This is a genomic window from Pseudomonas sp. P1_F7 (assembly GCF_056405655.1).
The window spans coordinates 1-56,682 of record NZ_JBFUBR010000013.1 but is presented as its reverse complement, the minus strand read 5'-3'; the positions used below and the strand labels follow the sequence as shown (position 1 = coordinate 56,682).

At 60.9% G+C, this 56,682-nt stretch carries 51 protein-coding genes and 1 pseudogene (1 of these 52 only partly in view); 24 read left to right on the top strand and 28 right to left on the bottom strand.

Annotated elements, in window-relative coordinates; all coding sequences use genetic code 11:
- The 4 genes from AC1D1M_RS19740 to AC1D1M_RS19725 all read right to left on the bottom strand — a co-directional run.
- A protein-coding gene (locus AC1D1M_RS19740; RefSeq protein WP_477776921.1) for an imelysin family protein crosses the window boundary here: on the bottom strand, positions 1–969 show its 5' portion. It extends 96 nt beyond the left edge of the window; 969 of the gene's 1,065 nt are visible here — the first part of the coding sequence; it begins with the start codon at positions 967–969; its stop codon lies off the left edge, out of view.
- Between the two features lie 27 nt (positions 970–996).
- Positions 997–2,424 (bottom strand): di-heme oxidoreductase family protein, encoded by a 1,428-nt coding sequence (locus tag AC1D1M_RS19735; RefSeq protein WP_477776920.1) that lies wholly within the window; start codon positions 2,422–2,424, stop codon positions 997–999.
- 291 nt (positions 2,425–2,715) lie between these two features.
- Positions 2,716–4,050: an imelysin family protein gene (locus AC1D1M_RS19730; protein ID WP_477776919.1), complete on the bottom strand. Its 1,335-nt coding sequence runs from the start codon at positions 4,048–4,050 to the stop codon at positions 2,716–2,718.
- A 253-nt stretch (positions 4,051–4,303) separates the two neighbouring features.
- Positions 4,304–6,355 carry a putative bifunctional diguanylate cyclase/phosphodiesterase gene (locus AC1D1M_RS19725; RefSeq protein ID WP_477776918.1) on the bottom strand — a complete coding sequence of 684 codons (2,052 nt, stop codon included), beginning with the start codon at positions 6,353–6,355 and terminating at the stop codon, positions 4,304–4,306.
- Positions 6,356–7,492: 1,137 nt separating this feature from the next.
- Between AC1D1M_RS19725 and AC1D1M_RS19720 the strand changes: the two genes are divergently transcribed.
- Positions 7,493–7,759, top strand: coding sequence for a DUF6124 family protein (locus AC1D1M_RS19720; RefSeq protein WP_056726117.1), 267 nt, complete (start codon positions 7,493–7,495; stop codon positions 7,757–7,759).
- 130 nt (positions 7,760–7,889) lie between these two features.
- Here AC1D1M_RS19720 and AC1D1M_RS19715 read toward each other — a convergent pair whose 3' ends face one another.
- From AC1D1M_RS19715 to AC1D1M_RS19705, 3 genes are all read right to left on the bottom strand, one after another.
- Positions 7,890–8,486 carry a superoxide dismutase gene (locus tag AC1D1M_RS19715; RefSeq protein WP_007986065.1) on the bottom strand — a complete coding sequence of 199 codons (597 nt, stop codon included), beginning with the start codon at positions 8,484–8,486 and terminating at the stop codon, positions 7,890–7,892.
- Positions 8,487–8,650: 164 nt separating this feature from the next.
- The gene (locus AC1D1M_RS19710; RefSeq protein WP_429365747.1) at positions 8,651–9,253 is read right to left on the bottom strand and encodes a LysE/ArgO family amino acid transporter; all 603 of its coding nucleotides are present in this window, start codon (positions 9,251–9,253) and stop codon (positions 8,651–8,653) included.
- A 6-nt stretch (positions 9,254–9,259) separates the two neighbouring features.
- Entirely contained in the window at positions 9,260–9,661 is a 402-nt protein-coding gene (locus AC1D1M_RS19705; RefSeq protein WP_223503966.1) for an ACT domain-containing protein, read from the bottom strand.
- Between the two features lie 96 nt (positions 9,662–9,757).
- Between AC1D1M_RS19705 and AC1D1M_RS19700 the strand changes: the two genes are divergently transcribed.
- From AC1D1M_RS19700 to AC1D1M_RS19685, 4 genes are all read left to right on the top strand, one after another.
- Complete coding sequence (locus tag AC1D1M_RS19700) at positions 9,758–10,657, top strand: LysR family transcriptional regulator ArgP (protein ID WP_477776917.1); 900 nt, start codon at positions 9,758–9,760, stop codon at positions 10,655–10,657.
- Between the two features lie 89 nt (positions 10,658–10,746).
- Entirely contained in the window at positions 10,747–11,739 is a 993-nt protein-coding gene (locus AC1D1M_RS19695) for an NAD-dependent epimerase/dehydratase family protein (RefSeq protein WP_477776916.1), read from the top strand.
- A 118-nt stretch (positions 11,740–11,857) separates the two neighbouring features.
- Positions 11,858–12,730 (top strand): ATPase, encoded by an 873-nt coding sequence (locus AC1D1M_RS19690; RefSeq protein ID WP_477776915.1) that lies wholly within the window; start codon positions 11,858–11,860, stop codon positions 12,728–12,730.
- 157 nt (positions 12,731–12,887) lie between these two features.
- Positions 12,888–13,736, top strand: a complete 849-nt coding sequence (locus tag AC1D1M_RS19685) for a cache domain-containing protein (RefSeq protein ID WP_477776914.1) — start codon at positions 12,888–12,890, stop codon at positions 13,734–13,736.
- A gap of 41 nt (positions 13,737–13,777) precedes the next feature.
- Here AC1D1M_RS19685 and AC1D1M_RS19680 read toward each other — a convergent pair whose 3' ends face one another.
- Positions 13,778–15,295 carry an MDR family MFS transporter gene (locus tag AC1D1M_RS19680; protein WP_477776913.1) on the bottom strand — a complete coding sequence of 506 codons (1,518 nt, stop codon included), beginning with the start codon at positions 15,293–15,295 and terminating at the stop codon, positions 13,778–13,780.
- A 78-nt stretch (positions 15,296–15,373) separates the two neighbouring features.
- Positions 15,374–16,558 carry a 4-hydroxybenzoate 3-monooxygenase gene (pobA, locus tag AC1D1M_RS19675; RefSeq protein ID WP_477777073.1) on the bottom strand — a complete coding sequence of 395 codons (1,185 nt, stop codon included), beginning with the start codon at positions 16,556–16,558 and terminating at the stop codon, positions 15,374–15,376.
- A 190-nt stretch (positions 16,559–16,748) separates the two neighbouring features.
- On the opposite strand from pobA, the gene AC1D1M_RS19670 reads away from it, so the two are divergent.
- Entirely contained in the window at positions 16,749–17,645 is an 897-nt protein-coding gene (locus AC1D1M_RS19670) for a helix-turn-helix domain-containing protein (RefSeq protein ID WP_477776912.1), read from the top strand.
- A gap of 208 nt (positions 17,646–17,853) precedes the next feature.
- Here the strand turns inward: AC1D1M_RS19670 and AC1D1M_RS19665 are convergent, their stop codons facing one another.
- Positions 17,854–18,759: a LysR family transcriptional regulator gene (locus AC1D1M_RS19665; RefSeq protein ID WP_477776911.1), complete on the bottom strand. Its 906-nt coding sequence runs from the start codon at positions 18,757–18,759 to the stop codon at positions 17,854–17,856.
- Between the two features lie 114 nt (positions 18,760–18,873).
- On the opposite strand from AC1D1M_RS19665, the gene AC1D1M_RS19660 reads away from it, so the two are divergent.
- A complete protein-coding gene (locus AC1D1M_RS19660; protein ID WP_477776910.1) occupies positions 18,874–19,752 on the top strand; it encodes an MBL fold metallo-hydrolase in 879 nt (292 codons plus the stop codon).
- A gap of 46 nt (positions 19,753–19,798) precedes the next feature.
- On the top strand, positions 19,799–20,413 hold the full coding sequence (locus tag AC1D1M_RS19655; RefSeq protein WP_477776909.1) for an NAD(P)-dependent oxidoreductase: 615 nt from the start codon (positions 19,799–19,801) through the stop codon (positions 20,411–20,413).
- Between the two features lie 43 nt (positions 20,414–20,456).
- Here AC1D1M_RS19655 and AC1D1M_RS19650 read toward each other — a convergent pair whose 3' ends face one another.
- Positions 20,457–21,338: a LysR substrate-binding domain-containing protein gene (locus tag AC1D1M_RS19650; RefSeq protein WP_347908717.1), complete on the bottom strand. Its 882-nt coding sequence runs from the start codon at positions 21,336–21,338 to the stop codon at positions 20,457–20,459.
- 159 nt (positions 21,339–21,497) lie between these two features.
- Between AC1D1M_RS19650 and AC1D1M_RS19645 the strand changes: the two genes are divergently transcribed.
- From AC1D1M_RS19645 to AC1D1M_RS19620, 6 genes and pseudogenes are all read left to right on the top strand, one after another.
- On the top strand, positions 21,498–23,135 hold the full coding sequence (locus tag AC1D1M_RS19645; RefSeq protein WP_477776908.1) for a 5-guanidino-2-oxopentanoate decarboxylase: 1,638 nt from the start codon (positions 21,498–21,500) through the stop codon (positions 23,133–23,135).
- Positions 23,132–24,580 carry an aldehyde dehydrogenase family protein gene (locus AC1D1M_RS19640; protein ID WP_477776907.1) on the top strand — a complete coding sequence of 483 codons (1,449 nt, stop codon included), beginning with the start codon at positions 23,132–23,134 and terminating at the stop codon, positions 24,578–24,580. The genes AC1D1M_RS19645 and AC1D1M_RS19640 overlap by 4 nt, the downstream gene beginning before the upstream one ends.
- Positions 24,581–24,797: 217 nt before the next feature.
- A complete protein-coding gene (locus AC1D1M_RS19635; RefSeq protein WP_477776906.1) occupies positions 24,798–25,901 on the top strand; it encodes an ABC transporter substrate-binding protein in 1,104 nt (367 codons plus the stop codon).
- 147 nt (positions 25,902–26,048) lie between these two features.
- A complete protein-coding gene (locus AC1D1M_RS19630; RefSeq protein WP_223460035.1) occupies positions 26,049–26,957 on the top strand; it encodes an ABC transporter permease in 909 nt (302 codons plus the stop codon).
- Positions 26,954–27,802 carry an ABC transporter permease gene (locus tag AC1D1M_RS19625; RefSeq protein ID WP_477776905.1) on the top strand — a complete coding sequence of 283 codons (849 nt, stop codon included), beginning with the start codon at positions 26,954–26,956 and terminating at the stop codon, positions 27,800–27,802. Before AC1D1M_RS19630 ends, AC1D1M_RS19625 begins: the two co-directional genes overlap by 4 nt.
- An 18-nt stretch (positions 27,803–27,820) precedes the next feature.
- Positions 27,821–28,825, top strand: a pseudogene (locus tag AC1D1M_RS19620) (ABC transporter ATP-binding protein); the annotation flags it as partial.
- Between the two features lie 86 nt (positions 28,826–28,911).
- Here AC1D1M_RS19620 and AC1D1M_RS19615 read toward each other — a convergent pair.
- Complete coding sequence (locus AC1D1M_RS19615; RefSeq protein WP_477776904.1) at positions 28,912–29,841, bottom strand: AraC family transcriptional regulator; 930 nt, start codon at positions 29,839–29,841, stop codon at positions 28,912–28,914.
- Between the two features lie 339 nt (positions 29,842–30,180).
- Here AC1D1M_RS19615 and AC1D1M_RS19610 point away from each other — a divergent pair, with 339 nt between their 5' ends.
- Both AC1D1M_RS19610 and AC1D1M_RS19605 read left to right on the top strand, forming a co-directional pair.
- Positions 30,181–30,534 (top strand): putative quinol monooxygenase, encoded by a 354-nt coding sequence (locus AC1D1M_RS19610; RefSeq protein WP_477776903.1) that lies wholly within the window; start codon positions 30,181–30,183, stop codon positions 30,532–30,534.
- Positions 30,535–30,575: 41 nt separating this feature from the next.
- On the top strand, positions 30,576–30,806 hold the full coding sequence (locus AC1D1M_RS19605) for a hypothetical protein (RefSeq protein WP_477776902.1): 231 nt from the start codon (positions 30,576–30,578) through the stop codon (positions 30,804–30,806).
- A 3-nt stretch (positions 30,807–30,809) separates the two neighbouring features.
- On the opposite strand, the gene AC1D1M_RS19600 is transcribed toward AC1D1M_RS19605, so the two are convergent.
- The 6 genes from AC1D1M_RS19600 to AC1D1M_RS19575 form a co-directional block, all read right to left on the bottom strand.
- Positions 30,810–31,433, bottom strand: a complete 624-nt coding sequence (locus AC1D1M_RS19600) for a flavin reductase family protein (protein ID WP_477776901.1) — start codon at positions 31,431–31,433, stop codon at positions 30,810–30,812.
- A 140-nt stretch (positions 31,434–31,573) separates the two neighbouring features.
- Entirely contained in the window at positions 31,574–31,765 is a 192-nt protein-coding gene (locus AC1D1M_RS19595) for a hypothetical protein (protein WP_477776900.1), read from the bottom strand.
- Between the two features lie 224 nt (positions 31,766–31,989).
- Positions 31,990–33,309, bottom strand: coding sequence for an MFS transporter (locus AC1D1M_RS19590; RefSeq protein WP_046042168.1), 1,320 nt, complete (start codon positions 33,307–33,309; stop codon positions 31,990–31,992).
- A 299-nt stretch (positions 33,310–33,608) separates the two neighbouring features.
- Positions 33,609–34,943, bottom strand: coding sequence for a sigma-54-dependent transcriptional regulator (locus AC1D1M_RS19585; protein WP_477776899.1), 1,335 nt, complete (start codon positions 34,941–34,943; stop codon positions 33,609–33,611).
- Positions 34,937–36,703, bottom strand: a complete 1,767-nt coding sequence (locus AC1D1M_RS19580; RefSeq protein WP_477776898.1) for a sensor histidine kinase — start codon at positions 36,701–36,703, stop codon at positions 34,937–34,939. The genes AC1D1M_RS19585 and AC1D1M_RS19580 overlap by 7 nt, the downstream gene beginning before the upstream one ends.
- 145 nt (positions 36,704–36,848) lie before the next feature.
- Complete coding sequence (locus tag AC1D1M_RS19575; RefSeq protein WP_477776897.1) at positions 36,849–38,372, bottom strand: fumarate hydratase; 1,524 nt, start codon at positions 38,370–38,372, stop codon at positions 36,849–36,851.
- 313 nt (positions 38,373–38,685) lie between these two features.
- Here AC1D1M_RS19575 and AC1D1M_RS19570 point away from each other — a divergent pair, with 313 nt between their 5' ends.
- Genes AC1D1M_RS19570 through AC1D1M_RS19560 form a run of 3 tightly spaced genes read left to right on the top strand, consistent with a single transcriptional unit; the run spans position 38,686 to position 41,499 of the window.
- Complete coding sequence (locus AC1D1M_RS19570; RefSeq protein WP_477776896.1) at positions 38,686–39,792, top strand: GGDEF domain-containing protein; 1,107 nt, start codon at positions 38,686–38,688, stop codon at positions 39,790–39,792.
- Positions 39,785–40,720: an iron-sulfur-binding ferredoxin reductase gene (locus AC1D1M_RS19565; RefSeq protein ID WP_477776895.1), complete on the top strand. Its 936-nt coding sequence runs from the start codon at positions 39,785–39,787 to the stop codon at positions 40,718–40,720. The genes AC1D1M_RS19570 and AC1D1M_RS19565 overlap by 8 nt, the downstream gene beginning before the upstream one ends.
- 29 nt (positions 40,721–40,749) lie before the next feature.
- The gene (locus tag AC1D1M_RS19560) at positions 40,750–41,499 is read left to right on the top strand and encodes an enoyl-CoA hydratase-related protein (RefSeq protein WP_477776894.1); all 750 of its coding nucleotides are present in this window, start codon (positions 40,750–40,752) and stop codon (positions 41,497–41,499) included.
- 207 nt (positions 41,500–41,706) lie between these two features.
- On the opposite strand, the gene pyk is transcribed toward AC1D1M_RS19560, so the two are convergent.
- Entirely contained in the window at positions 41,707–43,158 is a 1,452-nt protein-coding gene (gene pyk, locus AC1D1M_RS19555) for a pyruvate kinase (RefSeq protein ID WP_223463886.1), read from the bottom strand.
- A 171-nt stretch (positions 43,159–43,329) separates the two neighbouring features.
- Here pyk and AC1D1M_RS19550 point away from each other — a divergent pair, with 171 nt between their 5' ends.
- On the top strand, positions 43,330–43,713 hold the full coding sequence (locus AC1D1M_RS19550; protein ID WP_116262011.1) for a tetratricopeptide repeat protein: 384 nt from the start codon (positions 43,330–43,332) through the stop codon (positions 43,711–43,713).
- A gap of 233 nt (positions 43,714–43,946) precedes the next feature.
- Entirely contained in the window at positions 43,947–44,306 is a 360-nt protein-coding gene (locus AC1D1M_RS19545) for a PilZ domain-containing protein (protein ID WP_477776893.1), read from the top strand.
- Between the two features lie 37 nt (positions 44,307–44,343).
- On the opposite strand, the gene AC1D1M_RS19540 is transcribed toward AC1D1M_RS19545, so the two are convergent.
- From AC1D1M_RS19540 to AC1D1M_RS19515, 6 genes are read right to left on the bottom strand one after another with little or no spacing between them, the layout of a single operon-like run.
- On the bottom strand, positions 44,344–45,672 hold the full coding sequence (locus AC1D1M_RS19540) for a DUF58 domain-containing protein (protein ID WP_477776892.1): 1,329 nt from the start codon (positions 45,670–45,672) through the stop codon (positions 44,344–44,346).
- Positions 45,669–46,670, bottom strand: a complete 1,002-nt coding sequence (locus tag AC1D1M_RS19535) for an AAA family ATPase (protein WP_477776891.1) — start codon at positions 46,668–46,670, stop codon at positions 45,669–45,671. The genes AC1D1M_RS19540 and AC1D1M_RS19535 overlap by 4 nt, the downstream gene beginning before the upstream one ends.
- On the bottom strand, positions 46,667–47,830 hold the full coding sequence (locus tag AC1D1M_RS19530; protein ID WP_477776890.1) for a DUF4350 domain-containing protein: 1,164 nt from the start codon (positions 47,828–47,830) through the stop codon (positions 46,667–46,669). Before AC1D1M_RS19530 ends, AC1D1M_RS19535 begins: the two co-directional genes overlap by 4 nt.
- On the bottom strand, positions 47,827–49,371 hold the full coding sequence (locus tag AC1D1M_RS19525) for a DUF4129 domain-containing protein (RefSeq protein ID WP_477776889.1): 1,545 nt from the start codon (positions 49,369–49,371) through the stop codon (positions 47,827–47,829). Before AC1D1M_RS19525 ends, AC1D1M_RS19530 begins: the two co-directional genes overlap by 4 nt.
- Entirely contained in the window at positions 49,358–50,335 is a 978-nt protein-coding gene (locus AC1D1M_RS19520) for a stage II sporulation protein M (RefSeq protein ID WP_477776888.1), read from the bottom strand. The genes AC1D1M_RS19525 and AC1D1M_RS19520 overlap by 14 nt, the downstream gene beginning before the upstream one ends.
- Complete coding sequence (locus AC1D1M_RS19515; RefSeq protein ID WP_477776887.1) at positions 50,332–51,057, bottom strand: RDD family protein; 726 nt, start codon at positions 51,055–51,057, stop codon at positions 50,332–50,334. Before AC1D1M_RS19515 ends, AC1D1M_RS19520 begins: the two co-directional genes overlap by 4 nt.
- 187 nt (positions 51,058–51,244) lie before the next feature.
- On the opposite strand from AC1D1M_RS19515, the gene sbcB reads away from it, so the two are divergent.
- Positions 51,245–52,675, top strand: a complete 1,431-nt coding sequence (gene sbcB / locus AC1D1M_RS19510; protein WP_477776886.1) for an exodeoxyribonuclease I — start codon at positions 51,245–51,247, stop codon at positions 52,673–52,675.
- A 99-nt stretch (positions 52,676–52,774) separates the two neighbouring features.
- Here sbcB and mvaT read toward each other — a convergent pair whose 3' ends face one another.
- A complete protein-coding gene (gene mvaT / locus AC1D1M_RS19505) occupies positions 52,775–53,152 on the bottom strand; it encodes a histone-like nucleoid-structuring protein MvaT (protein WP_477776885.1) in 378 nt (125 codons plus the stop codon).
- 323 nt (positions 53,153–53,475) lie between these two features.
- On the opposite strand from mvaT, the gene purU reads away from it, so the two are divergent.
- Both purU and AC1D1M_RS19495 read left to right on the top strand, forming a co-directional pair.
- Positions 53,476–54,324 (top strand): formyltetrahydrofolate deformylase, encoded by an 849-nt coding sequence (gene purU, locus AC1D1M_RS19500; protein WP_102671174.1) that lies wholly within the window; start codon positions 53,476–53,478, stop codon positions 54,322–54,324.
- 86 nt (positions 54,325–54,410) lie between these two features.
- The gene (locus tag AC1D1M_RS19495; RefSeq protein WP_185754818.1) at positions 54,411–54,587 is read left to right on the top strand and encodes a hypothetical protein; all 177 of its coding nucleotides are present in this window, start codon (positions 54,411–54,413) and stop codon (positions 54,585–54,587) included.
- Between the two features lie 50 nt (positions 54,588–54,637).
- Here the strand turns inward: AC1D1M_RS19495 and AC1D1M_RS19490 are convergent, their stop codons facing one another.
- A complete protein-coding gene (locus tag AC1D1M_RS19490; protein WP_477776884.1) occupies positions 54,638–55,414 on the bottom strand; it encodes a DUF2334 domain-containing protein in 777 nt (258 codons plus the stop codon).
- Positions 55,407–56,519 (bottom strand): glycosyltransferase family 4 protein, encoded by a 1,113-nt coding sequence (locus tag AC1D1M_RS19485; protein ID WP_477776883.1) that lies wholly within the window; start codon positions 56,517–56,519, stop codon positions 55,407–55,409. Before AC1D1M_RS19485 ends, AC1D1M_RS19490 begins: the two co-directional genes overlap by 8 nt.
- Positions 56,520–56,682: the final 163 nt, after the last annotated feature.

Below are 56,682 nucleotides of genomic sequence, written 5' to 3'. Positions count from 1 at the left end.
CAGGTCGTTGAGCTGCTGGCGGCCGGCCTCGTCATTGAGCATGTCGGTCAGCGAGCGCTGGTTGCCGGCGAATAGCTTCAACGAGGCGGCGTAGGCCGCATCGATCTTGTCGGCCAAGGGTTTCTGCTCGCTCGGCAACAGGCTGCGCAGGCCTTTGTTATCCACACCTTCCCAGACTGTTTTGGCGGCCGCGAGGCTGGCTTCGAGGCTGGTCAGGGATGCCTGGCTACGCCATGCATCGGCCTGGAACGGTTGCGGCACACCCTTGCTCTGGCGGCCCATCGGTGTGCCGAGTTTTTTCTTCAGGGTGTCGATGGCCGTGACTTGAACGCGCAGCAGATCGGCGATCGCTTCGTGGGAGTCCGCATAACGCTGGTTCGGGAATTTGCTCATTTGCGCGAGCATGCCGTCGGTGTTGTTCCAGGTTTGCAGAATCTCTTCTGCCAATTGCTTCTGGCGTTCGCCGATGGCGATCAGCAGCGGGCAGTATTTGCTCTTCTGCTCAGCGTTGGCCACGTCAGGCTTGCTGTCGAACAGAATGTATTCGTAGGCCGAGAGACCCTGTACCACAACGCTGGACTTGGCCAGTGCAGCGGCATCGATTTGCGGCTGGGCGGTGACCAGTTGCTCGACCTGACGGCCGACCAGGTTTTTCTTGTCCGGCCAGAACTGCACTTGCCACGAACGGTTGCCTTCGGCCAATGGCCCGATCAGCAAGGGTTGCAGTTCGGCCCAGGCTTTTTGCGCGTGCAGGAAGTCGGCACGGGCCGTTTCCAGGGTTTCCTTGCCTTCGCAGTAGGCGAGGGCGCTGATCGCCAATTGACGGTCAGCTTCAACCCAGCGGGTGTAGGTCGGCAGGATCACCGACTTGGCGATGGCCGCCGACGTGACCGCTTGCGGGTCCTGGGGCGAACAGGCGCCCAGGGCGAGTGCGGCAAGGCTGGTGAACAACAGTTTGGGACGGAACATGTCGGGCTCCCGCGAGTGGAATGCGTGTTAAAGGGAATTCAGGAACGCCAGCAACGCAGCGCGTTGCTCGGCATTGAAAGACAAAACCTGTTGCTGCGCCGCTGTCGCCTCGCCGCCATGCCAGAGCACGGCTTCGAGCAGGTTGCGGGCACGGCCGTCGTGCAGGAACTGGGTGTGGCCGCTGACCGCCTGTGTCAGACCGATGCCCCACAACGGCGGGGTGCGCCATTGGCGGCCGCTGGCCTGGAACTCGGTACGGTTGTCGGCCAGGCCGTCGCCCATGTCATGCAGCAGCAGATCGCTGTACGGGCGAATCACTTGATTGGCCAGTTCAGGTTCGGCGGCGTTGGCAGCGGTGGTGTATTTCGGGGTGTGACAGGACTGGCAACCGGCCTGATAAAACAAAGTCTTGCCGGCCAGCACTTCTGGCGCGTTGACGTCTCGGCGGGCTGGTACGGCGAGGTTACGGCTGTAGAACAGCACCAGGCGCAGGATGTTGTCGCTGACTTCCGGCTCGCCATTGGGGCCGTTGCCACTCGGTGCCTGTTTGCAGGCCGTTTGCGCGTCCGTGCAGTCATCAATGGGTCTCAGGCTGGTCGTGAGGCCCATATCACCCGAAAACGCGTGAACATTTTGTTGATTGAGGTTCGGTTGTCCGGCTTTCCAGCCAAACCGTCCCAACACTGTCTTTTGTTGGGCGTCGTCCCACACCTGGTTCGGGCGTCCGGCGATACCGTTGTTCGCCTTGGCCTGTGCCTCGGCGTTGGCCAGGATCGCCTCGTCGGGGATCGCTTCGAGCAGGCCCAGGCCAATCATCGGCGGCGCTACACGCGCCGAGAAACGAGTGTCGGGGTGCATCGGGCCGTAGCCCAACTGGGTGATGTTGAGGCTTGGTTTACGCAGTTCGACTTCGGTGCCGTCCTTGAAGCGAACCGGCACGGCGGTGTAATCGACCCGCACTTTGCCTTCGGGGGCCACACCGGGTACGGCCATGTCCTGGAACTGACCGCCGTAGACGGGCTCCGGCACCACACCGAGCTGTTCGATGACCTTGGCATACGCCGGGGCGTCGGGAATCGACAGGCGCACCAGCATCGACACGGCATTTACATCGTCGGGAGTCGGCGGATGGCCGCGGCCGTCCTTGATGTGGCAGCCCTGGCAGGCATTGGTGTTGAACAATGGGCCGAGGCCATCGCGGGCGGTCGTCGTCGAAGGGGCGATCACCCAGGGGCTGCGGAAGAAGCTGTTGCCGACGCTGAAATCCACACGCCGTGACGGTGGCAGATTCGCCGAGGGCATGGAAAACGCATTCTGATCGGTCTTGTGCACCGTCGCACTGCCGCCGGAGCGGGCTTCACCAGGTTCGGCCTGGGTGAATTTCGGGGCGTCATCGCAGGCACTCAGGCCCAGGGCCAGCAACAGTGCGGACAAGCGAAGAGGCAGCGGGGGCATCAGACATCCTGCAAGACGAGCAAAACAAGGGCGCAAAGTCTAACAGGGGATGGGAATTTGAATAAGAGGAATTATCGTTTGCTTGATGTGAGGCAAGAGTCTATCTGTAAACCACGATCCCCTGTAGGAGCGAGCTTGCTCGCGATGGACGTGAACGGTGACGCGTGCTGTCTGGAAAAATGCGTTGCCTTCAAATTCATCGCGAGCAAGCTCGCTCCTACAGGGGGGCTCATCCGGGCAGGCAAGAAAAAGGCGACCCGAAGGTCGCCTTTTTCACTCAGCCAGCGTTGATCAGAATTCGTGATCAGCGTTGTCCGGGTTCAGGTCGTTGATGCCCAGTTTGCCAGCGGCGGCTTCGATCGAACCGGTCTGCTTGACCAGCGACGCGATAGCGTCACGGACGATCTGGTTGCCCGCGGTATTGCCGGCGGCGATCAACTGGTCGTAGTGCTCACCCTTGTTGGCGTGGTCGACCATGATCTGGATCTTGGCTTCGGTGGCGGCCAGGTCGGCTTTCAGCGCGGTGTCGGCAGCCGGGTCGGCTTTGGCCACCAGGGACGACAGGCTGGCGCCGGTCATTTTGGTGCCGTCGACACGGGTGTATTCGCCCAGGTACACGTTACGAATGCCCTTGGCATCGTAGAAGTGCGAGTTGTGGGTGTTGTCGCTGAAGCAATCCTGTTCGTCTTCCGGGGAGTTGGCTTCCAGGGAAACCTTCATGCGCTCGCCCGCCAGTTCGCCCAGGGACAGGCTGCCCATACCGAACAGCATTTTGCGCAGGCCGGACTCAGCCGGTTCCGCTTCCAGGGTGGCGCGGTAGTTGTCGGCCACGTTCGGCTTCCAGTTACCGACCATTTCTTCCAGGTCGCTGACCAGCAGCTGAGTCACGGACTTCAGATAAGCTCGACGACGATCGTTGTGACCGCCGGTAGCGCCTTTGCCTTCCAGGTAGTCCGAAGCCGGACGGTTGCCGGCGCCTGGGCCGGTGCCGTTCAGGTCCTGGCCCCAGAGCAGGAATTCGATGGCGTGGTAGCCAGTGGCGACGTTGGCCTCGGAACCGCCCAGCTCATTCAGGCTGGCGAGTTTTTCCGGGGTGATGTCTTTGACATCGACCTTGTCTTCGCCGATCTGCACTTCAGTGTTGGCGATGATGTTGGCAGTGGCACCCGGGTTGCCCAGTGCGTGTTCGTAGGATTTGTCGACGTAGTCGATCAGGCCTTCGTCCAGCGGCCAGGAGTTCAGCTGACCTTCCCAGTCGTCAACGATGGTGTTGCCGAAGCGGAACACTTCGCTCTGCAGGTAAGGCACGCGAGCGGCAACCCAGGCAGCCTTGGCGGCTTTCAGGGTGTCGGCGTTCGGCTTGGCGAGGAAGGCGTCGACGGCGGTTTGCAGGGTCTTCGCGGTGGATTCGGCATCGCTGTAAACGGCGAAAACCATGTCGGCGTAATGGGCGACAACGGCTTTGGCGGCGGCTTCGTCGACTTTACCGGCAGCAGCAGGCGCAGCCGCAGTGCTGGCAGCTGGCGCAGGCGCGGCCGCTTTTTCTTTGTCTTTACCTTCGCCGCAACCGGCGAGGGAAATAGCGATGGCCAACAGACTGGCGGTAGCCAGAGGCATACGAATCATGGCGAACATCCTGCTTCGATAGAGGGTGGAGTGGTGCGATGCGCACGCAAAACTGCGACATAATGCAAATCTTTCGCATTATGTGTAAAGGGTTGTACCTGGAAATATTTCTTATTCACAGAGCGTGGCTCGCGGCCTTGCAGGAGCGAGCTTGCTCGCGATGAACCTGAGAACAACGCGCTCATCCAGAATGAACGCGTTATCGTTCACGACCATCGCGAGCAAGCTCGCTCCTACAGGAGGGTTGTGTTTTTTACAAAATAGCGGCGTTACTGCGTTGGGCTTGCTTCAGGTATAGGCCCAGTTCCCGTGCCGGCAACGGCTTGCTGTAGTGATAGCCCTGACCTTCGTGGCAGCCTTCGGAAATGATGTAGGCCTCTTGCTCGGCGGTTTCCACGCCTTCGGCAATCACCTGCATGCCAAGGCTCTTGCCCAGCTGGATGATGGCGCGAACGATAGTTGCATCGTCGTCGTCATCGAGCAGGTCCTGGACGAAGCTCTTGTCGATCTTGATCTTGTCCAGCGGCAGGCTCTTGAGATAGCTCAAGGACGAATAGCCGGTTCCAAAGTCATCGATGGCGATCAGCGCGCCGGAGCGGCGCAGGCTGAGCAGGTGCTGGGCCGCCGTGCTGATGTCCTCCATCAGGCCGGTTTCGGTGACTTCCAGCTCCAGGCTGCGCGGTGGCAGGCGATACATCTGCAGCAGGTTGTTAACCACCCGTGGCAGTTCGGCGTGGTGCAATTGAACCGTAGACAGGTTCACCGCCATGCGCAGGTCGCTGAAGCCCTGGTCATGCCACTCGCGTAATTGTTTGCAGGCCTGGTCAAGCACCCATTCGCCGATGGCAATGATGGTGCCGTTCTGTTCGGCCAGCGGGATGAACAGGTCTGGCGGTACCATACCGTGCTCGGGGTGTTGCCAGCGAATCAGGGCTTCGACGCCCACCACGCGGTTATCGCGATAGCTGATCTGCGGCTGGTAGACGAGGTAGAACTGATTGCGGATCAGTGCGTCGCGCAGGTCTTTTTCCAGCTCGCGGCGACGGCGCATTTCGGTGTCGACGCTGGCGATATAGAACTGATAGCGGTTGCGCGAACGGGTCTTGGCCAGCGTCATGGTCTGCTCGGCCTTTTGCAGCAACTTCTCGGTACTGTCGCCGTCCTCGGGGAACAGGGTGATGCCGATGGTGGCGCGCAGGCGGATCTCCTGATGGTCGAGGGCAAACGCCGCTTCCAGATCATCAAGAATGCTTTGCGCCAGTTCGGCAGCTTCGTAGGGCTGCTCGATATCGGCCTGGACCAGGGCGAACTGGTCGCCACCGAGGCGGGCGAGGGCGCCCAGGCGACCGCTATGACCGCGCAGGCGATCGGCCAGGGCCAGCAACAACTGGTCGCCGGTCTGATAGCTGAACTGTTCGTTGATGCCCTTGAAGTCATCGAGGCCGACACACAACACCGCGACCCGGCGCTGCAGTCTGCCGGCGTCGATGAGGATCTTGTCCAGTTGCTGCTGCAATTGCTGCCGGTTCGGCAGTCCCGTCAGGAAATCGTACTGGGACATGCGCAGCAGGCTGTTTTCCGCTTCGTGGCGCAGATGGGTATTGCGTTCGATGGATTCGAGCAACTGGTTGGCGGTGTTGATCCAGATGCCCAGTTCGTTTTTCTCGTGCCCCTTGAGCAGCGGAATCTTGTGTTCGCTGGGACGATCAGGATTGATTTCCGTGAGGTGCTCGATGATCCGCGACAGCGGCTTGGTCAGCAGCCAGTGATAGACCAGATACAACACCAGCCCCATGGCGAGCGCGCGCAGTACGCCGGAAATGAAGATGATCACCGAGCTGACAATGAACCCCTGGCCGTAAGTGGCGGTATCGAGAGTGATGCTCAGATCGCCGTAATACTCGCTGTAAGGCCCGCGACCGACCAGTTGGGTGGTGAAGGTGCGTTCCTTGCCAAGAATCAGGTCGGTCAGCCAGCGACTGTGGGAGTGCTGCAACTCGCGGGATTTTTGCGCGAGCATGGCTTCGTTGGGGTGGCCAATGGAGGCCTGGCGCACAGCGTCGTCCTGAAACAGGCCTTCGATTACCTGCATGCCCATTTCCCGGTCCAGGCTATAGACAGCCTGGGTCGAGGGGTCGCGAAACATGTCGAGGATGCGCTGGGCATCGCTGGCGACGGCCTGGTGTGTTTTATAGGCATCGAACACAATCTGCGCGCAGCTCAAGACCACGCCGACGATCAATGCCGACAGGAGCACGACCCGGAGCAACTTCACCGACAAGCTGTTCTTGAGTTCCAGCTTCAAAGGGTTATTCCTTGTTCCGTGCGGGTAGCATCAAGTTGCCATGAGTATTGGCAATCCCGTGATGGCAGTCAAAGGGACAATCATCCCTGGGGGATTTTGCCTGCAGCTTGGCCGAATTGCAGTTGCCTTGACGAGTTAGCCTATTAGCACTGTGTCGGTTGTCGAGTCCTTCAACTTGAGGGGTGGGGGTGGAGATATTTTCCTTTTGTTGATGTTAGTCGTCCGCGGCGTTGGGGCAAGGGGGACTAGACTTGTTTCATCGTGGGAAATTGTCCTGGGTTGCTCGCTCAGGCGGCCAGATAGCCGACCTGACTTTTGTTGGCTAAGTACATATCCATTTCTGCGGTAACGGCGACTTATGGTTTCGCCCTTACGGCGAGTCCCTTTGGCAAACGCCCCAAAGGAACCAAAGGTCTCGCCCCTTACGTACGGCCCCTCGCTGAGGCTCGGGGTTCCTTCGCTCCGGTATTCATCCGGGGGCATTGCCCTCCGGTCGGCTTCGCTTCGACCTACATGCAATGAGTTCGACTGCGTCGAACGGCGCTGCGCGCCAATCCCCGGATGAACACCTCCACTCAGCCTTCCGAGGGGGCGGGTGGATCAAGATCAAAAGCTGCAGGCGAGCTAACGCTCGGCCTGATGAGTGGTGAGGAGCGTGCGTGTACGCCGGTCTGCCTTTGCTTTTCTGTGGGAGCGAGCTTGCTCGCGATGGCGGCCTGACAGCCGACCAATCTCCCACGCCTCTAAGCTGAGCATTCCCACGCTCGCGCGTGGGAATGCTGTCAGTGACGCTCCGCGTTACGTTCTTGCGGGTTAACGCGGTGTAGGAAAGCGCCAGAAGTTTCCCACGCAGTTTTCAGGTTGCCCGTCGGAAGCGGACTCAATAGCCTCTGACTGTCGCTGAAAACTCAGCGATCGGGTGTGAGAACCCGGCAAGTCATAGTCATCCAGTGCCAGTATCCGCATAATTGCCGCCAGCTTATCCGCTGTTTGTAAATGCGTTATGGCGGCTGTGTGCGGGCAGACTTTTGTCTGGCCGGGTGGCCTATGACCGGTTTTCTCACCTCGCACATAGCTGCCACCTCTTTGCCGTGTGAGAACGGCAATTGGCGGCACCCACCGCATAGGAATATTTCAGTGGATAAGTTAATCCCCGATCCGCCCTTAAATACAGCCAAACCCTACACCCCCAACACCATGTTCATGATCGTCCCGGATATGGATACCGAATCCCTGCTGGCCCACGCTTGTGAGTCATTGGCTTCGGCCAACGTCATGGCGAGTGATTTCGCCACCTTCCTGACCGGCCCTCAGCGCAACACGGCGTTGGCCATTGCGCAGATCATCATGCTGGCGGAACTGGCGGTGAATCGTGCGTTGGATAACGTCGATCCGCAGGGATAGGTATTCAGTCAGGTTGACCGCGTCATCGTTCATCGCGAGCCTGCTCGCGAAGGGGCCCTGCCGAACGCTGAAAATTCCGGGCAATAAAAAACCCGGCTAAAAAGCCGGGTTCTTTTGACTGGCGTCGAGCTTAAGCGGTGAAGGTTTTGCCTTCGAACTGCTCAGCCACGAACTTCCAGTTGACCAGGTTCCAGAACGCTTCGACATACTTCGGACGCAGGTTGCGGTAGTCGATGTAGTAAGCGTGTTCCCAGACGTCGCAGGTCAGCAGCGGGGTGTCGCCGTTGGTCAGCGGGTTGCCGGCGCCGATGGTGCTGGCCAGGGCCAGGGAACCGTCAGCCTTCTTCACCAGCCAGCCCCAACCGGAACCGAAGGTGCCGATGGAAGTCTTGCTGAACTCTTCCTTGAACTTGTCGAACGAACCGAAAGCCGCGTTGATGGCTTCAGCCAGAGCGCCGGTTGGTTGACCGCCAGCGTTTGGCGCCAGGCAGTTCCAGTAGAAAGTGTGGTTCCAGACCTGAGCGGCGTTGTTGAAGATACCGCCCGAGGAAGTCTTGACGATTTCTTCCAGGGTCTTGCCTTCGAACTCGGTGCCTGGCACCAGGTTGTTCAGGTTCACGACGTAGGTGTTGTGGTGCTTGTCGTGGTGGTATTCCAGGGTTTCCTTGGAAATGTGCGGCTGCAGGGCGTCGTGTGCGTAAGGCAGCGGCGGCAATTCGAAAGCCATGATGATTCTCCTAATCAGGTCAGTTGCGGTGAGCGCAAGGCCGATCACGGGCGGCCAGACAAGCGCCGGGGAGTTTGTACTCTTTGCGGCGCAGGGAGTCGGATCATAGCACCGGGGGGGCGGCATAACCACGCAACAACTGTGTGGAATAGAGGTTCGGCGAATCAGATGGCCGCGATCAACTGCAGCGCTACGGCAAACATCATCACCGCCACCAACAGGTCAAGAATTCGCCAGGTACTGGGGCGGGCGAGCCACGGTGCCAGCCATGCCGCACCGAGGGCCAGGGTGAAAAACCACAGCAGCGAGGCGCTGGCCGCGCCTACGACATAAGCGCCGGGCTCGGTTTGTTGTGCGCCCAGGGAACCGATCAGCAAAACGGTGTCCAGATAAACGTGCGGGTTGAGCAGCGTCACCGCCAGCGCGCTGAGCATGACCGCCCGCAGCGAGCGTACGGTCTGGTTTTCGCCCTGCTCAAGGCTCTGCTTGGAAAAGGCTCGGCGCAGTGCCTGGCTGCCGTACCACAACAGAAACGCTGCGCCACCCCAACGGGCGATGGCCAGCAGTGTCGGGTTCTGCGCCAGTACCGTCGCCAGGCCGAATACCCCGGCTGCTACCAACAGGGCGTCGCAGGCCACACAGAGTGCTGCCACCGGCAGGTGATGTTCACGCCGCAGGCTTTGCGCCAGGACAAACGCATTCTGGGTGCCGATCGCCATGATCAGGCCGAAGGCCACGAGCAGCCCGTTCACATAACTTTGCCACATGATTTTTTACTCCGCGTTGGCTGCCAGATCCCGCAGAACTTGCAGGGCACGGTCGGCGTCGGCCTGGCCGACAAACAAATGGTCGTGGTAGTAGCCGGCAATCACGTTGCAGCTGATTCCGGCCTTGCCCAGTGCAGTGGCGAACGCGGCGGTCAGGCCGACCGCTTCGAGGGCCGAATGTACGTTCAAGGTGATCCAGGCGGCGATGTAGTCGAAGCTGAATCCCGCTTTTTCGGCGTGGGAACGTTCGAGAATCACGGTCAGGCCTTCCTGCTCGCGGAAGCTGCCGACAATCTCCAGATCCGCAGGCAATTTGCCGTCGCGCAGAGTACAGAACACGTATTCGCCGGCGTTGAGTTGCGGGCTCATGCTGCGCAGCAGCGTTGCCAATGAAGTTTCGCCAGCCATGTGGGTGATCCTTGTTCAAGAGTTCTTGCTGGTCATTGTCCGTGTGAAGGCTGTATAAGAAAAACCAATCTTGCTGATCGCTCATTAGGAAAACTGATGTTCGACTATAAATTGCTTTCTGCCCTGGCCGCCGTGGTTGAACAGGCCGGTTTTGAACGGGCGGCCCAGGTGCTGGGCTTGTCACAATCGGCGATTTCCCAGCGCATCAAGCTGCTGGAAGCGCGGGTTGGCCAGCCGGTGCTGGTGCGGGCCACGCCACCAACGCCGACGGAAATCGGTCGGCGACTGCTCAACCATGTGCAGCAGGTGCGCTTGCTTGAACGGGATTTGCAAAGCCTGGTGCCGGCGCTGGATGAAGAGGGCCTGCCGGAACGCCTGCGGATCGCACTGAACGCCGACAGCCTGGCCACTTGGTGGGCGCAGGCGGTGGGCGAGTTCTGCGCCGAGCAACATCTGTTGATGGATCTGGTGGTAGAGGACCAGACCGTCGGTCTCAAGCGCATGCGTGCCGGTGAAGTGGCGGCCTGCGTCTGTGCCAGCGAGCGTCCGGTGGCGGGTGCGCGCAGCGTGTTGCTGGGGGCCATGCGTTACCGTGCGCTGGCCAGCCCCGCCTTTATTGCCCGGCATTTCCCGCAAGGGGTACGCGCCGATCAGTTGGCCCGCACCCCGGCGCTGGTGTTTGGCCCGGACGATTTCCTGCAGCATCGGTATCTTGCGTCCCTCGGCGTCGAGGGCGGTTTCGAACACCATTTATGCCCGTCCTCCGAAGGTTTCATTCGTCTGACGGAAGCCGGGCTGGGCTGGGGGCTGGTCCCGGAACTGCAGGTGCGCGAGCAACTGGAAAGGGGCGTATTGCAGGAGCTGCTGCCAGATAAGCCGATCGATGTGCCGCTGTACTGGCATCATTGGCGTAATGGCGGCCAGTTGCTGGGGTTACTCACCGATCAATTGGTACGCGCATCGAAGCAATGGCTGGTGCCCTTGGAGCAGCAGTAAGCGTCAAGCTGCAAGTGAAGCGCTTGCGGACCGTTTTTAATTTGCAGGGTGCAGCATGAAGCTCGCCACTGCATTTGTTGGAGCAATTCATGAAGATTCTGGTTACCGGCGCAAGCGGCTTCATCGGCGGGCGCTTTGCGCGTTTTGCCCTGGAGCAGGGCCTGGACGTGCGGGTCAACGGTCGCCGGGCCGAGAGTGTGGAGCATCTGGTACGCCGCGGAGCCGAGTTTATCCAGGGCGACTTGAGCGACCCGGAACTGGCGCGCGAACTGTGTTCGGACGTCGAGGCCGTGGTGCATTGCGCCGGTGCCGTCGGTTTGTGGGGGCGTTATCAGGACTTCCATCAGGGCAACGTCCAGGTCACCGAAAATGTGGTCGAAGCCTGCCTGAAGCAACGGGTACGGCGGCTGGTGCATTTGTCGTCGCCGTCGATCTACTTCGATGGTCGCGATCACCTGGGCCTGACCGAAGAACAGGTGCCCAAGCGCTTCAAACACCCTTACGCCGCCACCAAGTACCTGGCCGAGCAAAAAGTCTTCGGCGCTCAGGAGTTCGGCCTCGAAACCCTGGCCCTGCGCCCGCGTTTCGTCACCGGGGCCGGCGACATGAGCATCTTCCCGCGCCTGTTGAACATGCAGCGCAAGGGGCGCCTGGCAATCATCGGCAACGGTCTGAATAAAGTTGATTTCACCAGCGTGCAAAACCTCAACGAGGCGTTGCTCAGCAGTTTGCTGACCAGCGGTTCTGCACTGGGCAAGGCTTACAACATCAGCAACGGCACGCCGATTCCGTTGTGGGACGTGGTCAATTACGTCATGCGCAACATGGACGTCCCACAGGTAACCCGCCACCGTTCCTACGGCCTGGCCTACAGCGTGGCGGCGCTCAACGAGGGTGTGTGCAAGTTGTGGCCGGGGCGTCCTGAACCGACGCTGTCGCGCCTGGGCATGCAGGTCATGAACAAAAATTTCACCCTGGACATCAGCCGCGCCCGGCATTATCTGGATTACGATCCCAAGGTCAGTCTCTGGACGGCCCTCGATGAATTCTGTGGCTGGTGGAAGGCTCAGGCTATTCGCTGACGCTCGAACAACGACCCCTTACTGAACCGGATACGGGGCTTCAGGGTCAATGGTTGAGGCTGTGGGGGTTTATACTGCGCGGCATAAAGCCATCATTTGTTTCACTAAGGTTGATTCAATGTCCATGCGTAACGATGCCAACGACGACTTCGACGATGTACCGAGCCTGCGTGCAGACATTCTCGACGACGATTTTCCGCCTACTGCCCGCACGGTCGTGCATTCGCGCACGGCGCCGGTGGTGAAGGTCAAGGCGGCGAGTACCGGCCCGCTGTGGGCGCTGGTCGGGGCGTTAATCTTTGCGTTCGCGGGCCTGGCCTGGTGGAGCTTTCAGCAGATTTCCCTGATGGAACAGCAACTGGTGGCGACCCAGGAAAGTTTCGCGCGGATCAGTGAGGAAGCGGCTGGGCGCCTGCAGGACATTTCCGGAAAGGTTGTTGCCAGCCAGACCAGTGTCACCACTGACAGCGAGGCCTTGAAGCTGCAAATCCGCCAGCTGGAAAGCAAACTCAAGGACCAGGGCGCCCAGCAGCAAGGTGTTGCCGGCCAAGCCTCGGACCTGGACAAGCGACTGGCACAAATGACCGCGCAAACCACCGAGCTGGACAAACGCCTGGCACAGTTGAGTGCCCAGGACACCGAACATCAGACGGCCAATACGCAGTTGCAGGCCCAGGTCAAAGCTTTGAGCGGTGAATTGGCCGCACTGAAAAGTGCCCCGTCCGACTCGGAAAAACTCGATGCGCAGCTGAAAAGCCTGGGCGCCGATATCACCGCGCTGAAGAAACAAGGCAACCCGAGCGTTGCCATCGAGCGTCTCGAGCAAGACATGATCGTGCTCAAAAGCGTGCAGGATAACCGTCCGGCCGCCGCACAGGGCTCGACCAATACCGCCGAGTTCGATGCGTTCCGCAGCCAGGTCACCCGCAACATCAATACCCTTCAGGCGCAGATCCAGAACTTGCAGCAGCAACTGCGCGCCCGGCAGTAATTGTCAGTGGTGTGAGTATTTGTGGCGAGGGAGCTTGCTGTGGCGATCCGACAAGCTCCCTCGCCACAAAAGCCTCACGCTGCGTTTTCCTGAATACCCATACATCCCCCATTGCCGTCTACGCTCTTGAAAAACCATCAGGTACGAGGGATGCGCAATGGGGTTTCTGCATAGGTTCGCCTTGCTGTGCGGCATGTTTTTGCTGTGCCTGGGCCAGGCGCAAGCCGCCGGGACGGAAAAGGACGACAGCAAGGCGGCCATCGCCCTGCTGGAAAAAGCCCTGGCTTACTACCACGAGAATGGCGACAAGGCCTTTGCGGCGTTCAGCCGTCAGGGTGAGTTTGTCGACAAGGACCGATATGTCTTCGTGCTCGACACCAAGGGCGTGATGCTTGCCAGCGGCGGGCCGTCGTCGGCGCTGATTGGCCGGGATGTCTCGGAAGTGCTTGGGCCAGACTTGCAGAAAACCTTCAAGGACGCCCTGAAAGTGCCGGAAGGCAATGGCATTCAGCAGGCGGAATATCGCTGGCAGAACTGGAACGACGGCAAGGTCGAGCGCAAGCATGTCTACTACCAGCGCATCGGCCAGCGGATTCTGGCGGTCGGTTATTACCTGCCACGGGCCTCCGCCGAACAGGCCATGGCCTTGCTGAATAAAGCGGCAACCGATCTGGCCAAGGACGAAAAGGGCACCCTGACGGCGATCAACTCCCTCAAGGGTGGCTACCTGCAGGATGACCTGTATGTGTTTGTCGTCGACCTGGACACCCGGCGTTACGTGGCCCACGGCACCAATCTGCGGCTGATCAATACCGACTTCAGCAAAATCCTGGACCCGGAAGGCAAACCGGTGGGCGAACCGATTCTGGCGTTGATGGCCAAACAGGATGATGGCGAATACGAATACCGCTGGAAAAACCCGGTGACCGGCAAGGTCGAAAACAAACACGCCTACCTGAAAAAGGTCGGGCATTTTCTGGTGGCTGTCGGGTATTACAGCCCTTGATAGCGGGGTATCTGGGATGACGCCTTCGCTCATATAGATATCTACCGAACTTTGTCCTCGCGCCCGCGCAACAACATGTTCGGCATGGCAAGCGCCGCCGCCAGACCCAGCAGCGACACCGCCGCACTGACCGTCAGCAAGTGCCGGAACGTCAGCAGCAATTCAGCGCGCAAGGCGTTCTGCGCGTCACCCGGCACGGCGTTCAACCCGTCCAGCAACACATTCCCCGAACTGCCTTCGGCAATCAGCGACGAGCCGGCCAGGTGCGCAAAACTTGAATCCTGCAACAGCGCCAGCAGCAGCGCCGACATCAACGCCACGCCCACGGCACCACCCAGCGAACGGAACAGATTGGTGGTGCTGGTGGCCACGCCGATATCCCGCTGATCCACCGAGTTCTGCGTGCCCACCAATGACGTCGGGAACTGCATGCCGGAGGAAATCCCGCAGAGCAGCATGAACAGGCTGCTCACGATGAATGCCTGCGGCGGGCTGAACGCCATGCCAAGAATCGAGATGGGCATCAGCGCAGCACCGGTGAGGATCATCGGTTTGTAGCGCCCGGTCACCGAGGTACGGCGGCCGGCGAAATACGCGCCAATCGGCAAACCCATGGCCAGCGGCAGCAGGTGCAGGGCGGCGCTGTCGGCACCGGCGCCGGTGACGCTCTGAAAGCGTAGCGGCATCAATACGATCAACGAGATGGCCTGGAAACTGGTGAAGAAAATCGTGCACCAGCACAGGATCGCGTTGCGGTTGGCGAACAGATGCATGGGCAACAACGGCTCCCGTGCCCGCCGCTCGTGAACGACAAACAGCCCCAGCACCAGCACCGCACTGGCCAGCAGTGCCAACACTTCGGCACTGCGCCACGAGTGGCCTTGACCGACCTGAGTGATGCCCAGCAACAACGCCGTGAGCCCGATGATCATCAGCACGGTGCCCAGGTAATCGATGATCGGTTTGCGTTGCGGAATCGGCAGGCCCACCAGCGTGCGATAGGCCACCAGCCAAGCGCCCAGACCCAGCGGCAGGTTGATCAAAAACACCCAGCGCCAGGACAGGTATTCGGTCATGTAGCCGCCGAGCACCGGGCCGGCCACGCTGGCCACGGCGTACATGCTGCTGAAATAGCCCTGATAACGACCGCGTTCCCGTGGCGGCACGATGTCACCGATGATCGCCTGGCTCACCGAAATCATCCCGCCGGCGCCGATGCCCTGAAAGATCCGCGCCAGTACCAGTTGCTCCATGCTCTGGGCCATGCCGCAGAACACCGACGCCAGGGTGAACAGGCCCATGCCGAACAGCATCAGCTTGCGCCGCCCGTACAGGTCACCCAGCTTGCCGTAAATCGGCACCGCCACGGTCATGGCCACCATGTAGCCGGAAATCACCCAGGCCAGCAGGCTGACGTCCTTGAATTGCGCAGAAATGGCCGGCATCGAAACGGCGACGATGGTCTGGTCCAGCGCCCCGAGAAAGATCGCCAGCATCAGGGCGACCAGCACGCTGCGGATGGCGGGTTTGGGCGTTTCAGGCTGGTGGAGATTGGTCACGGGAAAACCTGCGGGCAGTGATTGACCCGCACGAGGCAAGGCGAGCGGGGATGCTCGCCAGTGTAAGTCGGTAGGAAGCTATTCGATAGCCTCATAAGGAAGCCCGACGTAGTTTTCTGCGATGGTTTTTCGACCCGCCTCGGAGCTGATGAAATACTCCAGTTCCGACTCGGCAATGCGCTGGCTGAAGGCATCGTGGTCGTCGAAGCGGTGCAGCATCGAGGTCATCCACCAGGAAAACCGCTCGGCCTTCCACACCCGGCGCAGGCAGATCTCCGAGTATTTCTCCAGCAGATCAAGGCGATCTTCGCGGTAAACCTTGAGCAGGATATTGAACAGCGTACTGACGTCACTGGCCGCCAGGTTCAGGCCCTTGGCGCCGGTGGGCGGGACGATGTGCGCGGCATCGCCGACCAGGAACATGCGGCCGTATTGCATCGGTTCGACTACGAAGCTGCGCAGGGGCGCGATGCTTTTTTCGATGGACGGGCCGGTGGCCAGTTTTTGCGCAAGATCGACCGGCAGGCGATTTTTGAGTTCGTCCCAGAAGCGTTGATCGGACCAATCCTCGACATTTTCGTCTGCGGGCACTTGCAGGTAGTAACGGGTGCGCGTCGACGAGCGCATGCTGCACAGGGCAAAACCGCGCTCGTGGCGGGCGTAGACCAGTTCTTCGTGGACCGGCGGCGTGTCGGCCAGAATACCCAACCAGCCAAACGGATAGACGCGTTCAAACACCTTCAGGCATTCGGCAGGAATCGATTGCCGCGCCACACCGTGGAAGCCGTCACAACCGGCGATGTAGTCGCAATCGAGTCGATACGGCTCGCCGTCCTTCTCAAAAGTGACAAACGCTTCATCGGTTTTCATGCCGTGGGGAACGACGTTGCTGGCTTGGTAAATCGTCTGCGCGCCCACCTCCCGACGAGCGGCCATCAGGTCACGGGTGACCTCGGTCTGGCCGTAGATCATCACCGTCTTGCCGCCAGTCAACGCTTGCAGATCGATGTGCACCTGACGTCCGTCGAGGGCCAGTTCAAAGCCGCCGTGGACCAGGCCTTCTGCGTCCATGCGCTGACACACGCCAGCCTGGCGCAACAGCTCTACCATGCCTTGTTCGAGCACGCCGGCGCGGATTCGGCCGAGCACGTAATCGGGGGTTTGACGTTCGAGAACGATGTTGTCGATGCCGGCGTTGTGCAGCAATTGGCCGAGCAGCAAGCCTGAGGGGCCAGCACCGATAATGGCGACTTGGGTTTTCAGCGTTTTCATTGTTTTTATGACTCGCAAGCTTCACTCGACAAGGGCCGGTGAATGATTTTTATGGATCGAGTGCTTGCATTTTTCACTTGCGAGTCTGTCAATTGAAGGTGAAAACTGAGCCGATAGCTGTACATTCTGCCAATCGGTGCGATTATCGCCCGCCATTGACCCCGAGGCCTGGATTGAAGTGATGAACAAGCCTGACCTGCCTTCGATTCCGGTGTTCAAGCTCTACGGTGAAAGCCTGGATTGGCCGACCCCGGACTTGCTGCACTGTGAAACCATTTCCAAACGCAGTCGCGAACATCATTGGGAAATCAAACCCCACCGCCACGCTGATTTGTGCCAGTTGCTCTTCGTATTCAAAGGTCAGGCAGAGCTTGAAATCGAAGGCCAACGTACGCAACTGGTGGAACCGGCGATCCAGATCCTGCCACCGCTGTCGGTGCACGGCTTTCGCTTTTCCGAAGACGTGGAAGGCTTTGTCGTGACCCTGGCCGCGCCGCTGATCGCCTACTTGCAGATGCAGTTGGGACATTCGATCAATGCCCTGGCCCAGGCCGAAAGCTACCCGGCTGGCAAGGACGCCGAGTACCTCAACAGCCTGTTCAGTGCCTTGCAGAACGAATACACCAGCCATCAACCGGCGCGGGAAATGCTCATGCATTCGCTGGTCAGTGTGATCATGGTGTGGGTCAGCCGCCAGGTGATCCAGCGGCGCACCGCCATGGCGCGACCGCAGCGGGCCCGGGAATACCTCAACGGGTTTATTCAGCTGGTGGAAGAGACCTATCGCCAGCACGTCAAGGTCGAGGACCTGGCGCACCGGCTGGGGATTTCCGTGTCGCACCTCAACGGCACCTGTCGTGAGCTGGCGGGGCAACCGGCATTGCAGATCATGCACGAACGGCAATTGCTGGAGGCCAAGCGTTTGCTGACCTACACCAGCATGACCATTTATGAAATGTCCGACGTGTTGGGGTTTTCCGATCCGACCAACTTCACGCGCCTGTTCCGGCGTCGTGTGGGGATTTCGCCAAAGGCGTTCCGCGACCGCTTGAAGGCCGATCAGGACAACGAAGCCTGACCCCCTTCGTTACCGGAGGGCGTTGAGGGTAGCGTTGTGGGGAATGCAGCGCTCGAAGTTGCAGCTCGCGTATTCACGGGGCAGGTTGCGCAGTTGCTCGACGCGCCAGGCGGCAGCGCCATGCCGAAGGCTGCGATCTTTTGACTTTGCTTTTGAAAAGCAAGATCAAAAGATCGCAGCCTTCGGCAACTCCTACAGGGGGGCGGTGTTACAACCCGATATCCCACTCCGGTTCTTCCGGAAATCTAAGCACCAGAAAATCCAGCAAGCTGCGCAACGCCGCCGGCATGTGCTTGCGTGAGGCATACACCGCATACACGTTCATTTGCCGGGGTTCCGCCGCCGGCAGCAATCGAATCAATTCGCCGCTGTGGATGTGCACACCGGCCTGGTACGTGGGCAGCATCGCCACCCCGGCGCCAGCGATCGTTGCGCGCAGCAGCGTGCTGGCCTCGTTGGCGCTGATGTTGCCCTGCACCGGTACTGAAACCTGCTCGCCGTCCTGCTCGAAATGCCAGAGGCTTTTGCCGAAGTAGGAGTGGGTCAGGCAATTGTGCAGGCTCAGGTCCTCGACCCGTTGCGGTGCCGGGTGCTCGCGCAAGTAAGCGGGGGAAGCGCAAATCACCGAGCGGCAAACCGTCAGGCGGCGGGCGATCAGGTTCGGGTCCAGGTCGTTGCTGGTGCGGATCGCCAGGTCGATGCGCTCATCCACCAGGTTCACGGTGCGGTCGAGCATCTGCATGTCGATGCTGACGCCGGGGTAGCGTCGGACGTACGCGGCCATGGCATCGGCCAGTTGCGCCTGGCCGAAGGAGGTGCTGACGCTGATCCGCAGCAGGCCGCGCGGTGCGTCATCAGGTTCGCTGACGGCGGCCTGCATGTCGGTGGACAAATCGAGCATCTGCCGACAGCGGGGCAGGATCTCGTTGCCGGCGGCGGTGAGGCTCAACTTGCGCGTGGTGCGATGCATCAGGCGCGCGCCGACCCAGTCTTCCAGTTCCGCCAGATACCGCGACACCACCGGCCGTGACAGCTCCAGATGGTCCGCGGCGGCCGACTGGCTGCCGAGGTCGACCACCGTGACGAACACGCGCATTGCTTGAAGACGATCCATGATTTGCCCGCTTTCAGAAACAAACTATGTTCAAGCATCGCATTTTTTGTACTGAGTCAGGCAACTAAGCTCTGTTCCATCGCCAAACAAGGCATACGGACAACGGAGCAACAGATGATCGGTTTCACCACTTTAAGGCGCATTGTGCTGGCAGGCGCCGCCCTCGGTTTCGCCGCCCATGCAGCCGCCTCGACTTTGACGCTGGATGTCTACAATCCCGGTGAAAAAGCCATCTTCCCGGTGACCTCGGTGCTGGTCAGCGGCGAGAAAGAAGCGATCCTGGTGGATGCGCAATTCGGCAAATCCCAGGCCGAACAGGTGGTGGAAAAAATCCGCGCCAGCGGCAAGCAACTGACCACCATCTACATCAGCCATGGCGATCCGGATTACTACTTCGGCCTCGATACCCTGACGGCCGCGTTCCCCAAGGCCAAGGTCCTTGCTTCGCAGCCGACTGTTGACCACATCAAGCAAACCGTCGACGGCAAACTGGCGTTCTGGGGCCCGAAAATGGGGGCTGATGTGCCGGGCAAAACCATCGTGCCGGGTGTGCTCAAGGGCGATAGCCTGACCCTCGAAGGGCAGAAATTGCAGGTCGTTGGTCTTGAGGGCCCGCAGCCGGATCGCAGCTTCGTGTGGATTCCGTCGATCAAGGCCGTGGTCGGAGGTGTCGTGGTGGCGCAAAACATCCATGTGTGGATGGCTGACACGCAAACGCCACAGTCCCATGCCGATTGGTTGGCTACGCTGCATTCCATTGAAACCCTGAAACCGCAGACCGTGGTGCCGGGTCACTACCTCGGCGAGAGCGATCGCTCCCTGGCTGCCGTGGAGTTCACCGCCGCTTACATCAAGGCCTTCGACGAAGAAACCGCCAAGGCCAAGGATTCTGCCGCGCTGATCGCGGCGATGAAAAAACGCTTCCCGGCACTGGGTGATGAAAGCTCCCTGGAGCTGAGCGCCAAGGTCGCCAAGGGCGAGATGAAGTGGTAACCCGCCTCAACTGAAATCCAACAAGCTCAACCCATTGGAGAACGTCATGAGCAAAATCGCAATCATTGGTGCCACCGGTCGTGCCGGTAGCCAACTGCTGGACGAGGCCCTGCGTCGTGGTCACAGCGTTACCGCCATTGCCCGCGACACATCGAAAGTCGACCCGCGTGAAGGTGTGGTCAGCAAGGCCGTCGATGCCCTTGATGCCGCTGCGTTGCAAGCTGCAATTGCGGGTCATGACGTGGTCATCAGCGCGGCGCATTTCGCCACGCTACCTGCCAGCGCAGTCATTGGCCCGGTGAAAAAAGCTGGGGTTAAACGCCTGCTGGTCGTGGGCGGGGCCGGTTCGCTCCTGTTGCCGGATGGTACGCGAGTGATCGACAGCAAAGGATTTCCGGACGCGTACAAGGCTGAAGCCAGTGCCGGTGCCGAGTTCCTCGCTATCCTGCGTCAGGAAAAGGAGCTGGACTGGACCTTCCTGTCGCCATCAGCCGAATTTGTCGAAGGCGAGCGCACCGGGAAGTTCCGCATCGGTCAGGATGATTTGCTGGTGAGCAGCGAAGGGCGCAGCTGGATCACGTTTGCCGACTACGCGATTGCAATGCTCGACGAAGTGGGAGCGCCAAAGCATTCGCGGCAGCGGATTACGGTCGGGTACTAACCAAAAGATCGCAGCCTGCGGCAGCTCCTACAGATACCGTGGTTCAACGCGACTGAGCCTGCTCCACCAACCAGCCCATCAATTCCCTCAACTTCGGCGAAGGCCCGGGTTTTTCGGGGAACACCAGGTAATACGCCAGTCCCGTTGTCACTTTCAATTCGAATGGCATGACCAGCCGCCCGGCGTTCAGGTCATCGCCGATCAGCGACCAATCGCCAATCGCCACACCCGTTCCCTGGGACGCCATCGACATCGCCAGGTCCAGTGTTTCGAAATGCTGGCCCTTGCCGACATTGGTCAAATGCACATCCGCGGCTTTCAACCAGGCTTTCCAGTCCCGCTCGTCGCGGGTCGGATGCAGCAACAGGTGCTGTTGCAGATCGGCCGGTGCTTGCAGGGGCATGGGGCCTTCGAGCATCGGTCTGGAACACACAGGCGTGAGTTGTTCGTCGAAGAGTTTTTGCGACATCAATGAATCGTCCGGCGGTGCGCCGTACATCACCGCTGCATCGAACTGCTCGCGATGAAAATCCACCCCGTGCTTGACCGTTGTGGTCAGTTCCACCGGCACATCCGGGCGTTCCCTTTGCCATTGCAACAGACGCGGCAGCAACCAGCGCATGACGCAGGTCGGTGCCTTGAGCTGCAGGGTTTCACGCTTCTCGCCGATCTGTTCAACGGCCTCGTCGATCAGGCCGAAAATCTGCTGCACCCGTGGCAGCCATTCCCGTCCCTCGGCTGTCAGGTCCAGGCCTCGGGCCAGGCGGATGAACAGCTCATAACCCAGATGATCTTCCAGCCCGGCGATCTGCCGACTCACCGCGCCCTGGGTGATGTGCAGCTGTTCAGCGGCCCGAGTGAAATTGCAGCACTGCGCGGTAATCAGAAAGGTGTGCAGCGCCGGCAGGGGAGGCAGTCGTTTCATTGGGATCCAAGGTATGACGTGAGGACATGGCTAGTATGACTTTTTATCCATTGTTGCGGCTACGTCCAGCCCGTTCCAATGAGGCCATTCCCGGGCCTGCGAATCCATCATAAACACACCGCACGCCCGGCGTCTCAAACGAACAAAAAGGGCAAAGACATGGCGACGTGCGGCGAAGTATTGGTCAAGTTACTCGAAAACTACGGGGTCGAGCAGGTGTTCGGCATTCCGGGGGTGCATACCGTGGAGCTGTATCGCGGGCTGGCCCGTTCGAGCATCAACCACGTCACGCCGCGTCACGAACAGGGCGCCGGCTTCATGGCCGACGGCTACGCCCGCACCAGCGGCAAACCGGGTGTGTGCTTCATCATCACCGGCCCTGGCATGACCAACATCACCACCGCCATGGGCCAGGCCTATGCCGATTCGATCCCGATGCTGGTGATCTCCAGTGTGCAATCGCGCAGCCAGTTGGGCGGCGGTCGCGGCAAGCTGCATGAGCTGCCGAACCAGGGCGCACTGTGTGCCGGTGTCGCGGCGTTCTCCCACACCTTGATGTCGGCGTCGGAATTGCCGGGCGTGTTGGCCCGTGCCTTCGCGCTGTTCCAGGCCGGCCGCCCGCGTCCGGTGCACATCGAAATTCCACTGGACGTATTGGTCGAAGAAGCCGATGACCTGCTCAGCAGCCTGCCGGTCAATATCGACCGCGCCGGTGCTTCGCCAAGTGCCGTGTCACGCATGACCGAATTGCTGGCCGGTGCCAAGCGTCCGTTGATCCTCGCCGGTGGCGGTGCCATTGACGCGGCGTCCGAGCTGACTGAACTGGCCGAACTGCTGGACGCGCCGGTAGCCCTGACCATCAATGCCAAGGGCATGCTCGCTTCCGGCCACCCGCTGCTGATCGGTTCGACCCAGAGCCTGGTCGCCACCCGTGCGCTGGTCGCCGAGGCCGATGTGGTCCTGGCCATCGGCACCGAGCTGGCCGAAACCGACTACGACGTGACCTTCGCCGGTGGCTTCGAGATTCCTGGCCAACTGCTGCGAGTGGACATCGACCCGGACCAGACCGTGCGCAACTACCCGCCGCACGTGGCACTGGTGGCCGACTCGCGCAACGCCGCCCAGGCCTTGCTCAGTGCCCTGTCGCACAAACCCCTGGCCGAGCGCCGCAACGATTGGGGCCAAGTGCGCGCCGCTCGTCTGCGTGAAGACCTGGCCGCCACCTGGGACGCACCGACCCTGGCCCAGACCCGTTTCCTCGAAACCGTGCTGCATGAACTGCCAGACGCGGTGTTCGTCGGCGATTCGACTCAGCCTGTGTACACCGGCAACCTGACGTTCAACCCGGAGCGCCCGCGCCGCTGGTTCAACTCGTCCACCGGTTACGGCACCCTTGGTTACGCCTTGCCGGCGGCGATTGGCGCCTGGCTTGGTGGCAGTGTCGAAGGTGTCGCGCGTCCTCCGGTGGTGTGCCTGATCGGCGACGGTGGCCTGCAATTCACCCTGCCGGAACTGGCCAGCGCCGTTGAAGCACGCACCCCGGTGATCGTGTTGCTGTGGAATAACCAGGGCTACGAAGAGATCAAGAAGTACATGGTCAACCGCGACATCGAGCCGGTCGGCGTGGACATCTACACCCCGGACTTCATCGGTGTGGCCAAGGCATTGGGTTGTGCGGCCGAAGCGATCAGCAGTGTCGAACAACTGCGTGGCGCATTGCGTATGGCTACAGATCGCCAGGGCCCGACCCTGATTGAAATCGACCAGACCCAGTGGATGCAGGCGGTGTCGAAATGACTTTCCCTATGACCCTGGATGGCCTGTACATCAACGGCCAATGGTCGGCCGGCAACGAACACCTGCGGGTGATCAACCCGGCGACCGAAGCCCTGTTGACCACCGTGAATGGCGGCGACGAGCGTGCGGTTGATCAAGCCGTGAGCGCGGCGACCCAGGCGTTCGCCGTCTGGTCGAAAACCACGGGCGCCGAACGCGGCGCGATCCTGCGCAAAATTGCCAATGGCGTGCAGGCCAATCGCGAAAAACTGATGCACTTGCAGTCGAGCAACAACGGCAAGCCACAATTCGAAGCCGCGATCGACGTCGATGACGTGATCGCCACGTTCGAGTATTACGCCGGTTTGGCCGAAGGGCTGGACGCGAAACAGGACAGCGCCATCGAGCTGCCGTCCGACGACTTCAGCGCGCGTTTGCGCCGCGAGCCGTGCGGTGTGGTCGGCCTGATCGTGCCGTGGAACTTCCCGATGGTTACCACCGCGTGGAAACTCGCCCCGGCCCTGGCCGCCGGTTGCTGCGTGGTGCTCAAGCCTTCGGAAGTGACACCGCTGCCGGAGCTGGAACTGGCAGCGATCATCGCTGAAGCCGGGTTGCCTGCGGGCGTGTTCAACCTAGTGTGCGGCACTGGCCTGGCGGTTGGCGCGCCCCTGTCGGCAGACTCGCGCATCGCGAAAATTTCCTTCACCGGCAGCAATGCGGTCGGCGTGCAGGTCATGCAACGGGCGGCGGAAACCGTCAAGGGCGTGAGCCTGGAACTGGGCGGCAAATCTTCGCTGCTGGTGCTGGCCGATGCCGATCTCGACCTGGCGGTGGAAGTGGCCTGCGGCGGTGGTTTCTTCAACGCTGGGCAGATGTGTTCCGCCACCAGTCGCGTGCTGGTCGCCGATGAACTGGCCGATGAATTCCTGACCCGTGTGAAAGCCCGTGCCGAAGCCATTCGCGTGGCCGACCCGTTCGACCCGAACGTGGAAATGGGCGCGCTGGTCAATCAGGCGCAATACCAGCGCGTGCTCGGTCACATCGATCGCGGTTTGAGCGCCGGCGCCAAGCTGGTTTGCGGTGGCAATCGCCCGGCCGACCTGCCGCGCGGATATTTTTTGCAGCCGACGGTGTTCACCGAAGTGCCCCTCGACAGTGCGTTGTGGAATGAAGAGATTTTCGGCCCGGTGATCTGCGTACGCCGTTTCGCCTCCGAAGCCGAAGCGATTGCCCTGGCCAACGACAGCCAGTTTGGCCTGGTTGCCAGTGTGGTGACGCGCAATGCACAGACCGCTGACCGCGTCGCCAACGCTTTGCAGGCGGGGCTTGTGTGGATCAACGCGCCACAGGTGATCTTCCCGCAGACCGCCTGGGGCGGCTACAAGCAGAGCAGCATCGGCCGTGAATTGGGGCCGTGGGGCTTGCAGGCTTTCCAGGAAATCAAACACGTGATCCGGGCTGTCTGAAGGCACGAAAAAGGTGAGCGCATGCCTCGCGATGAGGCATGCGCTGGCGTCATGGCTTCAATGAGTTTTTATCGATAGTCAGGTGTTTTACACGACCTCAGGATGAACTTGCTGGCTCAGCCAAGCCCCCGAAAATACGAGGGCTAACGCTGGTCCGGTCGCGCGGATGCAACAGTTTCGACCTGCCTTATACCTACAAAAACAAAGGGAGTCCGTAATGGGCGAGCATGATCTGAACAGACGTCAATTTATCAAGACCGTGGGCGTAGCCTCGGTTGCAGCGGCCGCCATGAGCATGCCGTTCATCAAGGCCAATGCCAGCGACACACGTTTTGCCGGCAAGACCCTGCGTTTGCTGACCTGGTCCGATGACACCGGCCTGGCTGCACTGCGCAACATCGCCGCGACCTTCGAAGACAAGTACGGCTGCAAGGTCATCGCTGACCGCACCGGCAGTACCTCGGAAATGGTCGCCAAGCTCAAGGCCGGCGGTGATCGTCCGCAGTACGACATCATCACCCTGGCAGGCGTCGGCGCCGAAGGTCTGGCCGCCGCCAACCTGCTGGAAAAACCCGACCTCAACCGCATTCCCAACCTCGTCGACGTACCGGAGAAATACCGCACCGGCGCCAATGGCCACGGTATCGGTTACCTGCTGTGGTGCAACAGCCTGGTCTACAGCACCCGCACCCAGAAAGAAGCTCCAACCAGTTACGCTTCCCTGTGGGACGCCGACTTGGCACCGAACATCTTCCTGCCACCGCCGAACTGGACCGAGGCCATGGACCTGATCATCATCGCCGCCAAACTGGCCGGTGGTGACGAACACAACATTGAACCTGGCTTCAAGAAACTCGCCGAGCTGAAAGATCGTGTGGTGACCCTGGGTGAAAATCCGAACCAGATCGCCGAACTGTTCCGCACCGGTTCCCTGGACATGGGCGGTCTGTACGCGCCAGCCTTCTTCCCGAAACAGATCCGCGATCCGAACTACGGCCTGGGCGCCACGTTCGGCATGAAGGAAGGTTTCTACACCGACCTGATGCTGTCGGTGATGCCGAAGAACCGTCCGGGCGATACCGACATGGCCTACGCCTTCATCAACCACTCTCTGGACCCGCTGGTGCAGGGCAAGATGGCTGAAGACATCTACAACGGCCCGGTCAACGCCAAGGCGATCATCTCCGCCGAAGCACGCAAGAGCCCGTACATCCTCACGCCGGAGCAGATCGCCGAGAAGGCGATCATGCACGACAACGCCTTCCTGGCGACTGTGCATGACCAATGGATTCGTCGTTACACGGAAATCTTTTCTTCCTGATCTGTAGGAGCTGCCGAAGGCTGCGATCTTTAGATCCTGCTCTTCGGTAGCTCTGAAAAAGATCAAAAGATCGCAGCCTGCGGCAGCTCCTACAGGGGGGCCGTACAGGCTGATATTTCTGATCTTCCATTGACGAGACCCTTTGCTATGGAACACCAACCTCTGACTCATCCGGTGAGTGCCGCCCCCGTGCGCGCCGCTCGGGGTGTTTCGCCAACGACGCGCGCCTGGTTTTTCCTCTCGCCGTCGATGCTGTTTCTTGGCGTACTGATTGCCGCCAGCCTGCTGGTACTGCGCATGAGCGTGGGCACCAAAGGCGCGGAATGGTCCGGGTTCAGCCTGGCCAGTTACGCCCAGTTGCTGGAACCCTATTACCTCAAATCGCTGATGCTGACCCTGCGCCTGGCGCTGATCAGCGCGGTGATCGCAGTGATTCTGGCGATCCCGGTGGCCTACACCATGTCGCGCCTGACCTCGCCGTTCGTGCGCCGGATCTTCCTTGCGGCGGTGTTGCTGCCATTGCTGGTCAACCTGCTGCTGCAAAGCTACGGCTGGCTGGTGATCCTCGGTCCCGGTGGCATGCTCAACCAGACCCTGATGGGCCTGGGCCTGATCAAGCGCCCGATCATGCTGCTCTACAACCAGAACGGCGTGTTGATGGGCCTGGTGCAAACCGCCTTCCCGCTGGCCGTGTTGCCGATTGCCAGCGCCATGCGCGGCGTCGCCCGCAGCTACGAAGAAGCCGCCGCCACCCTGGGCGCCAGTCGCTTCCAGGTGTTCCGCCAGGTGGTATTGCCGATGAGTCTGCCGGGGATCATTACCGGTGCGACCCTGGTATTCGCCTACAACGCCAGCAGTTTCGTGGTGCCTTTACTGCTCGGCGGCCGGCGCGTGCCGATGCTGGCGGTGATGGTGCATGACCAGATCGCCCCGCTGATGAACTGGCCCGCCGCATCCGCTGCCGGTGTGGTGCTGATCGTCACCACCCTCGCGATCATGACCCTGTCCGAATACATCACTGGCCGTCGTCGGCGCATGCTGGAGGCTTCCCAATGAGCACCCTGACCAAGAAGCGTTATGGGCTGTTGCCCGGCGAGACCGGCAAGTTTGCCGGCATCCTTTCGGGCTTCATCCTGCTGCTGGCGGTACTGCCGATCCTGACCATGATCGTCATGTCGTTCAGCGGCGCGTCGAACCTCGACTTCCCGCCGAGCAGCTACAGCCTGCAATGGTACAAGGCCGCCTGGCACACCTTCGTGTCGCCGGACGCCAGCGATGTGCTGAGCCTGGGCAAAGCCATGTCCACCAGCCTGATGGTGTCCTGCCTGACCATGGTCTTCGCGACCATCATCGCGGTGCCGGCGGCGTACGCCCTGACCCGTTGCGAGTTCCGTGGCAAGGCCGTGGCCCTGCAATTGATGTCGTTGCCGCTGGTGTTCCCGATGGTGGTATTGGGGCTGGCGTTGCTGCTGGTGTTCGACAGCCTGCCGTTCCAGATGACCACCTCGCGCCTGGTGATTGCCCACGTGATCCTCGCGTTGCCGTTCGTGGTGAAGAACTGCACGGCGGCGATGCTCTCCATCGGCAGCGAAGTCGAAGAGGCCGCGCAAATGCTCGGTGCTTCACCGCTGCGGGCGATTGTCGATGTGGTGGTGCCGTTGATGAAGTCGGGGATCCTGGCGGGCATGCTGCTGGCGTTCATCGTCTCGTTCAACGAATTCACCGTGACCTATTTCCTCTACACCATCGACGTCATGACCGTGCCGATCTGGATGTACAGCCGCACTGTGTCTTCGCTCGACCCAACCGTATTTTCGTTTGCCGTGCTGATCGTGTTGATCGACTTTGTCCTGATTTGGGCACTCGAGAAACTGGTTGGTGAAGGTGGCGTTTCGTTCTGATTTCTTGAGGTGATTCACATGTCTGGTCTGATTCTGGAAAACGTCGAGAAACACTACGGCTCGGCCTGCGCGGTAACGGATGTGAACCTGCATTTGCCCGAGGGCAAACTGGTGTGTTTCCTCGGCCCTTCGGGCTGCGGCAAAACCACCTTGCTGCGCATGATCGCCGGCCTTGAAACCCTGACCGACGGCGAGATCCGTCTGGACGGCGAAGACATCGGCAACACCCCGGCGCACCTGCGCAACTTCGGCATGGTGTTCCAGTCCCTGGCGCTGTTCCCGCACATGACGGTCGGGGAGAACATCGCCTATCCGCTGAAACTGCGTGGAGTCAGCAAGGCTGATCAGCAGGCGCGGGTGGTGGAATTGCTGGAACTGATCCAGCTGCAGCAGATGATCAATCGGCCGGTGGCCAAGCTGTCCGGCGGCCAACGCCAGCGCGTGGCGATTGCCCGGGCGATTGCCTCGCACCCGAAAATCCTCCTGCTCGACGAACCGTTGTCGGCGCTGGACGCCAAGCTGCGTGAGTCGATGCAGGTGGAAATCCGTCAACTGCAACAACGCCTGAACATCACCACCATCATGGTGACCCACGACCAGCGCGAGGCCATGACCATGGCCGATATCGTGGTCGTATTGGGTGAGCACAAGGTGCAGCAGGTGGGCACGCCGATCGAGATCTACCGGCACCCGGCCAACGAGTTCGTCGCGGACTTCATCGGCTCGGGCAACATCTTCCCGGCCACGGTGCTGGGTAACGGCAAGGTCAGTTTGCCGGGCGGCGATGCGCTGCAAGTGCCGATCTGCAGCAGCATTGTGGCTGGGGAAAAGGTGAAGATGCTGATTCGCCCGGAAGACCTGCAACTGTCCGCACCCCAGGCGACGGCGGGCAACCGCTTGCTGGGCAAGGTGACGTTCGTGCGCGATATCGGCGCGACCATCGAGACCACGGTGGAGTGTTCCGGAGTGTCGTTTACCGCACTGAGCACACCGTGTCAGGGCTTTGGCCTGAGCGTTGGGCATGCTCCCACATTGGACGGTGTACGCCGGCCCCCTGTGGGAGCGAGCTTGCTCGCGATGGGGCCGGCACAACCAACACACATTCCGGATCAGACCAACAACCGCAACCGCGCCAGATCCCGCAACGGCGGCGCCCCGAACAACCGGCTGTACTCACGGCTGAACTGCGAAGGGCTTTCATACCCGACCCGATACCCCGCCGCCGAAGCCTCCAGCCCTTCGGCCAGCATTAACCGCCGTGCTTCCTGCAAGCGCAGCTGCTTCTGATACTGCAACGGACTCATCGCCGTCATCGCCTTGAAGCGGTGATGCAGCGTCGACACGCTCAGGTTCACTTCTTTTGCCAGATCATCAATGCGCAACGGCTGTTCGAAATTGCCGTTGAGCCATTTGATCGCCTGGCTGATGCGATGGCTCTGACTGTTGGCGATGGCGATTTCGTACAGCCGATGCCCCTGTTTGCTGCGCAACAGGCGATAGAGGATCTCCCGGCGAATCAGCGGCGCCAGCATGGCGATGTCTTTTGGCGTGTCCAGCAACCGTGCCAGGCGCAGCACGGCGTCGAGCATGGCGGTGTCGAGTTTTTCGACATACAGCCCGCGCCCGGTCGGCCGGGTGGGCACACCGAGGGGGCCGGCGTCGGCGATCAGTGCGGTGATTTCCGTCGGGTCGATGTCCAGGCGCAAGGCCAGGATCGGTTCCTCGGCCGAGACATCCACCACCCGTCCACTCAGCGGCATCGAGACCGAGACCACCAGGTAATTCAGCGGGTCGTAGTTGAAGTACTCGTTGGCCAGCTGAACTTCCTTGCGCCCCTGGGCCATGATGCACAGCGCCGGTTGTGCGAGTACCGGGGCGAACTCATGGGACTGGCTGTGGCGGGACATGAACAGCGAGCCGATGGCCGTGGCATAACTGCCATCCTCGGCGGTGTTACGGCGAATGATGGCCGCCAGTTCCGCGCGCTGCTTTTCCATGTCGGTGTCCAGCGGGGCTTGAAAGTGATCGAGCGACGACATGCGAGGCATCCTCGGCAAGGCATGGAGGGAATGGAGCAGAGCATAAGTTTGTGCAAGTGGCAGCGGTAGACACATCCTGCCGGATGCTTGCCTGATTCTGCCTGGGGTCGACCGGCGGTATTGCCACTAGAGCCTTGTGCCAGAAAAACTTGCTTGAAACTCGTATGGCAGAACCGCGACAGGTTTTTACCGCTTGTTACAGGCTGTCCATGCAGTTTCGCAGGATTGTGCAACGCACCGGCAGGAATCGACTAACGAGACAGGCGTCGCGGCCCTTAACCTTTGATCCTGTCGCAGCCCGTCCCCCGGCTGCCACGCGACTCCCCGGGAGGGTTGAACATGTCCACGCAGATCCCCGTCAGTCATATGGCCTTCGTTCGAGCGCGCGCCGGGCGTTCGGCGGAACTTGGTGTACGCCTCAGCGCCCTGATCGAACCGTCCCGCGCAGCGCCAGGCTGCCTGAGCTTTGCCTTGCAGCATTCGCAGTGCGATCCGGAGCTGTGGCTGGTGTCCGGTTTCTGGAGCAATCAACAGGCCATGACCGCGTACTTCAGCACGCCGGCGATGGAGATTTTTGCCGAGCTGGTGCAGGAACTGGTGGTCAACAGTCTGGATTTCCACACCTTCAAGGATGTCTCGGCGGCGCAGGCCCTGGGACAGTCCGCGGTGGCGGTACACAAACTGGCCGGTTGAGGGTTTAATGACGGCATTCTCAACCAGCCAGGATGCGCGACATGGCACGTAAAGCCTTTGAACACTTCGAAGCTGTTTCCGCTGTAGTACCGGGCGAGGGTGGTTACCACGCCGCTATCGCCGTCAAAGCGCTGGGTGGTTCCGGCGCCCCGCGTTTTCACAAAGTGCTGGAAGGCCAGATCTTCAAGACCGCTCACGAAGCCGATGATGCGGCCGCCAGGGAGCTGACCCGCCTCAAGGACGTCAAGGAAAACACCGACCTGCTCTGGTGATTCTCACCGCCCAGGGCGGTACATCTTGAATAACGCCTCAGGCCCCAGCTGGAAGTAATCCGCTGGCCCACCGCCGCGCAGAATCGGTTCTGCCGCGGCGGTGTTGTATATCCCATCCTTCAACAGCCACTTGGCGATATGCACGGCGACCACCTCGCCGAGGATCAGCCAGCTCGGCACCATATTGCCGTCCGCCCGTTGCAACTGGATGATCTGCGTGACCTTGCACTCGAAGGACACCGGGCTCTCGGCCACCCGTGGCACCTGAATGACCTTCGAGGCAACGGTCGTCAGTCCGGCCAGTTCGAATTCGTTGACCTCAGGCCCGACCATGGCGCAGCTCTGGTTCATCTGCTCGGCCAGCGGCCGCGTGGCCAGGTTCCAGGCGAACTCCCCGGTCTGTTCGATGTTGTTCAGGCTGTCTTTGCGCCCGATGCTGGAAAACCCAATGATCGGCGGAATGTAGTTGAAGGCGGTGAAGAAGCTGTAGGGCGCCAGGTTCAAGTGGCCCTCGGCATTCTGTGAAGAGATCCAGCCGATGGGGCGCGGGCCGACGATGGCGTTGAACGGATCGTGGGGCAGGCCGTGGCCGTTGGCGGGTTCGTAGAAGTGGATGTCGTCGGGCATGGAGTGAGTTCCAGAACTTGCGGGAGACGTTCATGGTGCAAGCACGCGCCGCAGATTTCCAGTCAGATGAAGAACACTGTAGGAGCGAGCAAGCTCGCTCCTACAGGTTTTGAGGCCGGGCTGTGAATTGCCCTCCACGATCAGCCGATAGCTTCAGCGCTACCGGTTTTGTCGAAACCGTCAGAGGCATAAGCGCCCGAGTGGCTGCGTTCGATGGCGGCGCTGGCACCGGACTCGAAAGAGGCCGAGCCGGTTTTGTCGTAGCCATCGGCTGCAAAGGTATTGGCAGCCAGCACGGAAAGGGTCAGGGCAAGGATCAATCGGATTTTCATGACAGGTACTCCAGGTACGTTCGCTATGGGTACGTTCAGGCACTCTTTCGAGGCCTGTAACGGATATACGTGCGTCCTGTCGATATGGATGCACTCAGCAGCAGGCTGCTGCCGGTGCATTAACCGATGATTATCCTGGTGGAGGGGGAGACGAATGGTGCCCTTCGCGAGTTCGTTCGCGAAGGGCCTTGGCGCTCACCGTTGCAGTGAGCGTCGATTGGCGATCAGTCCGTGACAATCCGCGAATGCTTGCGGGTGTCTTTCATGGTGACGTACACCAGCAACGACACGGCAATACACGCCGTGACATACCAGTAGTAACCCGTCTCCATGCCGATGCTCTTGAACCACAGCGCGATGTATTCAGCGGTGCCGCCGAAGATCGATACGGTCAGTGCGTACGGCAGACCCACGCCCAGGGCGCGGATTTCGGTCGGGAACAGTTCGGCTTTCACCACGGCGTTGATCGAGGTGTAGCCGCTGACGATGATCAGTGCCGCCATGATCAGGAAGAACGCGCCCCACCAGGTCTGGATGGTGTGCAGGGTGGTGAGGATCGGCACGGTGAACAGCGTCCCGAGGATGCCGAAGGCAATCAGGATCGGCCGGCGACCGATCTTATCCGACAGCCCGCCGATGATCGGTTGCAGGCACATGAACAGGAACAGCGTGGCGGCGGAAATGGTGGTGGAGTCGGAAATGCTCATGCCGACGGTGTTCACCAGGTATTTCTGCATGTAGGTGGTGTAGGTGTAGAACGCCAGGGTGCCGCCCATGGTCAGGCCGACCACGGTCATCAGTTCCTTGGGGTGACGCATCAAGGTGCGCATCGCGCTTTCCTTGGCTTTTTCTTTCTTGGTGAAGGACTCGGTTTCTTCCATGCCACGACGCAGATAGAGCGCAACCACGGCACACAGCGCGCCGATGGCGAACGGGATGCGCCAGCCCCAGGCGTAGAGCTCCTCGGTGGTCAGGAAGTTCTGCAGGACAATCAGCACCGCCAACGCGATGAGCTGGCCGGAGATCAGGGTCACGTACTGGAAGCTGGAGTAGAAACCGCGACGTTCCTTGGTCGCCATTTCGCTGAGGTACGTGGCGGAGGTGCCGTATTCGCCACCCACCGACAGGCCTTGCAGCAAGCGCGCGAACACCAGCAGGATCGGCGCGCCGATGCCAATGACTTCATAACTTGGGCTCAGGGCGATCAGCAGCGAGCCGAAGCACATCAGGTACACCGAGGCCATCAGGGCCTTTTTGCGTCCGACCTTGTCGGCATACAGACCCATCAGCCAGCCACCGATCGGACGCATCAGGAAGCCCACGGCGAAGATCGCGGCGGTGTTGAGCAGTTGGGCGGTGGTGTCGCCTTTGGGGAAGAAGGTCTTGGCGAAGTACAGGGAGAAGGCGGCGTAGACGTACCAGTCATACCACTCGACCATGTTGCCGACAGAACCGCTGAAAATCGATTTGATGCGACTGGCGGTGGTTCTTTCTTTAGCCGGCGTGGCAGCCGACCCAAGGGGCAGGGCGTTGGAGTTATCCATTGAAGGATCCTTCATTTAATTGTTTTTGTGGAGCGCGATTAAACGCAGCCTGCAGGGGCTATAGCAGGAGCTGTGCCAAGGAGGAGAGGGCCGGTTTAGAGGGGGGAAGGCGTTTCGATGAGCGGAAATCCGCTTATTCATGGTGGGTGATGGGCGGAAAATTGCTTATGGTTTTGTTGTTTGCTTTGCCTGTGCAGGCCTCATCGCGAGCAAGCTCGCTCCCACAATGTTCGGCGTACACAGATCCACTGTGGGAGCGAGCTTGCTCGCGATGGGGCCAGGACAGGCACTGCAAAAACTCAGCTGTCCTGCAAAAACATCTCTCTGCTCAACCCATGCCGCTGCATCTTTTCATTGAAGGTCCGGCGCGGCAGTTGCAGTTCTTCGAGCACCGCTTTCACATCGCCCTTGTGCCGGGTCAATGCCGCACGCAGGCATTGCGCCTCGAACGCTTCCTGCTGCGCCGCCAGTGACTGGCCGGGTTCGATGCCCAAGGGCTCCGGCTCACCGAGCCCCAGTACCTGACGCTCGGCGACATTCGCCAGTTCGCGCACGTTGCCCGGCCAGTCGTGGCTCAGCAGGTGACTCAACTGGGCGCCGCTCAGCGGTGGAAATTTGCGTCCCAGGCGTTCGGCGGCGTTTTGGGCAAAGGATTCGAACAGCAGGGGGATGTCTTCACGGCGTTCGCGCAAGGGTGGCAGGCGCAGTTCCGCGACGTTCAAACGATAGGCCAGGTCTTCGCGAAAACGTCCGGCACGCGCTTCGTCGAGCAGGTCCGGCTTGGTCGCGGCAATGATGCGCAAATCCACGCGGATGCTCTGGTTCGAGCCCAGTCGTTCAAGCTTTTGCTCCTGCAACACCCGCAGCAGTTTCACTTGCTGGGCCAGCGGCATGCTTTCGATTTCATCGAGAAACAGCGTGCCGCCGTCGGCGTACTCGAGCTTGCCGATGCGCTTGCCGGACGCCCCGGTGAACGCGCCGCTCTCGTGACCGAACAGCTCTGCCTCGAACAATTGCTCGGGAATGGCCGCGCAGTTGAGTGCGACAAAGGGCTTGTCGGCCCGGGGCCCGAAGTCGTGCAGGCAACGCGCGACCAGTTCCTTGCCGCTACCGGTTTCGCCGCGAATCAGCACGTTGACCGGCAGTGCTGCCAGGTCCAGCACCTGCCGCCGCAGGGTCAGCAAACCCCGGGACACACCGAGCAGCGTGGCATCCAGTTTGGCGCGGTTGTCCGCCAGCTCGTGCAGCGCGCGGTTTTCCAGCACCAGCCGGCGCTTGTCGAGGGCGCGGCGCAGGCTGCCGAGCAGGGTTTCCGGGCTGAAGGGTTTTTCGAGGAAGTCGTAGGCGCCGTCGCGCATGGCCTCGACGGCCATCGGTACATCGCCGTGGCCGGTCAGCAGGATCACCGGCAAATCGGCATCCCGGCGTTGCACCTCGGCCAGTAGTTCCAGGCCGGTCATGCCGGGCATGCGTACATCGCTGAGAATTACCCCGGCAAAATGCCTGGGCAACTGCGCCAGGCACTCGTCGGCGCGGCTGAACAACTGCACCTCGAAACCCGACAGGCTCAACCATTGCTCGACGGCACTGCGGATGCTGCTTTCGTCGTCGACCACGATCACTGAGTTCAGCATGGTTCATGCACCTCCAGGTCGATGGGCAAGGTCACGGTAAACACGGCGCCTTTGTCATGATTGTCGGCACTCAGGCGCCCGCCGGATTCGTGGACGATGGCAAAGGACACGGCCAGACCGATCCCCAGGCCATCGCCCACCGGCTTGGTGGTGAAGAACGGATCGAAGACCTTGGGCAGGTTCTCTTCGGCGATACCGCCACCGTTGTCGATCACGCTCAGGCGCCACAATTGTTCGTCGGCTTCGAGGCGAATTTCCAGGCGTTTGCAGGGTTTGTCCTGCATGGCATCGAGGGCATTGCGCAGCAGGTTGATCAACACCTGTTCCAGGCGAATCGCATCGCCACGCACCCAGGCCGGGCGGGTCAGGTGTAGCACGGTGCTGACCTGTTCGTCGCGCAGCCGGGTGTCGAGCAGTTGCAGCGACTGGTCCACCACCGCCGCCAGGTCCAGGCGTTCGCGCAAACCACTGGGGCTTTTGCGGGCGAAGGTTTTCAGGTGGCCGGTGAGGGCCGCCATGCGCGTGAGCATTTCATCCACCGGTTTGAGCGCCTTGTAGGCGTCGTCGACCCTGCCGTGGTCGAGCAGCAGGCGCAAGGTCGCCAACTGCATGCGCTGGGCGGTGAGCGGCTGGTTGATCTCATGGGCCAGGGCGGCAGACATCTGCCCCAGCGCCGCGAGTTTGGCTGACTGCACCAGGCCCTCCTGGGCAGTGCGCAGGTCGCGGGTACGTTCTTCCACCAGTCGTTCGAGTTCTTCGCGACTGCGCTGGCGCATTTTCGCCAGGCGCCAGCGCTGGTTGAGAAACAGCAACAGGAACACCAGGGTCAGCCACAACCCGGCCGCGGCAAGCGCGGCGTTGCGGCTGTCTTCGAAGGCGACCTGCGGGCGTCGCAGCAGGTGCAGGGTCCAGCCCTCGGTGCTCAGCGGCAGGGATTCCCACAGGTAATCCGCCTTGCCGTCCGGGCCATCGACGCGAGCCAGGTCACTGTTGTCGTCGAAGCGCCGCAACGATTGAAACTCAAGTGGCGTCAGCGGCTGCTTGTCGTACTGACGGGTGGTCTTGAGTTCGGCGTGATCGCTGTCGCTCAGCGGCTTGAGCAGGCGATAACGCCAGCCCGGCTGGTTGGCGATGAAGATGATCCCGCGGGCATCGCTGACCAGCAGCGTGTCGCTGCCCTGACGCCACTCCCGCTCCAGTTCGGGAAACTCCAGTTTCACCACCATGGCACCGAGGAACTGGCCGTCGTCATCGCTGACCGCGCTGGAGAGGAAGTAGCCGGGAATCCCGCTGGTCACCCCCACAGCGTAGAAGCGCCCGGTGCCCTGGGTGCGGGTCTGGTTGAAGTACGGCCGGAAGCCGTAGTTGTGGCCGACATAGCTGCTGGGCAGGCGCCAGTTACTGGCCGCAATGGCCAGGCCGCTGCGGTCGAGCAATTCCAGGGTCGAGGATTCGGCGGCACCGTTGATCTTTTCCAGTTTGCGGTTCAGCGCATCCTGTTGCTCGGGGCTCACCGCGCCCTTGAGCGCCGAACGCAGTTCCGGGTCCAGCGCCAGCACGGCGGGCAGGGCGCGGTAACGTTCGATCAGGGTATGCAGGGACGTGGCATACAGCGCCAGTTGCTGATTGGCGCGAGCCGCGTCTTCGACCATTGACTGGCGCACGGTGTGGCGTATCGCCAAGGTGGCGGCGATGGCGGCACCGGCGATGATCAATAAGGTGTAGAGCGCCAGGCGCAGGGGTCGGGAGGTCGTCAACATGCAGTGAACAACAGGCCAAAATGGGGGAAGGCACCATAGCATGCGAAGGGCGGTCTGCTCTCGCCGGAGTACAGTTATCCAACCGAAAAAAAAACCGGTCTGTCGTTGCCGACAAACCGGTTTTTTCAGCGGACCTGAGTGCCGTTTATTGCACTTCTACCGCCAGGCTTTCACTGATCTTTTTCTGCCAGATGGCAGGACCTGTGATGTGTACCGACTCGCCCTTGCTGTCAACCGCAACGGTCACAGGCATGTCTTTTACGTCGAACTCGTAGATCGCTTCCATGCCCAGTTCGGCGAAAGCGACAACGCGGGATTTCTTGATCGCTTGCGCCACCAGGTAAGCCGCGCCGCCGACTGCCATCAGGTAGACGGCCTTGTGGTCCTTGATCGCTTCGATCGCGGTAGGGCCGCGCTCGGATTTGCCGATCATGCCCAGCAGGCCAGTCTGCTCGAGGATCTGACGGGTGAACTTGTCCATCCGCGTCGCGGTGGTCGGGCCAGCCGGGCCAACCACTTCTTCGCGCACCGGATCAACCGGGCCGACGTAATAGATGAAGCGACCTTTCAGATCGACCGGCAGTGTTTCACCTTTGTTCAGCATCTCGACCATGCGCTTGTGCGCGGCGTCGCGACCGGTGAGCATCTTGCCGTTGAGCAGGACGGTTTCGCCCGGCTTCCAGCTCTGCACTTCTTCCGGGGTCAGGGTGTCGAGGTTGACGCGGCGGGCCGACGGACCGGCTTCCCAGACGATTTCCGGGTAGGCGTCCAAAGGAGGCGCTTCCTGGGCAACCGGGCCGGAACCGTCGAGCACAAAGTGCGTGTGACGGGTGGCGGCGCAGTTCGGGATCATGCACACCGGCAGCGAAGCAGCGTGAGTCGGGTAATCCATGATCTTCACGTCGAGCACGGTGGTCAGGCCACCGAGGCCCTGGGCGCCGATACCCAACTGGTTGACCTTCTCGAACAGCTCCAGACGCATTTCTTCGATGCGGTTCTGCGGGCCACGGGCTTTGAGCTCGTGGATGTCGATGGATTCCATCAACACTTCCTTGGCCATGACCGCGGCTTTCTCGGCGGTGCCGCCGATGCCGATGCCGAGCATGCCCGGTGGGCACCAGCCGGCGCCCATTTCCGGGACGGTTTTCAGCACCCAGTCGACGATCGAGTCGGACGGGTTGAGCATGGCCATTTTCGACTTGTTCTCGGAACCGCCGCCCTTGGCCGCCACGTCCACTTCCACGGTGTTACCCGGAACGATGGAGTAGTGGATGACTGCCGGGGTGTTGTCCTTGGTGTTCTTGCGAGCGCCCGCCGGGTCGGCGAGGATCGAAGCACGCAGGACGTTTTCCGGCAGGTTGTAGGCGCGACGTACGCCCTCGTTGATCATCTCGTCCAGGCTCATGGTGGCGCCATCCCAACGCACGTCCATGCCCACGCGGACAAACACGGTCACGATGCCGGTGTCCTGGCAGATCGGACGATGGCCGGTGGCGCACATGCGAGAGTTGATCAGGATCTGTGCCATCGAGTCACGGGCCGCTGGCGATTCTTCGCGCAGGTAGGCCTCGTGCATCGCCTGGATGAAATCCACGGGGTGGTAGTAGGAAATGAACTGCAGGGCGTCGGCAACGCTCTGAATCAGGTCGTCTTGCTTGATCACGGTCATGAGTCGCGCTCCTCTAAAAGACGGGAACATTCAATAAGGTGCTTGCAGCTTGGGTGCATCGGTCGGTTGCAAGCACCTTTCAAGGCACGCCGGGCAAGCTGGCGCGACGCTAAAAAGGCGCGGCAGTATAACGCGCATCAAAGGCCGGCACACGCGCCGGCAGTCAATCGTTGGTCGCATAAGCTCCTGCAACCGAGACGACCTTGCCCATCCCGAAAATTGAATGGTCATTTATCGGTCACGCCACTAAAGTGACATGCGGTCTGTAGAGTAGGACGCTCTGTCAGTCTCCTTTCATCTGGTGAGTCAACGATTGACCCATAACGCCATCCAGCGCCTGTTGCTCAAACGTTTCGCCCTCGCGGCCGGCACCTATGCCCTGGCATTGCTGTTGCTGTGGCTGGCGTTTTTTACCGGTCACTACGATGCACCGCTTTCCAGTGTCGTCATCGGCAGCACGCTGGTGGTGATCAGCCAGGCCTCCCTGTTCGCGGTGTTTTACAGCGGCTATAACCTGCGTTTTTCCGACCCCAGCCTGACCGAGACGCAAGTGTTGCTGGGGCTTGGGGGGCAAACCTGGCTGATCGCCCACCTGGACGAAGCCCGGGGTGCGTTTCTGGTGTTTTACGTGCTGATCCTGCTGTTCGGCCTGTTCCATCTGTCGCGCCGGTCTTTTGTGCGATGTGCGCTGTTGGTGTTTTTCAGTTTCAGTGCGATCACGCTGTGGGAGGGCTACCACTTCCAGCTGTCCGACCCGGCCATGGCGGTGTTACAGGTCTGTGTGCTGTTCATCGTACTGGTGTGGCTGGTGCTGTATGCCCGCTATGTGCAGGCCTCGCGACAGCGCATGCGACAGCGGCGTTTTGCCTTACAGACGCATCAGGACACGTTGCGCGGAATGATGCGCCAGCTCGAAGACCTGGTGGCCACCGACGAGCTCACAGGCCTGTTCAATCGCCGGCATTTCCTGCGCCTGGCTTCACGCGAGTTGAACGCCATGGACCCCGGTGTCGTGCATGGCCTGGCGCTGATCGACCTCGACCATTTCAAACGCATCAACGACCTGCACGGTCATGCCGCCGGCGATCAGGTGCTGCAAGCCTTCGCCGGCGTTGCCACCGCGTGCCTGCGCGACGGTGACGTACTGGCCCGTTACGGTGGCGAGGAGTTCGTGGTGCTGCTGCCCGATTGCGATGCCGACAGTTTGACTTCGTGCTGCGAACGGCTGCGCATCGCGTTCACCGATGTCGAGTTGATTGGTCTGAATGTACGCAGCCTCAGCCTGTCCGCCGGCATGACCCTGCTGGAGCAGGGCGACGATCTCGATGACGCCCTGCAACAGGCCGATCAGGCGCTCTATCGCGCCAAGCGTGACGGCCGCAACCGATGCGCGGCGGCGTGGGAGAACATCGATGCCTGAGCTGCGGGTCGGCGAGCGCCACTGGTCGGTGGCGGCGGGCAGCAACCTGCTCGACGCGCTGAATCAGAACGGCGTGCCAGTGCCTTACAGTTGCCGCGCCGGCAGTTGCCATGCGTGCCTGGTGCAATGTGTGCGGGGCCTGCCGAGTGACAGCCGCCCGGATGCCCTGAGTGCACAGCAGCGTGAACAGGGCTGGCGCCTGGCGTGCCAATGCCAGGTGGTCGAGGACTTGCAGGTGCATGCTTTCGACCCGCAAACCGATGGCCGACCGGCCGAAGTGGCTGCCGTCGATTGGTTGAGCGCCACGGTCCTGCGTCTACGCGTAATCCCCCAGCGACCGCTGCGTTACAGCGCCGGCCAGCACCTGGTGTTGTGGGCGGGCAGCGTGGCGCGGCCCTATTCCCTCGCCAGCCTGCCGCAAGAAGACCGTTTTCTGGAGTTTCATCTCGATTGCCGCAAACCCGGGGAATTCAGCGATGCCGCCAGACAACTGCGCATCGGCGATCCGATCCGTCTCGGTGAACTGCGCGGCGGTGCCTTGCATTACGACCCTGACTGGCACGCCCGGCCGTTGTGGTTGATGGCGGCCGGCACCGGGTTGGGGCCATTGTTTGGTGTATTGCGCGAAGCGCTGCGGCAGGATCACCAAGGCACCATCCGCGTCATTCACCTGGCCCATGATACCGATGAGCACTACCTGGCCAAGCCGCTGCAAGCCATGGCCGCCAGCCGTCCGAACCTGAGTGTCGAACTGTGGACCCCGGCCGAGTTGCCTGCGGCTTTGGCGCAACTGCGGCTTGTTTCGCGGCAAACCCTGGCCTTACTCTGCGGAGCCCCCGACAGTGTCGACGCCTTTGCCCGGCGCCTGTACCTGGCGGGATTGCCGCGCAATCAACTGCTGGCCGATGTGTTCCTGCCCCGTGGTTGAGCGCTGACTTTTCAGACGCGAGACCTGCCATGACCGATGCCATCCAAGTTGAACGCGAACACGGCCTGTTGACCCTGCGCCTGAATCGCCCGGACAAGAAAAACGCCCTGACCCGCGCCATGTACAGCCACTTGGCCGAAGCACTACAACAGGCCGACAGCGACCCCGGGATCAACGCCGTGCTGATCACCGGCTCCGCCGAATGTTTCACCGCCGGCAACGATATCGCCGATTTCATCCAGCAACCGCCGAGCGGCCTCGACAGCCCGGTATTCCAGTTCATGCGGGGCCTGCTCGAATGCCGCAAACCGGTGATCGCCGCCGTGGCCGGAGCGGCGGTGGGCATTGGCACAACGATGTTGCTGCATTGCGATCTGGTCTATGTCAGCCGCGACGCACGTCTGCGCATGCCGTTCGTCAACCTGGGTCTATGCCCGGAATTCGGCTCCAGCCTGATCCTGCCGCGCTTGCTCGGGCAGGCCAAGGCGGCCGAGTTGTTGCTGCTCGGTGAGGGTTTCAATGGTGAACAGGCTGCCGCATGGGGTATTGCGTCCGAAGCCTTGGGCAGTGGCGAAGAAGCCTTGGCCAAGGCGCGGGAGATGGCGTTGCGCTTTGAGTCGCTGCCACCGGAAGCGGTGCGTATCAGCAAGCAATTGATGAAAGCGCCGGACCGGGAGCTGTTGCGCAAGGTGATTGAAGAGGAGGGGGCGTTGTTCACCCAGCGGCTGCGTTCGCCGGAAGCGTTGGCGGCGTTGACGGGGTTTATCAAACGGCACTGAGTTTTCGGTGTCAGGGCCGGCCTCATCGCGAGCAAGCTCGCTCCCACAGGTTTTTGTGGCGATCAGATATTTTGTGAACAACACCTGACAATGTGGGAGCGAGCTTGCTCGCGATAGCGATTGTCCAGCCAATACACTTTCAGGATCAGCATGCAAAAAGCCCCGCCATTCACATGGCGGGGCTTTTGTTTTTCAGCAACCGGTTACTCAGACCATCGGATCGCCAACGTGCAGGATCTTCATGCCGTTGGTGCCACCGGTGGTGTGGTAGCTGTCGCCCTTGGTCAGGATGACCCAGTCGCCTTTTTCCACTACGCCGCGCTTGACCAGCTCGTCGATAGCCTTCTGGCTGACTTCGTTCGGCGCCAGCGAAGCCGGATCGAACGGGATGGTGTACACGCCACGGAACATCGCCGCGCGGGCCTGGGCTTCGCGGTGTGGGGTGAACGCGTAGATCGGCACCGAGGAGCGGATGCGCGACATGATCAGTGGGGTGTAGCCACTTTCGGTCAGGGCGATGATCGCCTTCACGCCCGGGAAGTGGTTGGCGGTGTACATGGTCGCCAGTGCGATGCTTTCGTCGCAGCGCTCGAACTCTTTGCCGATGCGGTGGCTGGAGGTCTTGCTGGTCGGGTGCTTTTCGGCACCGATGCAGATGCGCGCCATGGCCTGAACGGCTTCCAGCGGGTACAGGCCAGCGGCACTTTCCGCCGAAAGCATCACGGCATCGGTGTAGTCGAGCACGGCGTTGGCTACGTCGGACACTTCAGCGCGGGTCGGCATCGGGTTCTGGATCATCGACTCCATCATCTGGGTCGCGACGATCACCGCCTTGTTGTGGCGGCGTGCGTGCAGAATGATCTTCTTCTGGATGCCCACCAGCTCGGCGTCGCCGATTTCCACACCCAGGTCACCACGGGCAACCATCACCGCGTCGGACGCCTTGATCAGGCCGTCGAGGGTTTCGTCATCGGCCACGGCTTCGGCGCGTTCGATCTTTGCCACCAGCCAGGCAGTGCCGCCGGCTTCGTCGCGCAGTTGACGGGCGTATTCCATGTCGGCGGCGTCACGCGGGAAGGACACCGCGAGGTAGTCGACTTCCATTTCCGCGGCGAGCTTGATGTCGGCCTTGTCTTTTTCAGTCAGGGCCGGAGCGGTCAGGCCGCCACCGCGACGGTTGATGCCTTTGTGGTCGGACAGCGGGCCGCCGATGGTCACGGTGCAGTGCAGTTCGGTGGCCGTGGCGGTATCGACGCGCATCACCACGCGGCCGTCGTCGAGCAGCAGCTCGTCGCCCACGCCGCAGTCCTTGACCAGGTCCGGGTAGTCGATGCCGACCACTTGCTGGTTACCTTCGGTCAGAGGATGGCTGGTGGAGAAGGTGAATTGATCACCGATCTTCAGCTCGATCTTCTTGTTGGCGAATTTGGCGATACGGATTTTCGGGCCTTGCAGGTCACCCAGCAGGGCGACGAAGCGACCGTGTTTGGCCGCGAGGTCACGCACCAGCTTCGCGCGAGCCTTGTGCTCGTCGGGGGTGCCGTGGGAGAAGTTCAGGCGGGCGACGTCCAGGCCAGCCAGAATCAGCTGTTCGAGAACTTCCGGCGAGTTACTGGCCGGGCCAAGGGTGGCGACGATTTTGGTACGACGGACGGACATGCAAAGACTCCTGAGTTCAAGCGCTGAGTGAGGCTACTATGCTCCGAAGTTGTAGTCATTGTTCGAATGCACTACTTATCGCTTTCTTTATTGAACCCCACAACTTTGCATCCGGCAGCCTGAAGATTTCCGACCACAGGTCGATACAGGGTTCAAGACAGGAGATCCCCCATGCGATTCGTGCTCATTGCCGCCCTTGCCATCAGCGCCCTCAGCGTCACGGGCTGCACCCGTTGGTCGATGAACCATCATTTGAACAATGCCTACAGCGCCTATGACCGGGGCAATTGCGAGCAGGTGATGCTCGAACTGTCCAAGGTCGAACGCGACAGCCGCGCGCGGCCTTACGTGTGGCCGGAAGTGTCGATGATGCGCGGCCTGTGCCTGGAGCGACAGAAGATGTTTATCGACGCGGCCCAGACCTATCAGTTCATCATGGCGTCCTATCCACAGAGCGAGTACGCCTACCGCGCCCATGCCCGCATTGAAACCCTGCAGAGCCTGGGCCACTATCCGACGCGCAGTGCAGCGGCCGTTAAACCGACGCAGTTCTGATGGCAGTAACCCTCTGATCGCTGGCTCACCGGCGGTGGTGAGCTATAGTCCAAGGAACCGGTTTTAGAGCCTTGCCTCTGAACCGGGGCAACACCTGTGACCGGCACAAGCAAGACTTTGCGCTGTCAGGACTGGCGCACCGGAAGCGGGGAGAGCGGGCAAAGACTTGATGCGTACCCGTTCCGAAGCAGTAGTGCGGCTCTGCTTAAGAGCCTTGCATAGCGAAATTGCACATGTTCACCGACCGCCGAATCGAGCGGCATCAACTGCCGTACTTCCTGAAAGTGTTCAACGGCATCACCGGCAAGCCCATCGGCAATCTGGGCAATGTTTCTGAAGACGGACTGATGCTGATCAGCCAGTTGCCGATGATGATCGGCGCCGACTTCTACCTGCGCCTGAAAATTCCCGGTATCGAAGGTGGTCAGCAGATCATCGACCTGCAGGCCTGTTGCCTGTGGTGTCACGAAGACGTGACCCCCCAACATTATGACGCCGGTTTCAGCCTGCAACGGGCGCCACCGGAGTATGGGCAACTGGTGGAGGCGTTGAAGCAGTATTTCAGTTTTCTGCCGTTGCCGGCTTCGGCTTGAGATCACTGGGAAACCGGCTGTCAGTGATTGCTCAGGCTCAAACTCCAGCTCTTTTCCAGCCCAGGTACCGGGTCACCAACTCTGCCCCCAATTCGCCGGGCCGCGCATCTATCAACAGTACTCCATGAGCGTTCAAGCGCTCATGGAGTTCGGCGCGTGCATTGAGGTAGTCCACGGTCCCGCAATACGCCAGCGCCTCGGGCAAGGTCTGCACCGGTGACTGACGCAGGGTGTCGAGCACGTCTTCGCGCAGGCTCGCGACCAGCACCTGATGCTGCTGGCTCAGGCGGTTGATAGCCGAGAGCAGCTCATCGTCGTCCTCTTCGCGCAGGTTGGTCACCAGCACCACCAGTGCCCGGCGTTTTTGCCGTACCAGCAGTTGTGTTGCCGCAGCTTGATAGTCGGCGCTGCGTTGGGTGCTGTTCAGGTCATAAACGCTGTTGAGCAGTGTATTGAGATGGCTGGTGCCTTTTACCGGAGCAAGGTAGCGCGTCTGTTCGCTGGCAAAGGTACTCAGGCCCACCGCGTCGCCCTGGCGCAGTGCGACGTAGCTGAGCAACAAACAGGCGTTGAGGGCGTGATCGAAGTGCGACAGCTCATCATCCTGGCTGCGCATGTGCCGGCCGCAGTCGAGCATGAAAATGATCTGTTGATCGCGTTCGTCCTGATATTCCCGGGCAATCGGCGTGCGCTGCCGGGCAGTGGCTTTCCAGTCGATCTGGCGCAGGCTGTCACCCTCGCGAAATTCGCGCAATTGGTGGAATTCCAGGCCCAGGCCCCGCCGTTGTTTCTGACGTACTCCGAGCTGGCTGAGCCAGTTGTCCACTGCCAGTAGTTGCCCTTCGTAGAGGCGGGCGAAGTCGGGGTAGACGCGGGTGGCGTCGGGCAGGTCGAGCAAGCGTCTGTCCGACCAGAGCCCCAAGGGACTTGGCAGGTTGATTTCGCAGCGTTCGAAGCTGAAGTGTCCGCGCTTGAGCGGACGCAGGCGATAACCGGCCAGGCTGTGCTGGTCCGGTTGCAGCTCGACCGTCAGGGGCAGGTGTTCGAAGCTCAGGCCTGCTGGCACATGGTCGAAGACTTGTACGTTCAGCGATTGGGGAAAGTCGTGTTCGACAGTCAGTTGCACTTCGCTCCATCGACCCAGCGCCAGGCTGCCGGGCAACTGGCGTTTCAGTCGGGGCGAAGGCAGGCGCTTCACGCGCACCGCATCCAGCAGGGCCAGAGCCAGCAGCGCCAGGAGCAACCCCCAGTTGATCGCCATGAGATTCGCCGGAACCGCGAACTCCAATGCCCCCAAAGTGCCCGACACAATGCCGCAGGCCAGCAGGATCAGCAGCCAGGCGAGCATCAGGCGCGAGGGTTTCACAGGCGCGGCGCCGGCACTTGGTCAAGCATCTGCTGGAGCACCTGATCGACATCCAGGCCCTCGATGTCCAGCTCCGGCGCGATGCGCACACGATGACGCAGCACGGCCAGGGCGCAGCCCTTGATGTCATCCGGAATCACGAACTCACCGCCGCGCAGCAGCGCACGGGCGCGGGCACAGCGCACCAGCGCGATGGACGCGCGTGGGCCGGCGCCGAGGATCAGGCCGGGCCAGTTGCGGGTTGAGCGGGCCAGGCGCACAGCGTAATCGAGCACCTGATCGTCCAGCACCAGGTCGCTGGCGATGCGTTGCAGGGCCAGTACATCCTTGGCCTGTAACAACGTGCGCATCGGTTGAACATCGAGCATGTCGGCCCGGGTCGAGCGGCTGACCTGACGCACCATGTTCAGCTCTTGCTCGGCGTCGGGGTAATCCATGCGCACCTTGAGCATGAAACGGTCCAGTTCGGCCTCCGGCAACGGGTAAGTGCCTTCCTGTTCGATCGGGTTTTGCGTGGCGAGCACCATGAACGGTTGCGCAATGGGCAATGGGCGGCCTTCGAGGGTGACTTGCCGTTCCTGCATGGCTTCGAGCAGCGCCGCCTGGGTTTTCGCCGGGGCACGGTTGATCTCGTCGGCGAGTAGCAGGTTGGTGAACAACGGGCCCTTGCGCAGTTTGAATTGCTCGGTTTGCAGGTCATACACCGCATGCCCGGTGACGTCGCTGGGCATCAGGTCCGGGGTGAACTGGATGCGCGCAAATTCACCGCCGAAACAGCGGGCGAGGGCGCGCACCAACAGGGTCTTGCCCAAACCCGGTACGCCTTCGAGCAGCACATGGCCGCCGGCGATCAGCGCCGTCAGGACGTCGTCGATCACGCTGTCCTGGCCAATCACTGCTTTTTGCAGTTCTTTGCGTACGGCCTGGGCCAGATGCCCGGCACGCTGACGCTGTTGAGCGACATGGCTCGGTGCGTCGGGCTCGATTGGTTGACTCATAGTGCGTTCCTCAGGGATTGCAGGTGGGCGACCTGACGGCTGAATTCAACGCTGGAAAGCCGTTGCTTCGGTCGTGGGCTCATGGCCTGGCTGATAGCGCGTGTGGGTTGGCCGGTCAGGCGCGCGAGCACCAGCCATTGTTCGGCAACACCGAGCTGTTCAAAACCGGGATGGCGACGCCGCACGCGCCGCAGGATGTCTTGCTGCAAGGCTTGCAGCAGGCCGGCCTGACCGTTGCGACGCAGCAGGAAGTCGGCACTGGCGCGCAGGTGCTCCTGCAATTGTCGGCGCGCTTTCGGTGCCGGTTCCAGCAATGGACCCTGACGCACGCCAAAGTGCCAGAAACCCAGGCCGATCAAGGCGAACAACGCGACCAGCGCTTGGGGAAAATAACGCAGCAGCAAGCTCGGCAGGCTGTCGTGATCGGTATTGAAGATCAGCGTCACGCGGGTGTCGGCTGTCAGGTACCAGAGCAGCCAGGCATTGTCGTACTGGTCGATGGCCGGGGTTTTCCACAAGTCGGCATCGGTGACTACGATGATCGAGCCGAGGTCGTAATTGAGCTGCATCATGTGTGTGGCCCCGGCGCTGTTGGCCCAGGCCTGGGCGAGGTTTTTCGGGTCTTCGAGATGGAACGTGGTATCGAAACCGGCGTAGGCCGGGGCGTCTTCGTTTTCCAGATAGAGCTTGGTCAGTTGCGGGTACGGATCTTCGCCGACATTGGGTGGCGGTGCCTTGAGGTCTTTGCTCAGGGACTGGTGCAGTTGCACCCGATCGAGCAGCAGGTCATTGCTATGGCCAAGTTTTTCATCCCACAGCGACTCGGCGACGAACAGAAGCCGCCCGCCGGCCCGGGTCCAGTTCATCAGCTGGTCGATCTGCCGCGGGGTCATGTTGTAGCGGTCACCGAGCAACAGCAGGCTGTGTTGATGCGGGTCGAGGCTGGGCAGGATGTCGAGGCCATTGGCGTGGCCGACGCTCAGGCCTTGCTTGCGCAGGAACAGCTCCGCCGCCAGATATGGGTTGGCCTTGGCTTCGGGGGAGGGTCCGTGGTCGATTTCGGTCTGGTAGGGGGATGCCTTGAGGTACAGATAAACACTCAGCGCAGCCACCAACCCGGCGATCAACACCCCTGCTATCGCCCCCCAGCGCCGATTCAACGGACAACCTCCGAGCCGAACAGAAAACGCCAGCCGTTACACAGTTCCTGTTGCACCTGAGCGGGCGGCAGGCGATGACCATAAGCCATGTTTTGCCAGTGCCCGGTCAGGGTTTGGCTGTAGGCCAGCAAGGCCGGTCGCTGTAACAGCTCGACCCGCCGCAGCACCTGCCCTTCGGTGTCGGCGGCTTTGAGCGCAATGTTGAAGTCGTGCAACAGGCGGCTGAGCAGGGCGCGATAGAGCAAGCCGAGTGCTTCGCGCGGATGGGTCTGCCAGAGGCTTTCAGCACTGGTGGCGATGTCGGCGGGCAGGGACTCGGGCTTGAGGTCCAGGCCGAACGCCCGCTGCGGTAATGGCCTCGTGGCTTTGATGTTGAGTGTCGGTCTTCGGCTGACGAATGCCTGCAACCAGTCACGATAGCGCCAGATCAACAGGCCGATGGCTCCGATAACGATGCCCCACAGCACGATTTCAATCAGTGTCGCCAATGCCCCGAAGTGCTGCCCCTCAAACAGCTTCAACAGGGCCTTCAACCACAGCGGTGTCTTGCCGTCGTCCGGGGCTTCAGCACTCGGTTGGTCTTCGCCAAAGCGATAGCGTGTCACCGTTTCCCGGTTCCTGAAGGGCGGCTGTTCGAGGATCGCCTTGATACTGTCCCGGGAGGCCTGGCTGGTCAGGGACTGGTCCAGCAAGCGCGGGCTGTCGGGTGAAGTGGCCGGTTCGGCGGCCCATGCGTTGTGAGTGGTCGGCATTAGCACAATCATGGCGATCAACAGGACAGCGCTTGCACTGAGCAGACGCTGGCGCATTCGGCGGAACACCAGTTCGATATCCCAGGCCTCCAGAACGGTGCGCCGGTTCAGGTAAAGGCTGAAACCGCAGGCGACATAGATCGGTTCCCAGACCACCAGCACCAGTGCATAAAAGGCATTGGTCAGGTGTTCCAGCCAACGCCAGTCCTGGGTGGCCGCCGAGATCAGCGACTGCCAGCTCCAGTCGAGCGCGACCTGTTGTGGCAGCAGCAGATAGAACAGCACCATCAAGCCGATCCACAGCGCGCCTTCCAGATGCGCGCCGATGATCGTCAGCCAGCGTGCGGCGCCGGCGTCTCGCTGCAACAGCACCTGTAGGCGCTGCTGGCGTTGCTGTCCGTCGAGGTCTTCGAGTTGCACCACCGGCATCACGAAACTGCGGGGCAAACTCAGGCGTCGCCAGGTCAGGCTGGCCAGCAATTGCGGTTTGAGCAGGCGCGGCCATTGGCGCAGGGCCTGCTTGAGCGTGGGCGTTTCACCGAACATGGCCTGGGACAGGATGTATAGGGGCAGACGTTCGAACGCCGGCTTCAGCCACCAGAAAATGAACACGGCGAGAGAGGGCGAATCCCAGAGCCCCCAACTGAGCAGCGCGAAAATGGGCAAGGTGACCATGGCCCAGCTGGTCATCAACAGGCGTCGGTGCCGCTGGTTCAGGAGCACCCCGAGGTCCATGGCTTCCCAGGTCGAGCGCGGGCGAATCACTACGGTGGCGTCACTCAGGCGCATGACGGCGACGTCCGGCAAACACGAGATAAACCACCACCAGCAACCAGAGCGCTGCGCCCACCAGGTACTTGGTCTGGTGCGACGGGCCAGTCAAGGATGACCAGTAAGCTTCGATAAACGCAGCGATCAACAGAAACAACATGACCCCGCAGATCAGCATCACGCTCTTGCGCGCGGCCAGACGCAAGGCCTCGGCGCGTGGCAGGCGTCCCGGGGCGACCAGCGCCCAGCCCAGCTTCAGACCGGCGGCACCGGCCAGGGCGATGGCGCTGAGTTCGAAAGCGCCATGGCCGATCACGAATGACCAAAAGGTTTGTCCGTAGCCGACGTAAGTCAGGTGCCCGGCCACCGCACCGATCATCAGGCCGTTGAAGATCAGGAAAAACACACTGCCCAAACCAAACAGCAAACCGCTGGCGAAGGTCTGAAAGGCAATGCCGATGTTGTGCATGATGTAGTAGCCGAACATCGCCCAGTCCTCACTGGCGGCCCGTTCCGCCGTGCGCCCGAGGTGTCCGGCAACGGGGTCGTACATGCTTTGCATTTCACTGACCTGCTCGGCGGGGATCAGGTTGTAGACCAGGTCCGGGTACAGGTACACCAGCAGCGCGAAACCGGCCAGGCTGGCAAAGAACATCAGGCTGGCGGCGAGGACGAAACGCCACTGTTCGCGCACCAGTCGCGGGAAATCGGCCAGGATGAATGCCAGCACATTGGCACCCAAACGGCTGCGGTGACGGTAAAGCTGTTGATGCCCGCGCAGCACTTGTTGCTGCAGGGAGTCGATCAGAAAACTGCTGTAGCCACGCTCCCGGGCCAGTGCCAGGTGTTGGCAGAGACGTCGGTAGTCCCTCGGGAAGCTGCCGGCCCCGGTGGCTTTCCTGTCGCGCTCCAATTGCTCGAGCAGGCGAGCGAACTGTTCCCATTCGGCCTTGTGCCGGTTTTCAAAAAGGCTTTGCTTCATGTCGGCCCCAACAGGCCGCGGGCGATGCCGTTGAGCTCGGTCACCGCCTGCGGGGCCGGGACTTGCAACGGTTGGGCGAGGATCGCAGCCAGTTCATCGGCCCGCGCCGGGGAGAGTTCGCCCTGGCGCTCGGCAAACCCGAGAATCGCCCGTTGCTCGGTGAGAGTCAGGGCAAAGGCCGGGCGGCGGGGCTGGGCTTCAGGGATTTCGGGGCGGGTGTGCGATTGTTCGCGGTAGATCACCAGGGTCCCGGCGGCGATATCGCCGAGGCGCTTGAAGTGGGTATGTTGCAGGCAACTGACGGCCCCGAGGAAGTAACCGAAGGGCAACAGGTCGACAACGCGCAGCAGGTTGCGCAGCAACGAAGCGGACCAGCCGACCGGGGTGCCATCGTCGTGCACCACCCGTAATCCCATCCATTGCTTGCCCGGCGAGCGGCCGTGGTTCAGCACCTCGAACAGCACCATGTACCACCAGCTCACCACGAACAGCAGGATCGAGCCGAGTCCGGCTCCCAGTTTGCCGAGCATCGCCAGGGCAATGAACAGCACGCCCAGGATCAGGCCGCGCAAGCCAAGATCGATGGAGAACGCCAGCGCACGGACCATCAACCCGGCCGGGCGCAGTGGCAGGTCGACGCCTTCCGGCGTTTCGACGTGATACCGCGTATCCAGTGGCGGTGACAGCGGCGCATTCCCTGGCAGTGCTGTGGTCTCGAGCATGGGCAACCTGATGATGTGGCCTGGATCGGGATTCTGTGTCCATCCGATGCTAGCAGCCTATGCGGGGGGAAACGACATAACTATGGAGGGCATGGCGAGTCGCGCAAGGTGCTTGAATGACAAGACTACTGGCCGGGGCGGGAGGTGAACGCCTAGACTTTGCCGATCTTCAGTTCAGGAATCGCCCGTGACCTCCATCTTCTGGTACGACTACGAAACCACTGGCATCAATCCCCGTTGCGACCGTCCGTTGCAAATGGCCGGCCTGCGCACTGACTTCGATCTCAATGAAATCGACGAGCCGGTCAATCTTTACTGCCAGCCCAGTGACGACATCCTGCCGCACCCGGCCGCCTGCGCGATCACGGGAATCACTCCCGGGCAATTGCAAGCGCAGGGCTTGAGCGAAGCCGATTTCATGACCCGGGTGCATGCCCAACTCGCAGCGCCCGGCACCTGTGGCGCGGGGTATAACACCTTGCGTTTCGACGACGAGATGACCCGCTACAGCCTGTACAGAAACTTTTTCGACCCTTATGCGCGGGAGTGGCAGGGCGGCAACAGCCGCTGGGACCTGATCGATGTGGTGCGCGCCGCCTATGCCTTGCGCCCCGATGGCATGGTCTGGCCGACCGATGACGAGGGGCGGGTCACGCTCAAGCTCGAACGCCTGACCACTGCCAATGGCATCGATCATGGCAATGCCCACGAAGCGCTGTCGGACGTTCGCGCGACGATTGCTCTGGCACGCCTGATACGGGAAAAACAGCCAAAGCTGTACGACTGGCTGTTTCAACTGCGCAGCAAGCAAAAAGTCATGGACCAGATACGCCTGCTGCAACCGCTGGTGCACGTTTCCGGGCGTTTTTCGGCCGCGCGCAGCTATGTGGGGGTGGTGTTGCCGCTGGCCTGGCACCCGCGCAACAAGAACGCCCTGATTGTCTGTGACCTGCACCTCGATCCCCAGGGCCTGCTCGATCTGGATGCCGAAAGCTTGCGCCAGCGCTTGTATACCCGCCGCGACGAACTGGCCGAGGGCGAGTTGCCGGTGCCGTTGAAGCTGATTCACATCAACAAGTGCCCGGTGGTGGCACCGTTGTCGGTACTTCGCAAAGAAGACCAGCAACGCCTGGGGCTGGATATGGCGCTGTATCAGCAGCGGGTGTTGCGGCTAAATGACGCGCAGAAAGTTTGGCTGGATAAAATCCTGGCGATTTATGCCCGCGAAGATTTTTCCCAGAGCCAGGATCCGGAGCAACAGTTATACGATGGATTTATCGGCGATCGGGATCGACGATTGTGTGAACAAGTCAGAAGCGTTGACCCGAAGCAATTGGCACAAGAGCAGTGGCCTTTCGATGACGAACGTTTGCCTGAATTGCTGTTTCGATATCGCGCACGCAACTTTTCCGACACGTTGAATTGCGAAGAGCAAGAACGCTGGCGAATATTCTGTCAGAAACGTTTGTCAGAACCCGAGTGGGGGGCACCAAATACCCTTGAAAGTTTTGCAGAGGCCTCGGCCCAATTGAGCGTTAGTGCTACTCCGTTTCAGCAGGGGGTGCTCAGTGAGTGGCAGGATTATGTCCAGGGACTGCGCCAACGTTTGTGTCTTTGAAATCGAACATGCCGGGGCTTAAACACCGCGCATAAAAAAACGCCAGCATTCGCTGGCGTTCTTTTTTGTCACGGATCCGTCTGCGACAAGCTCTGAGGCTTAGTCCAGCAGGGTAGCCCAGCCTTCCACCACGTCACCGCCCCACTTGGCTTTCCACTCTTTCAGAGTCTTGTGGTTGCCACCTTTGGTTTCGATGACTTCACCGTTGTGCGGGTTTTTGTACTGTTTAACTTTGCGAGCACGTTTGGTGCCGGTAGTTTTCACTGCACCGCCGCGTGGTGCCTTGGTTTTGGATTCTGGATCCAGCAGCGCGATGATGTCACGCAGGGACTTGGAATACTCGCCCATCAGGGTGCGCAGTTTGCCTTCGAATTCCAGCTCGGTTTGCAGTTTGTCGTCTTGGGACAGGTTCTTCAAACGGGCTTGCAGCTCTTTGATAGCTTCTTCGGTGGCGCGATATTCGTTGATCAAGGACATGTGGACTACCTTATGTTGTGCGCTGGATGGCAGGTGACAGTGCGGCAATAATAGTCACGGTGTTTCATCAAGTAAACATTTAAGCCAACTTTATTTAATTTAGTTGCTGTGTCTTTGGTGCACATCGGTAGTGCAGTTATTGTCGGTCAGATATACATAAATTAACAATTGACCGGCACCGCTAGAGCATCCGGCGAACAAGCGCGGGCGCTGCCCGTCCTGCCGCACCGACCTTCCGGCGGGGCGAAACGTCATCAATACTGCAGTTTTGCTGCGCAATCGCTAGAATGGCGGCCTTTGCGAAGTTCTGGAGTTTCCCCCTCATGCGCACTTTTCGTCTGGTGATTTCTTGCCCGGACCGTGTTGGCATCGTTGCCAAAGTCAGTAACTTTCTGGCGTCACACAACGGCTGGATCACTGAAGCGAGCCATCACTCGGACAATCTCAGTGGCTGGTTCTTCATGCGTCACGAAATCCGTGCCGACTCCCTGCCCTTTGGTATCGAAGCGTTTCGCGAAGCCTTTGCCCCGATCGCCGAAGAGTTCTCGATGGACTGGCGCATCACCGATACCGAACAAAAGAAACGCGTGGTCCTGATGGCCAGCCGCGAGTCGCACTGCCTGGCCGACTTGCTGCACCGCTGGCACAGCGATGAACTGGACTGCGAAATTTCCTGTGTGATTTCCAACCATGATGACTTGCGCAGCATGGTGGAGTGGCACGGTATTCCGTACTACCACGTCCCGGTCAATCCGCAGGACAAGCAGCCAGCCTTCACCGAGGTTTCGCGCCTGGTCAAACAGCACGATGCCGAAGTGGTGGTGCTTGCCCGCTACATGCAGATCCTGCCGCCCGAGTTGTGCAGCGAATACGCGCACAAGGTCATCAACATTCACCACAGCTTCCTGCCGTCGTTCGTCGGTGCCAAGCCGTACCACCAGGCCTCCCTGCGTGGCGTGAAGCTGATTGGCGCGACTTGCCACTATGTGACCGAAGAGCTGGATGCCGGCCCGATCATCGAGCAGGACGTGGTGCGCGTCAGCCACAGCGACAGCATCGAAGACATGGTGCGTTTCGGCCGTGATGTCGAGAAAATGGTGCTGGCCCGTGGCTTGCGTTATCACCTGGAAGACCGCGTGCTGGTGCACGGCAACAAGACCGTCGTCTTCTGACAGACGTACGTCACAGTTGAAATTCGAAGGGCCTGGGCGTTCAATCGCTTCAGGCCCTTCGCCGTTTCTGCACCGAGGACATGACCATGGCCGATCCACTGGACAAAGCCACCGCCAAGGCTCCCGCCACGCTGGGCGAGGGTTGCCTGAGCCGCTACGACCCGGATGACATGGGGCCTGAAACCGGTACTGAGTTTCCTGACGCCGCGCAATTGTGGGAACAGTTGCAGCAAGAGCCCGAGGACAAACCTGAGCCTGCCTGAGTTTCATCAACCTCATCAGCAGCGACCGACGAGCAACAGCAGTCCGCGACTCATGCCGCTCGACCCACACGGTCGTTTTGCAGCGCCAGCCACTGGGCCTTGGTCATCGGAACGCGTCCGTTGTCGAGCAGGCGCTCGAGGGTTTGTAGCCAGTATCGGCGCGAGAACTCATGGCGCATGTCCACCGGGTGCAGGCCCAGGCGAATCACCGGGGCGTGCTGCCAGCGTTGTTCACGGCGGTCGCTGACAAGCATCGATACGCCCCGGCGCAAGGCACTGCGCGCGCTCCAGACCAGCCCCGGCGCCTCGATCGCGATGAAATCCGGTAGCCGGTACAAATGTCGCGAGTCGCTGGTGTAACTCAACGGCAATTGGCGCAGTGCCTGGCGAGTGCCTTGGCTCATCAGCCAGGCCGGGGCGACGAACCCCTCCAGCGGCCAGTCATGCCGGTGGAACATCTCGATACCCGAACGCAGGCGGGCGAGGGCGGTTTCTTGCGACAAACAGTAAAACTCGCCTTCGTGGGTGTAGACCCGACGTATGAACCAGTCGCGAGGATTGCGGGTCATCGGCCCGTCGTCGCAATGGAAATAGCCATGCAGTGCCAGTTCGTCGCCCCGGGCGACCCTGGCACTGAGTAGCCGGCAAAACTGCGGATGGGCGTCCAGATTGTTGTGTTTGTGGAAATCCGGGACCACCAGCCAGGTGATCGGCACGCCACCCAAGGCGTCGATGTCTTTGACGAACGGCTGGTAATCGGCCCAGGTGGGTGGTGCCACGTCGTGCAGTACCAGCAGTAAAGCGGGACTGTTCATGGGCTCAACCATTGGCTGTCAGCGGCCATTGGCTGCCGAGCACGGCGTGATAGTGCCGCAGCAGGCTGTTGACCACCGTATCCCAGGCGTAATGCCGTTCGACATGTAATCGCGCTTGTCGGCCCAGCGCTACGCTGCCCGAGCCGAACAGCTCTCGAACGGCAGTGGCCATTGCGGCGGGGTTGTTCGGTGCGCAGAGCACGCCACAGTCATTGGTGACGATTTCCTCGAAGGCCCCGGCCGCCACGGCCACCACCGGTATACCGCTGGCCATGGCTTCGAGTAACACCAGGCCGAAGGTTTCCTGATCGCCAGCGTGCAGCAATGCGTCGGCGCTGGCCATCAGGCGGGCAACTTGTACGGCCGGGCAGAATTCGTCGATCACCGTCACGTTGGACGGCACGGCCGTGGGCATCGACGAGCCCACCAGCAGCAGGTGATAGCGTCGGCCCAGGCGTTTCATGCAGTCGAGCAGCACCGGCAGGTTTTTTTCCTTGGAACCGCGCCCGGCAAAGATCAAGAGGCGGGTGTTTTCGTCCAGGCCCAGTTCGGCCCGCAGCCCGGGGTCTCTGGCATCGGGATTGAAGGTTTGCAGGTCGACGCCCAACGGCTGCACGAAGACATTCCTGACCCCAAGCCCGGTGAGTTTGTCGGCCATGACCCGGCTGGGCGCCAGGACCCGGTCGAAGTTGCCATAGAGCTTGCTGACATAGGCCTCGACATTGTTGGTCACCCAATGGCCCATGCGGTTGCTGACCAGCAGGGGCAGGTCCGAGTGATAGAAACCGATGACCGGCACATCGAGTTGCCGCCGCGCATCCAGCGCCGCCCATGCGGTGAGATAGGGGTCGCCGACTTCGATCAGGTCGGGCTGCAAATCCTGCAAGACATTGCGCCAGGGCGCGAGACGCAGAGGGAAGCGATAACCCTTGCCGAAGGGCAAGGCAGGGGCCGGAACGGTATAAATGCCATCCTGCTCGCTGAAAGAGGATCCGGGAATCAGCAAGCTGTGGCGAATGCCGGGTTTGATACCCAGGCGACGGTGCTTCGCATCCAGATAAGTGCGTACGCCACCGCTGGCAGGGGCGTAGAACATGGTGATGTCAGCGATATGCACGATGAGCGATCCTCCAGTCCCGGTACTCCTTTGGTTGACCTATATGAAGGATAGATGTTCGGTTGGGGTTGTGCGGGAGCGGGGCATTGGGGGGGATGCAGTGTTTGACAGGCCGCTATCGCGAGCGGGCTCGCTCCCACAGGTTCAGTGACAACTTTGTGGG

What these genes read in the sequence shown, in the direction of transcription:
- AC1D1M_RS19635 (WP_477776906.1), top strand. Translation starts at nt 24,798, where the DNA reads ATGGGCGAGCATGATCTGAACAGACGTCAATTTATCAAGACCGTGGGC.
- AC1D1M_RS19600 (WP_477776901.1), bottom strand. Translation starts at nt 31,433, where the DNA reads ATGCCCGACGACATCCACTTCTACGAACCCGCCAACGGCCACGGCCTG.
- AC1D1M_RS19535 (WP_477776891.1), bottom strand. Translation starts at nt 46,670, where the DNA reads ATGAGTCAACCAATCGAGCCCGACGCACCGAGCCATGTCGCTCAACAG.
- AC1D1M_RS19705 (WP_223503966.1), bottom strand. Translation starts at nt 9,661, where the DNA reads ATGGCTGGCGAAACTTCATTGGCAACGCTGCTGCGCAGCATGAGCCCG.
- AC1D1M_RS19590 (WP_046042168.1), bottom strand. Translation starts at nt 33,309, where the DNA reads ATGGATAACTCCAACGCCCTGCCCCTTGGGTCGGCTGCCACGCCGGCT.
- AC1D1M_RS19730 (WP_477776919.1), bottom strand. Translation starts at nt 4,050, where the DNA reads ATGATTCGTATGCCTCTGGCTACCGCCAGTCTGTTGGCCATCGCTATT.
- AC1D1M_RS19595 (WP_477776900.1), bottom strand. Translation starts at nt 31,765, where the DNA reads ATGAAAATCCGATTGATCCTTGCCCTGACCCTTTCCGTGCTGGCTGCC.
- AC1D1M_RS19520 (WP_477776888.1), bottom strand. Translation starts at nt 50,335, where the DNA reads ATGAAGCAAAGCCTTTTTGAAAACCGGCACAAGGCCGAATGGGAACAG.
- AC1D1M_RS19490 (WP_477776884.1), bottom strand. Translation starts at nt 55,414, where the DNA reads ATGGTTGAGCCCATGAACAGTCCCGCTTTACTGCTGGTACTGCACGAC.
- AC1D1M_RS19645 (WP_477776908.1), top strand. Translation starts at nt 21,498, where the DNA reads ATGGCGACGTGCGGCGAAGTATTGGTCAAGTTACTCGAAAACTACGGG.
- AC1D1M_RS19640 (WP_477776907.1), top strand. Translation starts at nt 23,132, where the DNA reads ATGACTTTCCCTATGACCCTGGATGGCCTGTACATCAACGGCCAATGG.
- AC1D1M_RS19625 (WP_477776905.1), top strand. Translation starts at nt 26,954, where the DNA reads ATGAGCACCCTGACCAAGAAGCGTTATGGGCTGTTGCCCGGCGAGACC.
- AC1D1M_RS19735 (WP_477776920.1), bottom strand. Translation starts at nt 2,424, where the DNA reads ATGCCCCCGCTGCCTCTTCGCTTGTCCGCACTGTTGCTGGCCCTGGGC.
- AC1D1M_RS19665 (WP_477776911.1), bottom strand. Translation starts at nt 18,759, where the DNA reads ATGGATCGTCTTCAAGCAATGCGCGTGTTCGTCACGGTGGTCGACCTC.
- AC1D1M_RS19565 (WP_477776895.1), top strand. Translation starts at nt 39,785, where the DNA reads ATGCCTGAGCTGCGGGTCGGCGAGCGCCACTGGTCGGTGGCGGCGGGC.
- AC1D1M_RS19670 (WP_477776912.1), top strand. Translation starts at nt 16,749, where the DNA reads ATGAACAAGCCTGACCTGCCTTCGATTCCGGTGTTCAAGCTCTACGGT.
- purU (WP_102671174.1), top strand. Translation starts at nt 53,476, where the DNA reads ATGCGCACTTTTCGTCTGGTGATTTCTTGCCCGGACCGTGTTGGCATC.
- AC1D1M_RS19560 (WP_477776894.1), top strand. Translation starts at nt 40,750, where the DNA reads ATGACCGATGCCATCCAAGTTGAACGCGAACACGGCCTGTTGACCCTG.
- AC1D1M_RS19710 (WP_429365747.1), bottom strand. Translation starts at nt 9,253, where the DNA reads ATGTGGCAAAGTTATGTGAACGGGCTGCTCGTGGCCTTCGGCCTGATC.
- AC1D1M_RS19585 (WP_477776899.1), bottom strand. Translation starts at nt 34,943, where the DNA reads ATGCTGAACTCAGTGATCGTGGTCGACGACGAAAGCAGCATCCGCAGT.
- AC1D1M_RS19660 (WP_477776910.1), top strand. Translation starts at nt 18,874, where the DNA reads ATGATCGGTTTCACCACTTTAAGGCGCATTGTGCTGGCAGGCGCCGCC.
- AC1D1M_RS19525 (WP_477776889.1), bottom strand. Translation starts at nt 49,371, where the DNA reads ATGCGCCTGAGTGACGCCACCGTAGTGATTCGCCCGCGCTCGACCTGG.
- AC1D1M_RS19495 (WP_185754818.1), top strand. Translation starts at nt 54,411, where the DNA reads ATGGCCGATCCACTGGACAAAGCCACCGCCAAGGCTCCCGCCACGCTG.
- AC1D1M_RS19630 (WP_223460035.1), top strand. Translation starts at nt 26,049, where the DNA reads ATGGAACACCAACCTCTGACTCATCCGGTGAGTGCCGCCCCCGTGCGC.
- mvaT (WP_477776885.1), bottom strand. Translation starts at nt 53,152, where the DNA reads ATGTCCTTGATCAACGAATATCGCGCCACCGAAGAAGCTATCAAAGAG.
- AC1D1M_RS19615 (WP_477776904.1), bottom strand. Translation starts at nt 29,841, where the DNA reads ATGTCGTCGCTCGATCACTTTCAAGCCCCGCTGGACACCGACATGGAA.
- AC1D1M_RS19610 (WP_477776903.1), top strand. Translation starts at nt 30,181, where the DNA reads ATGTCCACGCAGATCCCCGTCAGTCATATGGCCTTCGTTCGAGCGCGC.
- pyk (WP_223463886.1), bottom strand. Translation starts at nt 43,158, where the DNA reads ATGTCCGTCCGTCGTACCAAAATCGTCGCCACCCTTGGCCCGGCCAGT.
- AC1D1M_RS19655 (WP_477776909.1), top strand. Translation starts at nt 19,799, where the DNA reads ATGAGCAAAATCGCAATCATTGGTGCCACCGGTCGTGCCGGTAGCCAA.
- AC1D1M_RS19650 (WP_347908717.1), bottom strand. Translation starts at nt 21,338, where the DNA reads ATGAAACGACTGCCTCCCCTGCCGGCGCTGCACACCTTTCTGATTACC.
- AC1D1M_RS19550 (WP_116262011.1), top strand. Translation starts at nt 43,330, where the DNA reads ATGCGATTCGTGCTCATTGCCGCCCTTGCCATCAGCGCCCTCAGCGTC.
- AC1D1M_RS19685 (WP_477776914.1), top strand. Translation starts at nt 12,888, where the DNA reads ATGGGGTTTCTGCATAGGTTCGCCTTGCTGTGCGGCATGTTTTTGCTG.
- AC1D1M_RS19575 (WP_477776897.1), bottom strand. Translation starts at nt 38,372, where the DNA reads ATGACCGTGATCAAGCAAGACGACCTGATTCAGAGCGTTGCCGACGCC.
- AC1D1M_RS19700 (WP_477776917.1), top strand. Translation starts at nt 9,758, where the DNA reads ATGTTCGACTATAAATTGCTTTCTGCCCTGGCCGCCGTGGTTGAACAG.
- AC1D1M_RS19580 (WP_477776898.1), bottom strand. Translation starts at nt 36,703, where the DNA reads ATGTTGACGACCTCCCGACCCCTGCGCCTGGCGCTCTACACCTTATTG.
- AC1D1M_RS19715 (WP_007986065.1), bottom strand. Translation starts at nt 8,486, where the DNA reads ATGGCTTTCGAATTGCCGCCGCTGCCTTACGCACACGACGCCCTGCAG.
- AC1D1M_RS19695 (WP_477776916.1), top strand. Translation starts at nt 10,747, where the DNA reads ATGAAGATTCTGGTTACCGGCGCAAGCGGCTTCATCGGCGGGCGCTTT.
- AC1D1M_RS19690 (WP_477776915.1), top strand. Translation starts at nt 11,858, where the DNA reads ATGTCCATGCGTAACGATGCCAACGACGACTTCGACGATGTACCGAGC.
- AC1D1M_RS19545 (WP_477776893.1), top strand. Translation starts at nt 43,947, where the DNA reads ATGTTCACCGACCGCCGAATCGAGCGGCATCAACTGCCGTACTTCCTG.
- AC1D1M_RS19515 (WP_477776887.1), bottom strand. Translation starts at nt 51,057, where the DNA reads ATGCTCGAGACCACAGCACTGCCAGGGAATGCGCCGCTGTCACCGCCA.
- AC1D1M_RS19605 (WP_477776902.1), top strand. Translation starts at nt 30,576, where the DNA reads ATGGCACGTAAAGCCTTTGAACACTTCGAAGCTGTTTCCGCTGTAGTA.